The sequence below is a fragment of the Nostoc sp. DedQUE04 genome, from assembly GCF_034530995.1.
GTDB lineage: Bacteria > Cyanobacteriota > Cyanobacteriia > Cyanobacteriales > Nostocaceae > Nostoc.
Genome location: NZ_JAVRCA010000006.1, coordinates 77,430 through 135,100, shown reverse-complemented (window position 1 = coordinate 135,100; position 57,671 = coordinate 77,430). Strand labels below are relative to the sequence as shown.

47 protein-coding genes, 3 pseudogenes and 1 riboswitch (1 of these 51 only partly in view) are annotated in these 57,671 nt (G+C 42.3%); of the genes and pseudogenes, 32 read left to right on the top strand and 18 right to left on the bottom strand.

Annotated elements, in window-relative coordinates; genetic code table 11:
- The 4 genes from RM049_RS06090 to RM049_RS06075 form a co-directional block, all read left to right on the top strand.
- Positions 1-317, top strand: the end of a protein-coding gene (locus RM049_RS06090; RefSeq protein ID WP_322703583.1) for a spore photoproduct lyase family protein. It extends 706 nt beyond the left edge of the window; the window shows 317 of its 1,023 coding nt (coding positions 707-1,023); its start codon lies off the left edge, out of view; it ends in the stop codon at positions 315-317.
- A gap of 306 nt (positions 318-623) precedes the next feature.
- Positions 624-2,105 (top strand): site-2 protease family protein, encoded by a 1,482-nt coding sequence (locus RM049_RS06085; RefSeq protein ID WP_322703538.1) that lies wholly within the window; start codon positions 624-626, stop codon positions 2,103-2,105.
- A gap of 5 nt (positions 2,106-2,110) precedes the next feature.
- Positions 2,111-2,287, top strand: coding sequence for a DUF6888 family protein (locus RM049_RS06080; RefSeq protein WP_292828677.1), 177 nt, complete (start codon positions 2,111-2,113; stop codon positions 2,285-2,287).
- The gene (locus RM049_RS06075) at positions 2,284-2,475 is read left to right on the top strand and encodes a DUF6887 family protein (RefSeq protein ID WP_190942379.1); all 192 of its coding nucleotides are present in this window, start codon (positions 2,284-2,286) and stop codon (positions 2,473-2,475) included. Before RM049_RS06080 ends, RM049_RS06075 begins: the two co-directional genes overlap by 4 nt.
- Positions 2,476-2,646: 171 nt before the next feature.
- Here the strand turns inward: RM049_RS06075 and RM049_RS06070 are convergent, their stop codons facing one another.
- Both RM049_RS06070 and RM049_RS06065 read right to left on the bottom strand, forming a co-directional pair.
- Positions 2,647-3,906, bottom strand: a complete 1,260-nt coding sequence (locus tag RM049_RS06070; protein WP_322703582.1) for a glycoside hydrolase family 10 protein — start codon at positions 3,904-3,906, stop codon at positions 2,647-2,649.
- Between the two features lie 53 nt (positions 3,907-3,959).
- Positions 3,960-4,277: pseudogene (locus RM049_RS06065) on the bottom strand (nitrogenase component 1); the annotation flags it as partial.
- 109 nt (positions 4,278-4,386) lie between these two features.
- Between RM049_RS06065 and RM049_RS06060 the strand changes: the two are divergent.
- The 4 genes from RM049_RS06060 to RM049_RS06045 all read left to right on the top strand — a co-directional run bounded on the left by RM049_RS06060 (position 4,387) and on the right by RM049_RS06045 (position 6,589).
- Positions 4,387-4,533 carry a hypothetical protein gene (locus RM049_RS06060; RefSeq protein WP_322689299.1) on the top strand — a complete coding sequence of 49 codons (147 nt, stop codon included), beginning with the start codon at positions 4,387-4,389 and terminating at the stop codon, positions 4,531-4,533.
- Entirely contained in the window at positions 4,530-4,721 is a 192-nt protein-coding gene (locus RM049_RS06055; RefSeq protein ID WP_322703537.1) for a hypothetical protein, read from the top strand. Before RM049_RS06060 ends, RM049_RS06055 begins: the two co-directional genes overlap by 4 nt.
- Positions 4,722-5,124: 403 nt before the next feature.
- Positions 5,125-5,766 (top strand): hypothetical protein, encoded by a 642-nt coding sequence (locus RM049_RS06050; protein ID WP_292856419.1) that lies wholly within the window; start codon positions 5,125-5,127, stop codon positions 5,764-5,766.
- 10 nt (positions 5,767-5,776) lie between these two features.
- Positions 5,777-6,589, top strand: a complete 813-nt coding sequence (locus RM049_RS06045; RefSeq protein WP_322700774.1) for a pentapeptide repeat-containing protein — start codon at positions 5,777-5,779, stop codon at positions 6,587-6,589.
- Between the two features lie 129 nt (positions 6,590-6,718).
- On the opposite strand, the gene RM049_RS06040 is transcribed toward RM049_RS06045, so the two are convergent.
- Positions 6,719-8,170 carry an MFS transporter gene (locus tag RM049_RS06040; protein ID WP_322689298.1) on the bottom strand — a complete coding sequence of 484 codons (1,452 nt, stop codon included), beginning with the start codon at positions 8,168-8,170 and terminating at the stop codon, positions 6,719-6,721.
- A gap of 76 nt (positions 8,171-8,246) precedes the next feature.
- Here RM049_RS06040 and RM049_RS06035 point away from each other — a divergent pair, with 76 nt between their 5' ends.
- Complete coding sequence (locus RM049_RS06035; RefSeq protein WP_322670146.1) at positions 8,247-8,768, top strand: phosphoribosyltransferase; 522 nt, start codon at positions 8,247-8,249, stop codon at positions 8,766-8,768.
- A gap of 523 nt (positions 8,769-9,291) precedes the next feature.
- On the opposite strand, the gene RM049_RS06030 is transcribed toward RM049_RS06035, so the two are convergent.
- Both RM049_RS06030 and RM049_RS06025 read right to left on the bottom strand, forming a co-directional pair.
- Positions 9,292-10,473 (bottom strand): DUF1822 family protein, encoded by a 1,182-nt coding sequence (locus RM049_RS06030; RefSeq protein ID WP_322703536.1) that lies wholly within the window; start codon positions 10,471-10,473, stop codon positions 9,292-9,294.
- Between the two features lie 7 nt (positions 10,474-10,480).
- Entirely contained in the window at positions 10,481-11,686 is a 1,206-nt protein-coding gene (locus RM049_RS06025; RefSeq protein ID WP_322703535.1) for a sigma-70 family RNA polymerase sigma factor, read from the bottom strand.
- Between the two features lie 90 nt (positions 11,687-11,776).
- On the opposite strand from RM049_RS06025, the pseudogene RM049_RS39220 reads away from it, so the two are divergent.
- Positions 11,777-11,853 (top strand): annotated as a pseudogene (locus RM049_RS39220) (IS5/IS1182 family transposase); the annotation flags it as partial.
- A gap of 860 nt (positions 11,854-12,713) precedes the next feature.
- The gene (locus RM049_RS06020; RefSeq protein ID WP_322703534.1) at positions 12,714-14,948 is read left to right on the top strand and encodes a caspase domain-containing protein; all 2,235 of its coding nucleotides are present in this window, start codon (positions 12,714-12,716) and stop codon (positions 14,946-14,948) included.
- A gap of 45 nt (positions 14,949-14,993) precedes the next feature.
- On the opposite strand, the gene RM049_RS06015 is transcribed toward RM049_RS06020, so the two are convergent.
- Positions 14,994-15,890 carry a c-type heme family protein gene (locus RM049_RS06015; RefSeq protein ID WP_322689295.1) on the bottom strand — a complete coding sequence of 299 codons (897 nt, stop codon included), beginning with the start codon at positions 15,888-15,890 and terminating at the stop codon, positions 14,994-14,996.
- 389 nt (positions 15,891-16,279) lie between these two features.
- Here RM049_RS06015 and RM049_RS06010 point away from each other — a divergent pair, with 389 nt between their 5' ends.
- The 4 genes from RM049_RS06010 to RM049_RS05995 all read left to right on the top strand — a co-directional run bounded on the left by RM049_RS06010 (position 16,280) and on the right by RM049_RS05995 (position 17,885).
- Entirely contained in the window at positions 16,280-16,522 is a 243-nt protein-coding gene (locus RM049_RS06010; protein ID WP_322703533.1) for an SDR family NAD(P)-dependent oxidoreductase, read from the top strand.
- A 59-nt stretch (positions 16,523-16,581) separates the two neighbouring features.
- A complete protein-coding gene (locus RM049_RS06005; RefSeq protein WP_322703532.1) occupies positions 16,582-16,728 on the top strand; it encodes a hypothetical protein in 147 nt (48 codons plus the stop codon).
- Between the two features lie 167 nt (positions 16,729-16,895).
- Positions 16,896-17,468, top strand: a complete 573-nt coding sequence (locus RM049_RS06000; RefSeq protein WP_322670139.1) for a DUF3611 family protein — start codon at positions 16,896-16,898, stop codon at positions 17,466-17,468.
- 201 nt (positions 17,469-17,669) lie between these two features.
- On the top strand, positions 17,670-17,885 hold the full coding sequence (locus RM049_RS05995) for a hypothetical protein (protein ID WP_322703531.1): 216 nt from the start codon (positions 17,670-17,672) through the stop codon (positions 17,883-17,885).
- Between the two features lie 111 nt (positions 17,886-17,996).
- Here the strand turns inward: RM049_RS05995 and RM049_RS05990 are convergent, their stop codons facing one another.
- The 3 genes from RM049_RS05990 to RM049_RS05980 all read right to left on the bottom strand — a co-directional run bounded on the left by RM049_RS05990 (position 17,997) and on the right by RM049_RS05980 (position 20,773).
- Positions 17,997-18,767 carry an ABC transporter ATP-binding protein gene (locus RM049_RS05990; RefSeq protein WP_322691589.1) on the bottom strand — a complete coding sequence of 257 codons (771 nt, stop codon included), beginning with the start codon at positions 18,765-18,767 and terminating at the stop codon, positions 17,997-17,999.
- A 39-nt stretch (positions 18,768-18,806) separates the two neighbouring features.
- Complete coding sequence (locus RM049_RS05985; RefSeq protein ID WP_322703530.1) at positions 18,807-19,604, bottom strand: ABC transporter permease; 798 nt, start codon at positions 19,602-19,604, stop codon at positions 18,807-18,809.
- A 110-nt stretch (positions 19,605-19,714) separates the two neighbouring features.
- Positions 19,715-20,773 (bottom strand): ABC transporter substrate-binding protein, encoded by a 1,059-nt coding sequence (locus RM049_RS05980; RefSeq protein ID WP_322670185.1) that lies wholly within the window; start codon positions 20,771-20,773, stop codon positions 19,715-19,717.
- Positions 20,774-21,488: 715 nt separating this feature from the next.
- Positions 21,489-21,598: riboswitch (guanidine-I (ykkC/yxkD leader) on the top strand.
- A 126-nt stretch (positions 21,599-21,724) separates the two neighbouring features.
- On the opposite strand from RM049_RS05980, the gene RM049_RS05975 reads away from it, so the two are divergent.
- The 7 genes from RM049_RS05975 to RM049_RS05945 all read left to right on the top strand — a co-directional run bounded on the left by RM049_RS05975 (position 21,725) and on the right by RM049_RS05945 (position 30,220).
- Positions 21,725-22,483 (top strand): urea amidolyase associated protein UAAP1, encoded by a 759-nt coding sequence (locus RM049_RS05975; protein WP_322703529.1) that lies wholly within the window; start codon positions 21,725-21,727, stop codon positions 22,481-22,483.
- Between the two features lie 60 nt (positions 22,484-22,543).
- Positions 22,544-23,185, top strand: a complete 642-nt coding sequence (locus RM049_RS05970) for an urea amidolyase associated protein UAAP2 (RefSeq protein WP_322684024.1) — start codon at positions 22,544-22,546, stop codon at positions 23,183-23,185.
- Positions 23,186-23,408: 223 nt separating this feature from the next.
- Entirely contained in the window at positions 23,409-27,005 is a 3,597-nt protein-coding gene (uca, locus tag RM049_RS05965) for an urea carboxylase (protein WP_322703528.1), read from the top strand.
- Positions 27,002-28,387, top strand: coding sequence for an allophanate hydrolase (atzF, locus tag RM049_RS05960; protein WP_322703527.1), 1,386 nt, complete (start codon positions 27,002-27,004; stop codon positions 28,385-28,387). The genes uca and atzF overlap by 4 nt, the downstream gene beginning before the upstream one ends.
- Positions 28,384-28,800, top strand: coding sequence for a hypothetical protein (locus RM049_RS05955; protein ID WP_322691595.1), 417 nt, complete (start codon positions 28,384-28,386; stop codon positions 28,798-28,800). The genes atzF and RM049_RS05955 overlap by 4 nt, the downstream gene beginning before the upstream one ends.
- Positions 28,801-29,031: 231 nt before the next feature.
- Entirely contained in the window at positions 29,032-29,541 is a 510-nt protein-coding gene (locus RM049_RS05950; protein ID WP_322703526.1) for a GNAT family N-acetyltransferase, read from the top strand.
- Between the two features lie 163 nt (positions 29,542-29,704).
- Complete coding sequence (locus RM049_RS05945; RefSeq protein ID WP_322703525.1) at positions 29,705-30,220, top strand: GNAT family N-acetyltransferase; 516 nt, start codon at positions 29,705-29,707, stop codon at positions 30,218-30,220.
- Positions 30,221-30,761: 541 nt separating this feature from the next.
- Here the strand turns inward: RM049_RS05945 and RM049_RS05940 are convergent.
- Positions 30,762-31,292 (bottom strand): hypothetical protein, encoded by a 531-nt coding sequence (locus tag RM049_RS05940; RefSeq protein WP_322684030.1) that lies wholly within the window; start codon positions 31,290-31,292, stop codon positions 30,762-30,764.
- A gap of 692 nt (positions 31,293-31,984) precedes the next feature.
- Between RM049_RS05940 and RM049_RS05935 the strand changes: the two genes are divergently transcribed.
- Positions 31,985-32,326, top strand: a complete 342-nt coding sequence (locus RM049_RS05935) for a hypothetical protein (protein WP_322703524.1) — start codon at positions 31,985-31,987, stop codon at positions 32,324-32,326.
- On the opposite strand, the gene RM049_RS05930 is transcribed toward RM049_RS05935, so the two are convergent.
- The 5 genes from RM049_RS05930 to RM049_RS05910 all read right to left on the bottom strand — a co-directional run bounded on the left by RM049_RS05930 (position 32,289) and on the right by RM049_RS05910 (position 41,896).
- The gene (locus RM049_RS05930) at positions 32,289-37,553 is read right to left on the bottom strand and encodes a caspase family protein (protein ID WP_322703523.1); all 5,265 of its coding nucleotides are present in this window, start codon (positions 37,551-37,553) and stop codon (positions 32,289-32,291) included. The two genes, RM049_RS05935 and RM049_RS05930, sit on opposite strands and share 38 nt — an antisense overlap.
- A gap of 301 nt (positions 37,554-37,854) precedes the next feature.
- Complete coding sequence (locus RM049_RS05925) at positions 37,855-39,486, bottom strand: hypothetical protein (RefSeq protein WP_322703522.1); 1,632 nt, start codon at positions 39,484-39,486, stop codon at positions 37,855-37,857.
- Complete coding sequence (locus RM049_RS05920; RefSeq protein WP_322703521.1) at positions 39,483-40,268, bottom strand: hypothetical protein; 786 nt, start codon at positions 40,266-40,268, stop codon at positions 39,483-39,485. The genes RM049_RS05925 and RM049_RS05920 overlap by 4 nt, the downstream gene beginning before the upstream one ends.
- A 266-nt stretch (positions 40,269-40,534) precedes the next feature.
- On the bottom strand, positions 40,535-40,960 hold the full coding sequence (locus RM049_RS05915; protein ID WP_322703520.1) for a hypothetical protein: 426 nt from the start codon (positions 40,958-40,960) through the stop codon (positions 40,535-40,537).
- A gap of 501 nt (positions 40,961-41,461) precedes the next feature.
- Positions 41,462-41,896: a hypothetical protein gene (locus tag RM049_RS05910; protein WP_322703519.1), complete on the bottom strand. Its 435-nt coding sequence runs from the start codon at positions 41,894-41,896 to the stop codon at positions 41,462-41,464.
- Between the two features lie 184 nt (positions 41,897-42,080).
- On the opposite strand from RM049_RS05910, the gene RM049_RS05905 reads away from it, so the two are divergent.
- From RM049_RS05905 to RM049_RS05890, 4 genes are all read left to right on the top strand, one after another.
- The gene (locus tag RM049_RS05905; protein WP_322703518.1) at positions 42,081-43,247 is read left to right on the top strand and encodes a sigma-70 family RNA polymerase sigma factor; all 1,167 of its coding nucleotides are present in this window, start codon (positions 42,081-42,083) and stop codon (positions 43,245-43,247) included.
- 214 nt (positions 43,248-43,461) lie between these two features.
- On the top strand, positions 43,462-44,628 hold the full coding sequence (locus RM049_RS05900) for a DUF1822 family protein (protein WP_322703517.1): 1,167 nt from the start codon (positions 43,462-43,464) through the stop codon (positions 44,626-44,628).
- 73 nt (positions 44,629-44,701) lie between these two features.
- Positions 44,702-46,084, top strand: a complete 1,383-nt coding sequence (gene zwf / locus RM049_RS05895; RefSeq protein ID WP_322670118.1) for a glucose-6-phosphate dehydrogenase — start codon at positions 44,702-44,704, stop codon at positions 46,082-46,084.
- A gap of 192 nt (positions 46,085-46,276) precedes the next feature.
- Positions 46,277-46,462 (top strand): hypothetical protein, encoded by a 186-nt coding sequence (locus RM049_RS05890; RefSeq protein ID WP_322703516.1) that lies wholly within the window; start codon positions 46,277-46,279, stop codon positions 46,460-46,462.
- A gap of 137 nt (positions 46,463-46,599) precedes the next feature.
- Here RM049_RS05890 and RM049_RS05885 read toward each other — a convergent pair whose 3' ends face one another.
- Positions 46,600-47,382, bottom strand: a complete 783-nt coding sequence (locus RM049_RS05885) for an alpha/beta hydrolase (RefSeq protein WP_322670117.1) — start codon at positions 47,380-47,382, stop codon at positions 46,600-46,602.
- Positions 47,383-47,829: 447 nt separating this feature from the next.
- Between RM049_RS05885 and RM049_RS05880 the strand changes: the two genes are divergently transcribed.
- The 5 genes from RM049_RS05880 (at position 47,830) to RM049_RS05860 (ending at position 55,916) form a co-directional block, all read left to right on the top strand.
- Positions 47,830-50,349 (top strand): molybdopterin-dependent oxidoreductase, encoded by a 2,520-nt coding sequence (locus tag RM049_RS05880; protein ID WP_322685063.1) that lies wholly within the window; start codon positions 47,830-47,832, stop codon positions 50,347-50,349.
- A gap of 740 nt (positions 50,350-51,089) precedes the next feature.
- On the top strand, positions 51,090-51,728 hold the full coding sequence (locus tag RM049_RS05875; RefSeq protein WP_322703515.1) for a sigma-70 family RNA polymerase sigma factor: 639 nt from the start codon (positions 51,090-51,092) through the stop codon (positions 51,726-51,728).
- 33 nt (positions 51,729-51,761) lie between these two features.
- Positions 51,762-52,727 (top strand): DUF1822 family protein, encoded by a 966-nt coding sequence (locus tag RM049_RS05870; protein ID WP_322703514.1) that lies wholly within the window; start codon positions 51,762-51,764, stop codon positions 52,725-52,727.
- A 23-nt stretch (positions 52,728-52,750) separates the two neighbouring features.
- Positions 52,751-55,126: a CHASE2 domain-containing protein gene (locus tag RM049_RS05865; protein WP_322703513.1), complete on the top strand. Its 2,376-nt coding sequence runs from the start codon at positions 52,751-52,753 to the stop codon at positions 55,124-55,126.
- 25 nt (positions 55,127-55,151) lie between these two features.
- Positions 55,152-55,916: a DUF928 domain-containing protein gene (locus tag RM049_RS05860; RefSeq protein WP_322703512.1), complete on the top strand. Its 765-nt coding sequence runs from the start codon at positions 55,152-55,154 to the stop codon at positions 55,914-55,916.
- Between the two features lie 87 nt (positions 55,917-56,003).
- On the opposite strand, the gene RM049_RS05855 is transcribed toward RM049_RS05860, so the two are convergent.
- Both RM049_RS05855 and RM049_RS05850 read right to left on the bottom strand, forming a co-directional pair.
- On the bottom strand, positions 56,004-56,276 hold the full coding sequence (locus tag RM049_RS05855) for a hypothetical protein (protein WP_322703511.1): 273 nt from the start codon (positions 56,274-56,276) through the stop codon (positions 56,004-56,006).
- A gap of 15 nt (positions 56,277-56,291) precedes the next feature.
- Positions 56,292-57,671, bottom strand: a pseudogene (locus RM049_RS05850) (S-layer family protein); the annotation flags it as partial.

The following is a 57,671-nucleotide window of genomic DNA, read 5'->3' as shown; positions in this document are numbered from 1 at the left end:
CAATTATGCCGATAGACGATTGGCAAATGCACTATAGTCGTTTGTTTGAGCAGATAAACGAGGCACTGGATTTTGACTGTAACCTTACCTTTGAGTTAATCTCGCATCGGTTCACACCTGGGTCAAAAGAAGTGTTACAAACTTGGTATCCGCAATCAAAATTAGAGATGGATGAGGCAAAACGCAGTGTCAAGCGTAATAAGTTTGGCGGGACGAAGTACGTTTATGAGAAAGACACAATGAAGGCGTTACGTAGCTTTTTTGAGAGTGAGATTAGTAAACGCTTTCCAAATGCTGAAATTCTTTATTGGACTTAGAAGAATACTTCGCTCATATAGAGTTTGAGCAAATTAATTATTGGACGAGAGAGCGATCGCATCATATAGCGATCGCTCTTTGTGGTCTGTCCCATTAATTTTGATGGGTTTGTAGTAAGCACAAAGCGTGCTTAAAAATCTAGGACTAAAGTCCTGACTACAAACTTTTTTACCCGTTGCCTGGGTTTGGCTACGCCCACGCAAAGCGGGATAATTTGGGCAGATTACAGGCGGCGTTATACATTATTAAGTGTATCTGCAATACCGGACTTGTTCTGGCTTAGTCTCAATAGCAAAGGTTTGGAGATGTTTACTTTATCAGAAACTTCTATCCTGGCGGCAATCCTACTGGTAGCTTTAGGCATTTTGGGCTGGGGCTTTTATCGCGCCAGACCTTTTGGTAAACTGGGAATCTTAGCCTGGTTACAGTCGGTGGTGTTGATGACTCCTTGGCTGCTGTTTTTTGGATTGTTTGCCGCAGGGATTTACATCAATATAGCGGGTATATTGTTCTTAGTGGTGACTTCCGCCGGATTGTACGTCTACTTGGGCAGACAGTTACGCCAAGCTGGGCAAGATACCATCCTCAAGCAACGTGCTACAGAAAGACTCGCTGCTGCTTCCTCACTTGAAGCAAATTCCCCACAACCAAAAGTAGCAGAACTGAAACCGGAGATCCCACCGATACCAGAAGAAGACTTGAATGCAGTTAAAGGTATTTTCGGTATCGATACATTTTTTGCTACAGAAACGATCGCCTACCAAGATGGAGCCATTTTTAAAGGCAATCTACGGGGAGAACCAGAAGAGACTCACAACCGTCTAACTGCAAGTTTACAACAACGCCTTGGCGATAAATATCGTCTGTTTTTAGTGGAAAATACAGACGGTAGACCTGTGGTAATTGTCCTACCGAGCCGCAACGATCCCCGGCCGATGTTGTTATCGCAAAAAGCCTTTGCAGGTGTTCTGTTGATAGCGACCATCGCCACAAGTTTAGAAGCTGCGGGATTACTGCTGAATTTTGATTTTTTTGGCAATCCAGGGCGGTTTCAAGAAGCTTTGCCCATAGGCGCGGGAATATTTGCGATTTTAGTAGCTCACGAAATTGGTCATTGGTTACTTGCCCAGCGTCACCAAATTCGCCTTAGCTGGCCCTTTTTTCTCCCCGCAGTGCAAATTGGCTCCTTTGGTGCAATTACCCGCTTTGAGTCTCTGTTGCCCAACCGCAAGGTATTATTTGATATCGCTTTGGCAGGGCCAGCCGTAGGTGGTATTGTCTCTTTATTAATGTTGGTGACAGGCTTGCTGCTTTCTCATCCAGGTAGTTTATTTCAATTGCCAAATCAGTTTTTCCAAGGGTCGATTTTGGTGGGAAGCTTGGCGCGAGTTGTCCTTGGTTCGGCGTTGCAGTCATCCTTGGTAAGCGTTCATCCCCTAGTAGTGATTGGTTGGCTGGGGTTAGTAATTAACGCTTTGAATTTGATGCCAGCAGGACAACTAGATGGTGGGCGAATTATTCAGGCGATTTATGGACGCAAAACCGCAGGACGAGCAACGATCGCAACTTTAATTTTACTAGCGCTAGTGTCTCTCGGTAATACTCTTGCCATGTATTGGGCGATCGTAATTTTCTTTTTGCAACGAGATCAAGAACGCCCTAGCTTGAATGAAGTCACTGAACCTGATGATGCTAGAGCCGCTTTGGGGCTTTTGGCTCTCTTCTTGATGATTACCACGCTTCTACCTCTTACTCCTGGTCTGGCTGGGCGTTTGGGAATAGGATAGTGTTTATGGAGCCTACACCCAAACAAGCAATATCCGCAATTCGGGTGTGCGCTCAACTTACCAGAGTTTATAAAAGAATAGACCTTGTAAGATTAGACGAGCGCACCAGAAATATTTATATCTTGGCGAATAATTCAATCGAAGCTGAGGTAACACCAACTGGAGAAATTCTTTGGTTATGACAAAACCTAACTTTCAACAAATGCCTTTAGAGCAGCTCAGAACCTATATTTTGGAGCATCGCAACGACGATGAAGCATTTCATATTTACATCGACAGGAGACGTGCCCAATCTCCAAAACAGATGCCGATGACTATTGAGGAAGCGGAGGCTGATTTACAAAGACGGTTTGGACAGCAAGCTAGTTAAATTACCATGAAAGATTCTTAAGTGATTGTCGGTGAGTCAGCGCAGTCTTGGGGGTTTCCCCCATGAGCGACTGACGTTAGCGCAGCGTTAGCGAGCTTGCGAGCGTCACCCCAAAGGGGTGAACCTTCGCTTAAATTAAGCGATGTGTTCACAGACACCTTGTGAGGAAAATTAACTGAAAGGTTTCCAACCTGCTAGCAAATTCGGGTAAGCTGTTGGTGTGGGAAAAATTTTCTGAAAGGCAGTTTGACGCTCTTGAGGTTTTTCTTTGCTCATATTCCAAAGGGTTTCATAGAAAAAGAAAGAAACTCCAGCAAAATTGCGATCGCGTACTTTTTGCACTTGTGTTTGAATCTGCTGCATTGGTATAGATCGGTTTTTCAACCCAGCCAAAATGCCTACACTCACTGGAATATGACTCTTGGCTGCTTTCACTTCTGGATACTCTAATTCGCTGATAAAAACATTCAAGTCATCACGATATATCTGCAAAACTAAGTCTTCGACGATTCCTAGCCGTTCCCACTTCTGCCAGTCTGCTAAAAAGAAATCGTAAGAAAGACGCTGAGGATTAGGAGCAACGGAAACCAGGCAATTTTTTTTAGTAGCTTTGATAGCTGTAAATACCCGCTTCATAAACTCGGTGATTTTATTAGCTCTCCAGCGTACCCATTCTGGATCTTTGAAGTTTTTGGAGGGAGCTTTACCACCGTGTTCTTTTTTGTAAAGTGCTACTGTATAAGCATCGTATCCTAATTCTGATGGTAAACCAAAATGGTCATCAAATTGAATACCATCGATATTGTAGTTTCTAACAATTTCAACGATTAAATCTTGAATAAATTGTTGTACTTCTGGGCGAAAGGGATTTAGCCAAACGCGATTATGTGTCCCTTCTTTGACAATCCGAGTCCCATCGCTGCGACTGGTGAGCCATTGGGGACGATTTTTAGCTAATAGAGAATCCGCTGGTGCCATAAAGCCAAATTCAAACCAGGGAATTACTGTTAACCCTTTTTGATGTCCCACATCGACAATTTCTTTGAGGATATCTCGCCCTTTGAGTCCGGGTGTGGGATCGAGCGATCGCCCGATAACTTTTTGGGCAACTTTACTAGGATACAATGTATATCCCCAATTCCAAACCGCCGGATATATGGTGTTAAAATTGAGTTCATCAAGGCGTTGCAAAGATCCCTTGAGGCGATCGCGCTCAAATAACACATCACTATCAATATTTGTTAACCACACTCCCCTTAACTCAGCTTTTGGCGTTGACGGCAGATTTATTTGAGCGTTCAATGGGAACGACAAAATCAGTGTCGCGATCGCGCTCAAGGTAAGCATAACGATAAACAAAAGAGACTTTCTACTCTGGCGAATATTCCACCAAGAGGAAAACTCAACACACCACTCTACAAACCTTTTCATCATGATTTAAAATGTCTGTGTCAGTGAAGGAAACATTGGCATGATAAATAATATTAATGCTTAACCTTTGTTTCCTGCTCTAAAAACAGATTGCCAATATCAAATAAAAGTTGCATAGTACCTCGATAGCCAACTTTGCAGAACTGACCACTATCCAAGCGGTCAAAAATCGGAATCCCTTGACGATAGAGAGGAATTTTTAAACGTTAAGCGATCGCCACTCCATGAGAGTTGGTAATGAGTAAATCATACCCAACCGCCAATTGCTCAAAGTCTTCCAAATCGCCGATAGTGACGCTCTCGATCGGCAGTTTTTCGAGCAAAGGAAAGCGTGTTGTTGTCACTGCTGCGTGAATTTCAACTCCTAGCGATCGCATGACACGGATTTTGTTATCAAGTTGTCATTGGTATTTCCAAATCAATAGTGGCGTTTTGACGTCGATCCTGATTTGTAATAGCATGGAAAGTTATCGCAATATCATGAAAACTGTTCCCCAATTTGCCGATCGCTTAAAACAGTTTGCCAATAGAGCTAAAATTACTCTCAGTTCTCCAATTGACAAAGGCATACCGTGGGTACTCAGCATAGATAATGTCTTACCAGAAGGAGACTTGCCCAGTACTTGATAGATATACCAGAAAAATCGCGATCGCCCCTTTTGCCGAACATTGCCGATCTCACCGAAATCCAAAACCACGGCAAAGTGTTTAAGGGCTTTGTATCTGCTTATTTACCTGATTGGGAGGATAAAGAAAAGAACTTACGGGCCTTTGTGAAAATACTTGTGGGGAATGGGGTTACGGGTAAAGGGTAAAGGTATGGAGTTTTCCCTTACCCTTTAACATGAGTCCCTTTTACCAACATCTTGGCATTTGTTACTTTTGCAAGATGTCTATTTATTGGTATCTAAATTCCTTGCGATTCCAGTTGGGAGATGTTGGGGAAATATTTGGGGTAAAACTGGGGTAATGTAAAAGGGTCAAGATGTTTACAAAGCAGCCGTGTTAAACAAAAATTATGTCGTCCGTTCAAAGTAGATTTTATCCCAAGACGACAATGGTCTTTTAAATAAGCATTAGCTTCTATAATTGCCATTTGACATACGGGTGTAGATCCGTTTAACAGATTTTGCGCTTTTTTATACCCTATATTGTCAAGTTAGGCACTTATATCTCGCATATAGATAACTTTTACCCTCACCACTGGAGAGCAAAATCTTGGGCATAGAATTACGCAGTTTCGTATTTCTCGACAGCCTGCAACCTCAACATGCAGCATATATGGGAACAGTAGCCCAAGGCTTCTTACCATTACCAGGAGATACATCACTGTGGATTGAAATATCTCCTGGTATCGAAATTAATAAAATTACGGATATCGCCCTAAAATCTGCCTCTGTCCGTCCGGGAGTACAGGTAGTGGAACGACTATATGGACTATTGGAAGTTCATTCTAGCTCCCAAGGCGAAACCAGAGCTGCTGGTCAAGCTATTTTGGCGGCACTGGGAGTCCGAAGAGAGGAATGTCTGAAACCGCGGGTTATTTCTAGTCAGATTATCCGCAACATCGATGCTTATCAAACCCAACTGATTAATCGCACGCGCCGAGGACAGCTACTACTAGCAGGTCAAACGCTGTATGTATTAGAAGTGGAGCCTGCTGCTTACGCCGCACTAGCTGCCAATGAAGCGGAAAAAGCAGCGAGGATTAACATTTTAGAAGTTCAAGCTGTAGGTAGTTTTGGACGGCTTTACTTAGGTGGACAAGAACAGGATATCCTAGCAGGAGCAGCAGGAGCATTAACGGCTATTGAAAGTGTCGCTGGTCGGGTAAATTCTCTGGGTGGGCGTCAGGAGTAAAAAAGAGAAAATGGCAAATCGAGAGCATCTAACTTTACTCAAAGCAGGTGCAGTTAAATGGATTGAGTGGAGAAAGAAAAATCCCCAGATTGAACCAGACCTGAGCGCCGCGAATTTGCAAGGCGATAATCTCAGAGGTGCAAACCTCCAAGGGGTAAACTTGAGAAGAGTTGATTTGGGTAATGCTTTACTTGTACGGGCAAACCTCAGTGGTGCTGACCTCAGTAGTGCCAACCTTTATAAAGCCTTCTTGAATGAAGCTAACCTGAGTGCGGCTAACTTCAGTGTTGCTAACTTGAGTGGCGCTATACTTACGCAGGCAGATTTGAGTTATGCCAATTTGATTGGAGCTGACTTAAGTGGGGTGGATCTTAGAGGTGCTGCGATCGCATCTGCTAATCTAATTGGCACTGACTTAAAAAGCGCTAACTTGAGAGATGCCGATTTAGGTGCAGCGAAGTTGATTCGGGCTAACCTCACTTTTGCCAACCTGATTGAAGCTAATTTGATTGCAGCTGACCTCAGTGAAGCGAGTTTGTACCAAGCAGATGTTTTAGGGGCTTATCTTTACAAAGCTGACTTATACAAAGCTAATCTGACCAAGGCTCACCTCAGTGGTGCATACTTGTTGCGGGCTAACCTAAGTGAAGCTGATTTGAGTCAAGCTGATTTGAGTTGGACTAACCTTAGAGATGCGAATTTGGCAGGAGCGAATCTTAGAGGAACTAACCTTAGAGGAGCCGACATTCGGGGAGCTAACCTCAGCGGCGTAAATCTTCAAGAAACAATTATGCCTAATATCACTCGTTTTGTGCATTTTTAACTCAGAGTTGGGTTTGGGGAAAAGGTTAATAGGTATTAGTCATTAGTCAAAAGTTAAAAATTCAAAATTCAAAATTCAAAATTCAAAATTCTTCCCCTGCCTCCTGCCCCCTACTCCCTTCCCCGCTCTTTAACTCCCCCTGTTCTCTTGCCTTTCTTTGAGTTTCAGCATAATTTGGGCGTGCATCTCGCGGGTAATTGGGTAAAAATACGTTAAAATTAAGCCAAAAATCAAACAAACTGTCGGTATGGGGCCAACAGCAACGCGAATAGCAAACAGTGCTGATTCCGGTTGGATGGGTAATGGACTTCCGGCTACAGATTCTTTGAAACCAGCTACTTGCAAAGCATTTCCCACTAAAAATAGTCCCAAAGCTAAACCAAATTTTTGCAGCAAAACCATGAAGCCATAAAAAATGCCTTCTCTGCGTTGTCCGGTTTGCAGTTCATCTAATTCAATCACATCTGGAATCATTGACCAGGGAATTAGATAAGCTGTTGATACACCAATACCTGCCATCACAGCCATCACATACATCAAAACTATTTGACCAGGCTGTAAGAAAAATAGTCCGGCGGCTGCTATAATCCACAAACTCATTCCCAGAAAATAAACAACTTTTTTGCCGATTTTTTTACTCAACGCTCCCCAGACAAATAGCATCACCAAAGCAGTTCCTTGGACTGCAATCATCACTGTGGGCACGTCTGATTCTTTAAGACCCATACAATTGACTACAAAATAGGGAATAATGCTGGCTGTTACCTGTACGCCTAGCCAAGAGCAAAGATATATACCAATAACAAATAAAAAAGGTCGGTTACTAAAGACAATTTGTAGCTGTTCAAAGAAGGGGAGAGATGCAGGTTCCTCGGTTTGGCTGCGTTTAGCTTCAAAAGCCAAAATGCGATCGCGGACTCCAAAAACGCACCAATATAATCCTAAAATCGAAATTACCGTACAAATGGCTGCTAAAACAAGATATTGTTGTTGGCGATCGCTAATTTGAGAAAAAACAATTTGCGTTAAAATCAACGATAAAATGCTGCCACCAATAGAAAATGTAAAGCGATAGCTGTTAAGGCTGGTGCGTTCGTCGTAATCTTGAGTCAGTTCTGGAGTCATCGCCGTATAGGGCAAATTCACAACTGTGTAAAACGCCTGAGATATCACCCCAATCGCTACGTAATACCAAAATAATGGCCAAATATTATCACTCTGATTTGCACTAAATCGCGGTACAATCCACTGCAAGAAGAAGAAAACTCCAAAGGGAATAGCCCCATAAAACATCCAAGGAAGACGACGACCCCAACGCCGAGATTTCGTTTTATCAGTCAGGAACCCGACAAACGGATCGTTTATGCCATCCCAGATTTTGCCAATCATCAAAATACTGCCAGCTAAACCCGCAGGGATACCAGCAACATTCGTGAAGAAAACCAGCAGAAAAAAGACGGAGATATTTGCAGTAATTGCTGGGCCTAAATCTCCTGCACCGTAAGCCAACTTTGTTTTTAAGTCGAGTTTTTCACTGAGAGGATCTCGTTTGGCATCGCCATCAGCAGCAGAATTATTCATAAAACTTTGCACTCATACTAAAATAAAAAGTCTGCAATCGCCTTCAATACTGCCATCTACCACTCCCGTTAGACTTATGCCAGACCTTTATGTTTCTTGGTCAGATTATCACCAAAAAATTGAACAACTGGCTATTCAGATTTATGAATCCGGTTGGGAATTTAACCAGATTATCTGTCTTGCCAGAGGAGGACTAAGAGTCGGAGATATTCTTTCCCGTATATACCAGCAGCCGCTAGCAATTTTAGCAACCTCATCTTATTACAATGGCACTGGTAAGCAAGAAAGAAGTAATTTAATTTTCTCCCGTCACTTGACAATGACTGCGGAAAAGTTAGGTTCGCGCATTCTCCTAGTGGATGACTTAGTAGATTCTGGGGTAACACTCCAGCAAACTATACCTTGGCTCAAGCAAAATACTGATTTTCCCATTGAAGAAATTCGCACCGCCGTTCTTTGGTATAAAGCTTGTTCAGTTATAGCACCCAATTATTATGTTGATTATCTACCTGATAACCCCTGGATTCATCAACCTTTTGAACATTACGAGCAGATGAACCCCGCAGAACTTGCGGCTAAGGTAAGCCAACTGTGTTGATTATTGGACTAATTTAACGTGAGTTCGATGAACCTCTCCCGGACAACCTCCCTCTCCCACGGGGAAAGGGAGGAGCAACGAGAAATTAGGGTTTTGGCTCTTCTCTGGGTGTCTAAGAGGGGTTGGGGGAGAGGTCAAAAAAGGGCTTGTCGAACTCACGTTAATTTACTAAGTAGCGATCGCCCAGATAACTAGCAATGCTCACGAGCCAGCGATCGCCTTCTTGAGGCAATATGACTCCACAGCGCCAGTTAGGGAGAGGTGTGATGATTGTCGAGAGATCGCCTTGGAGGTTTCCTGGTTTGCGGCGATAGATGCGCGTAGTATATTATATCCATGCGTACCTGTTCCTCTTGGGGCTTTTCATAGCCGAGTTTCTCTAGCCATACCGGACTAACAGGCACCAATCACAATGTAGTCATAGTGACATTAAGTCTGTTAAATTTTGAATCGAACTTAGTTCCTGTGTACTATCTCTGTCCGCTTTTTGTTGATGTGTGACAGTTGGGGTGCGGAAGGTGAGTTAAAAAAGTAAGATTTCGTGTTCAAAGTTTTCTGGGGTCGGTTCTATCTCCCAAACCAATCCTTCTTGAAGATCGCCCAGAGCTACATCAATGTAAAGCCTATCTACAGCAGTTTTTGCTTGTACTTGGTTTCCATCAAATGGTTGTAAATCTTCTGTCAAAAGTCTCAATTTAAATCCACTGGGAATCATCTCGCCTTTGCTTGCATTATGCAGTTCAATGCGCCATACTCTATCTTCAATATTAGTTTTAGGCTGTACGCGCAATTTGTATTGTTGTCCGGCAATGGTGACTTTCCGCACTAAAATTGGCAATGTTGATGGTTGCTGTGAACTCCTAGCTAATGCAAAATTTGACTGTGGCTCAATACTCGCCCAGCCAAATTTCTGTGCAAAATCTGACACCCCAGTTTGCAACCATTGATTAATCGACCACTGTTGTTGTTGTCCCTGGCGTTGTTCATACAATCGCTGTCTCCAACCTCCATGTTCTAGGAGCGCTCCCCAAATTGAAAATGGTACTGCTAGCCGTGGTAAAATGACTTTAGGATTTCCTAGACGTTGAAGTAAGTTGTGTGCTTGCGCGAGGGCTAATTCTGGCAGTGGTACAGTTTCTTCAGCATGGGTCGCTTCTTCGGGACATAATTGACTTGCCATCCACAAGATATTGAGGTTAGAAATTAAATCCTCTCCATCCAAACAATAAGCGCGATCGCTTGCATCGTAACTACCCATACTTTTCAGTAGAGTATGGGTCGTATATCCCCAAATCCGTATACAACCCTCTTCCAAATTAACTTGTACCGCTAGATAATAATCTGCTGTCCAGGTAGGAATATCCACCCACTCCCGAGGAACGCGCAGTTCGCTTAAATCTGCTGCTTCAGATGGAATTAATACCAACCGTTTTTCTTCCAGGGAAATCGCTACGCCATCGACTACTTCCCAAACGCTGGGCAAAGCAGCAATATTAGGAAAAACAGCAGCATTGGGAGTATGTTCCGATCGTAGCCAAGGCAGAAAAGCATTCAAGCTCAAGCGGTTGAGATATGCCATCCAACGGCGATTACTCGTCGAAAACGCTTGATTTTGCTGCCAAAGTTTGGTTCGCTCGGTTTCAGGAATTTCTAACCACAAATGTGTAGAGTTTATTAAATTGATTGTGCCTGGATTAAACATCATGTTGATACTACTCCAACTTAGAGGAGGAAAGACTATAGTAAGCTTTTAACCATTCCTCTAAAACGGTGTTGATATAGTTAAGTATGAGTGAGTTTAGAGAAATATGCAGTGACTCTTTACTCCAGTTTGCCAGCTTGAGTAGTAACGAGTCTTTTGCTTTGGCGAGTTTACGAGAAATGGTATATTGCTTAATTCCCATCTGTTGGGCAATCTGCTGTTGAGTCAAATTCTGGCTATAGTAAAGTTTTATTATCTTTTGTGCCTCCTCATCCAGGTTGTCCAACGCTGCAATTAACACATTGCTGATTTGAGATTGCATTGACTGTCTCTCAAGCAATTCTTCTTGAGCAATGATTTCCGTCATTAAGGAGTCCTGCTTCAGTTGCGGTAATATATCTTGATACTCTCCAGAATCGTCATTCCCTCTAGGCGCATTCAGAGAAGCCATACTGGGGTAAAAATATTCTCGTACTGCTTTGGCACAAGCAACCAGCCATTTTTCTATCGTTTGCGGGTTGCACTCCATCCCTGGTTGGGAAAGTTGGGTGTGGTGTTCCGAATTGTAAAGCTGGGCGATCGCAATCCATGTAGAGTCATCTGGCTTTGACAGTTGGCGAGTACCTGTAGGGTGCTGTGGAGCATATAGTGCTTGGTAGCATTTCCAAGCTAATACGTAGCGTTGTATTGTCTCTCCACTCAGACCAACATTTTGTAAAGACTCCACCAGACGCTTTTGAGTCAGTTTCCGTAACAATCGCCAGTTAGTACTAATATCAATTTCATTGTGCGATCGCAGTATTTCCTTAATCTCGTTACTGAAAATTGCACTCGCATAATTATTCAAATTAAAACCCATGTTGGGTTTAAATCCTTTTAAAATTTTATCTACACTAGTTATGACCATTTGAAAGCAGTCAGATACTGTGTATTGAGTAGCAGAAAGATTAGTAATTATTTTGTAAGCCGCCCAATAACACGGTTCTTGTAAATAAGCCGAAAAATGTTCTCTTGCCAGACCTTCTGGTTGAATTTGCCACAATTTATACCAATAACATATCCAAAAATTCTCTGAATGTTCTGGCTGCGATAGACTTGCCTGACAATTAAGTAGATTTCGCCGTAGTTTAGGATCGATTGCCCAACCAATTATTCTGTTAGCATCTAATTGTAAAAAAGTTGTAAATAATTCATTGATACTTTTACGAGTACGCATAAAATAACTACTCATTCTTGCATAAGTCTTAAGTTATCAACTAAAAAGTCCTGGTTTATGTAATGGGTGATGAACTTTTGCCGTTCGATTGTGCAGGTGGTTCTGCGACCAGAAGAAGCCAAAGGCTTTGTTTTGCTTGAAAACGTTGGGTAGTCGAACAAACTTTCTGACTTTTCACGGTATGTGGAAAAGGTCATTTTGAGGGTTTCCAAGCCCTGATTTTTCTGTTAACCATTATCATTAGCTCAGAGCTATTGATAATTATCTTGTGGAAAAAGCCACGCTTTTTCGGTGTTTGAAGACTTACCGTGAAAAGTCAGAACAAACTTTTGGTCGGCTGATGGGATATCAGCGATTAATCAGAGACGTGCGAGTTATTGCCCGAAACATCGGAGACTTTTATTTATCTTGCCATGATCCGCATTATATGAGGCTATTAGCATAATATTTTACCTCTAAAAAACTTTTCAAGCATCCTCTAAGAGGATAAACTGATCGTTGGAGGTAGTAAAGATATATTTGTGCTTGGCAGTTTCTACACTGCGTCTAACCAATTTGCGATTATTCAAGCTTTCGCACCCAGCGAGTTGGACAAGATTCAGATTAAAGGCAATCTATCTGAGTACACCTTAAGATAGAATCGCGACCTTCAGTTGGGAATCGGCGCATTTTACGTGGAGATTCTCTTAAACAGGAACTGGATTGCTGTTGTTCAAGATACCATCAATGTGCCGAATTCCTGATTTATTAGGCACATAAAATATTTATAGATATGCCTGTGGCTATGCCGTAGTGGTCAATATCCAGTATGCTGATATTTAATGCTGAGGCTGTTATGCATCAAAAATACAAGATTTTGCGATCGCACCAGCAGCACGTGGGTTTCAATACGTGACTACAAAATTCTTGCTATAAAAAATGAAAGGTAAAGTAATTTTTTCAAGTAACGCCTTTCGGAGATTTTGAGTTTAGTATAACTTTAAAAAAGTTAATTATAAACAGTAATTTTAGGATAAAACTAGCAAAAATGTCTCCAATAGCTGTTGGTTCTAGTTACTCAGATAATACACTAAAAACAGGAAAAGCCAAGCTCTGGATTTTATTAGTAGGTGTTAACGATTACCAAGATTCGGGCTTACCTTCTTTGCGTTACCCAGCTGTGGATTGCCAAGGGTTAAAAGAAGCACTAATAAAAGCTACACAGGGGTTTCCTAATAAAGAAGTAATTATTCATAATGATTTGGCGGCACAACCGCCGACCTTGGAAACAATTCGTCGCAGCCTGCGACAAATTGTTTCGCAAACTCGATCCGAGGATTCGCTTCTGCTATATTTTTCTGGACATGGCATGTTAGAGCCTAATACTCAGCAGGCTGTACTTTGTTTAGCAGATACTCGCAAAGATGACTTGCTGAATACGGGCTTGGATTTGCAAGAATTATTACAGATGTTGGAGGGTACTGCGGCAAATCAGCAAATAGTTTGTTTAGACACCTGTCATAGTGGAGACTTCAAGTTATTAAGGGGAAACGCTGGTAGTGCTAGAGACGGAAACATCTCTGATAATTTATTTAATTGTGCCCCAACCTTCATGAAGGTGTTACAACAACGTGCATCACAAAGTAAAGGATTTTGTGCCTTACTATCATGCGATCGAGGACAACAATCCTGGGAATTTCCAGAACTAGGGCATGGTTTATTTACTTACTACTTAATGCAGGGGCTATTAGGTGAAGCCGCTGACTCACAGGGTGTCATCGAAGCTGACGGTCTTTACAAATATGTTTATCGCCAGACGCTGCAATATATTGATAAATTAAATCAGCAACTGCGTCTGATTAATCAGCAAAAGCTCGATCGTGGGGACAGTAAACTCCATCCAGAATATCCACTGCAAACACCCAAACGAATTGTGGAAGGAGTAGGAGAATTAATTCTTGGATTCAAACCTGATACGGTTGAATCTCACAAACAGCGACGGGCGCTGGTAATCGATGGACTTGCAAATAAGAAAACTACAACAGACTTGAGTCGGCTATTTGCTGGGGCTGGCGGCTTTGAGGTAGAATTTTTTCCTCAGCAAGGCAAATCTTGGTCAGAAATACGAGCAACAATCCAAAACTTTCTACATTGGAGTAGTGAATCAGCAACTAAATCCGTTTCGCAGTTAGGAACAATCAAAAATACACCAACCTCCTTATTATACTTACGGGGGCACATCGAGGAAATCGAAGATGGAGAAGCCTGGTTAGTTTTAGGCGATGGAATGCGTCTAAGTCGTTCTTGGCTAAGACACGAGTTACGACGCGCTGCAAAGTCTCAACAAATAATTATTCTGGATTGTCCTGAGGCTACTTCCCTAAACAACTGGATAGAAGATTTGCATAGCGGCACGGAACATGGACAATGTATAATTATCGGTGCTTCCACAGCAGAGGAGCCAGAACTATTTTCTCAAACACTTCTAGAAACACTGATTGCAGCCAATCCGCAAGTTGGGTTATCAATTGCCAAATGGATTACTCAATTACAAACGCATTTATCAGCAAAAGGTGTCGAACTTGATGTCTGGCTATTAGCTACACAAACAGTCATTGATATTTTACCTGGTAATATTGGTATAGTTTTTCAAGATTTACAAGCAAAGGAAGTACCATTAAACGAGGAAAACAAACAGGGAAATCAGGAAAATTTACTCCCCAAAGACGTTAATAATTTACCCAAACTAGAATTTGCTTCCCAGCCATTTCCAAATCATCCCGTCTCTGTTGCTGCTCCTATTGCTGCTGATTATTTAGAAAAAACACAACCTCAATTAAATTTCAAGCTAAACTCAGAACAGTATTCTAAATTAGAACAGTTGCTGAAGCTATCATTAGGGTCGATTGCGCTTACCATTTTAAAAAGAACTTTAAAAAAGGTAACTAACTCTAAAGAATTAGTAGAACAATTAACCTTTTACTTGTTACCAGAACAGCAACAAAGTTTTGAGCAGCAAGCAATAGCTATTTTAAAACAATCTACTGTTGCATCTAAAACCACGTCAGATAATTCTTCAGGCATTGATCCCAGATTTATCAGTAAATGTGAGCGCGAGTTAGCCTATGCAGTTGGACCAATTGCTAATTTTTTAACTCAAAAGATTTTGAAATCTGAACCGCAAATTTCCGTACTAGAATTTGTAAGCAAGTTGGCAGCAAAAATTTCTAATAAGCAGAAGGCTTTAGAGTTTGAACATAGGATGCTTGGTAAATTAAAATAAGTTAGCGAACATTTATCGCTAGCAGCTTGCGGCAGAAAAGTATATCTATCTAGTATTGGTATTATTATTTAACATACTCAGAGCAATTTCTAAACTATACTTCATCCGGTTAAAAGCGTCCGCCAACGCTCCTATTTCATCTTTGTCTTGTTTACCAAAATTGGCATCCATATCACCGATACTCACTTTTTCTGCCACATTAGCCATTCTTTTAAGACGCTGTAACACTGTCTTTTTTAACAAGAAATTAATAATAATAACGATGATTGTAAAAATAATCCCTAAAAGTCCTAAGATTAGATAAAAAGACCACTGAGCAGTTTTAAAAATTTCCTCAGCCGGAACATAAACAATTTGAGTGGCAACAATTTGATTAAACTTCCACCCAAACCCATGTTCTTTTCCATAGGTTACTAATTGACTTTGAGGAGCCACTTCGGGAACGCTATGGCAACGCAGACAACTTTGTTCGCCAACTCTAAAAGGTCGAGCGGTATAAAATAATTTATTTTCAAATACATTTCGGAAACCGGATAGACTTTTTAACCCTGGTTGTTGATTAAATTTATTAATAATATCGGCTTCAAATTTGTCCGCCATATCCCTCATATTTGTGGGGTTTGGCGCAGCATCTTTGTAGATAAAATTGCTAAATCCTTGGGTTTTACGTAAAATTTCAAAAGTTTCTCTAACAGAGAATGTTGGAATAACTTCTGGAATAAATTGTTCTTGAGTGTCTACTTTCGGTAACAATAATGGTTGTACGCGGTCATTGGTATATTCTCTAAGTGAATTTGCAATTTGCATGGCAATTATTGCTTGAGAAGACACCTCTTGTTCTGCCTTTTGTTCAAGAACGCTCGATAAAGCAGTACCACTAATTAAAATCCCACCGAGAAAAGCTATTATTACAATTAAATTGACTTTTGTTCCAATTTTCATAACTATTTTTAGTATTTAAGGTTCTAGTAATATACTATAACTATAGCAATCCTAAACGAGTGATTCATGTAGCTTAGGAAAGACAAATATTTAATAATAGACAGATAATCAAAACAACTCTTTGAGGATAGATAAAAGACATTTTGGCAGTTTTTGACTCTTCTTTTCTCTGGCTTTGTGAGAAAACCAGGTGTACTCTACACCCGTTGATGAATCCGCCCACCTGCTTTATAGACTTGTCGCTTATTAATATCAATTTTGAGATTGTCTACAACAATAACTCCCAAACTATAGCAATCCGATTTGATTTCTGAATTAATCGTAGGGACTGGGGACTGGGGACTGGGAAGAAAGAATAAAGGTGTACTGAGTTTTTTCAAAAATCAAATATGAGTCCTATAGAAATAGAAGTGATTATTACTTCGCGCTCCTTTGATAACGCCAAACTTGCATCTGAGAAACTACAAAAAAAAGTAATTCCCATCGAATTGGATATCACTGACGATCGCTCTATCGATCGAGCAATAAAAACCCTGCACCAAAAGATTGAGCGCTTAGATGTTTTGATCGATAATGCCGGCGTGTATCCAGACATTGGGTTTACCACTGAAGCGGCGCAGTTTATGGATTGACTCGCGCTGGACGGATCGATCCGGCTCGCTCGATCGAAGCACGACTGAAGTTTGAAGAGATGCTCAGTTATGCGACTCATCTGGGGTTATACGCCGAAGTGAGCGGTGCCACTGGTGAGGCGATGGGAAACTTTCCGCAAGCGTTTACCCATCTGGCACTGATTAGCGCTGCATGGAATTTGAATAAGGTTCTTGAAACTTCCTGAAATCAACATAGTGTTGCGTGTAGTAGGAAGTGTCTCTTTATTTACTTAGGCTTGGCTGGAATTATCTCAAATAATACTTAAGGGAGAAAAGAAGTTACAAGATATCAGTTAATTTTGGGTAATGAGTTTTTAATTAAAGATATTGTATTAGGGCTAAGGAGAGGAAAATGACAAATGATTTAAATTCATACCTACCTGTACCAACTAAGCAAAAATTCGCAGCTACTTTTCATATAGTCAGACCGATTAGCTTTTGGCTACAGTTAGCGCTAGGTGCTATTTCTAGCTTGGCTTTGTTATTGGCTATATTTAGCCGTAATCTCACTCCCCAAACTACAACAAATTCGGTTATGGCTTTTGGAGTATTTTTGGGAACTATGGGAATTTTAGTGCTGTGTTTCCGACTCTATTGGGTGAACCAATACAGGCGTTTAGACAAACTTTTACAGTCGCCTAATCGTGAATTACATCCAAGCAAACAGGACGTGATTCAAGTCTTACAAATTGGCTTAATTGTTAGTGCGATCGGACTGTTATTAGCTTTTTTAGCAGCTGAAGTGACCGTTATTGCTGTACTATCGAAAACTCTAGCTCTGCCTCAAGGAGTGGCAGTCTATAGACCTGAAAATGTCATTCGTTCCCTAGATATTTTTGTGGTTTTAGCAAACGTCAATCTGATTGGCGCTCATTTTGTAGGAGGCGCTACTTCGCTTGGGTTGCTTAACTGGTTGGATCAATAGCCCTGCTTGGAACTTGGTATTTGAACTCTCCTCTGCTCCCCTGCTCCTCTGCACAAGAGCCTGTCTCCACTTAATATTTTTGGGTTGGTATACCAGTAGATTTCTCCAAGCTCCAGGCACGGCATATTAAGGCGATATTCAACCTCACCATTCCATTTGATGAATCTCTGGCATGAATTTTAGAACCTAGAGCAACTGAGTTTGTCTAACCAGTCACAGCGATCGCTGGAGTCGGGGAAGCGGGTTAGCACGGATTTCTCACCACATTTCGATCGAGCCATTGATGATGAGCGCGATTCGATTTTCGAGCGATGGCTAAATCGGGATGAACTGTTTCTTAGTGAAGTCGTGTTAGTCACTAATAATATAAGTACAACTACACTCAATACAGTTCGGTTAAACTCTAAGCGGTATTGAGAACAGAAAAAGTGAGCGTTTCTAATTTAGCTCCTTGCCCTCTATGTAGTTGACCGACTTTGGCTTGCTTCATACTCTGTATTTAGCGAAAGTATTGAACCATTTTTTATCTTATGCTGCAACGGCTTCCTTGCCATGTTGCCGCAGCAGATCCATCAGTTCATCGCGATAGTCGTGGAAGGTGGAATGACGCTTGATCGTGGGGCTACGCTCCGGCAAATTGATGGTCATCACCTTGCGTACTGTCCCAGGACAAGCACCCAAGGCATAGATGCGGTTGGACAGGAAAACGGCTTCCTCGACATCGTGGGTAATCATGAAAATTGTAATGTTGGTGCGCTGCCAGAGGTCAAGTATAAATTCATGCATTGATTCTTTAGTGTGGATATCGAGCGCACCAAACGGCTCATCCATGAGCAACACTTTAGGTTCAGATGCAAGGGCGCGGGCGATCGCAACACGCTGCTTCATCCCACCCGATAGCTCCTTGGGTAGCGAACCGCTAAAGCGGGACAAGCCGACGATGCTGAGAAAGTAGCTTGCCTGTTCGCGTCGCTCTTTTTTAGGAACGCCTTGTAGCTTGAGTCCAAACTCGGTATTTTCTTGCACGTTCATCCAGGGATAGAGCGTGTAGTTCTGAAACACCATGCCGCGATCGGGGCCTGGGCCAGCGATCTGCTTGCCATCAATGCGTACTTCTCCCGATGTCGGGCTATCGAGTCCAGCAATTTGGCGGAGTAGCGTGGATTTGCCGGAACCGGAGGCACCGACCGCGCAAATAAATTCGCCCTGCTCGATTGCCATGTTAATATCTTTGAGAACTACGAGCGTACCGGATTGAGTCGAAAAGTGTTTGTTGAGCTTATTGACTTGTAAAAACATTGGTTTAGCCTCTCTAGGTTAAATGTTCTATCGAGTTGTTTATCGCTGCTGACTTGTCCATTTGCAGGTGACGCGAAGCAGATACTGAAACAACAAATCAAATGTCAATCCGATGATGCCAATCACAATTAGTCCAACAAAGATTTCATCGGTTCGTAAAAATCGACCGGCAACGCTGATACGTCTTCCTAATCCTTCGTTTGCGGCAATTAGTTCTGATACAATCACAAGCTGCCAAGCGGCAGCTAAGTTGATCCGGCAGGCATCCAAAATGCCGGGAAGAACGTGCGGTAAAATCACCTGAGTTAGTGTTGCCCAGCGATCGCCACCCAGCATATAGGTTGCTTCAACCAACTCTTTAGGCACAAACTTTACAGTATCCATCACCATCAGCGTATTGAAGAAAAACACGCCGATGAAAATTAGCATAATTTTTGGTTCTTCACCAATGCCCAAGTAGAGAATCAGCAGTGGAATAAAGGCGGGTGCAGGCATATAGCGCATTAGACCAAATAGCGGCTCTAATAAAGCGCGAATGCTGGGAAAACTCCCCATCAAAATTCCGACTGGAATTGAGAAACTTGCTGCTAACAAAAAGCCAACAGCAACCCGCCAAAGACTTGCTACAGTGTCTTTGAGCAGTTCGCGTGTCATCCACAGGCGCTCAAAGGCTTCTGCAACTTTCGCTGGCGTTGGCAAAAACTTGGGATCGATGTTGCCGAAGCTGGTTACTGCCCACCAGAGCAATAGTGGCAGGGCAATCGAAGTAATGGTTAATACTGTATAAAGGGGCTTAGGGATATCTTCGACCAGCCGCCAAAAAACCGTAGATTTCATGGTTTTTGGTTTGGTGAATGGTTGGAGCGAGCGAGGCGGAGTGCTGTGGCTCATCGTTTAAATTTGGGGTGAGGGATTCAGGCAGACAAGTAACACCGAATTTGCTAGTTTTATCCAGACTTAGTTCGCTTTTGCATATAGGCTTTAACGAAGCGATCGTCAAATAAAAATGTTGTATTCGGTTTGTTTTTCGCCAACCCCACATCGATCAGAAATTGGCTCATTTGCTCGGTAGCATACAGTAAAGAAGCCATGTTGTTGCCAGGTTGAAAAGCTTTCAGATTTTCTTCAACTGTGAAAAGGCGCGTACCATCGGCATATTGTTTGTATTCCTCAACTGGCACACCTGCCCGTTTTGACATGATGATGTAGGCACGATCCTGGTTTTCCCGGATGTAATCGAGCGTGGCAAACCAAGAATCAACAAGTGTCTGAATTTCTTTGGGATGTTCATTCAAAAATTTACGCGACACGACCAAGTGATCGGAAATTGCACCCGGAAAGTCTTTAGAACTGAACAATTCTTTACTACCCGATCGCTGCAATGCCTGTGTTGTAAACGGTGCAAAAACGGCAACTGCATCAACTTGACCGGCAGCAAAAGCAGCAGCCGCTTTTCCTGTTTCCAAAGGCACAAACTGAATGTCTTGGGGCGTTAAGCCAGCTTGTTTCATGCCCAGCAACAGCAAAAAGTGATCGACGGTGCCTTCTTCGGCAGCCACTTTTTTACCACGCAAATCTGCAACGCTGTTGATTCCTCCTGCGACGATCACTTTATCGTTGCCGGTCGAGTTGTCGTTGACTAGCACCACGACTTGATCTGCACCTCCTGCTACCGAACTGAGCGTATCCCCAAGGGTTTGACTATTGGCATCAATTTGTCCGGCTGCAAGGGTGCTAATGGATTCAAGGTAGCCATCGAACCACTTAAGGTTAACGGTTGTGTTTTTAGTTTTAAAAATTCCTTGCTCTTGAGCGACTTGCCAGGGAAACCAACCCGGCCAAGCACTGAAACCCAAGTTTATCGTTCTAGCTTTGCTGTTAACGGCTGCTGCTGCCTCGGCTTCGGTGGTAGTTTTAATATATACTGCTGGGTTTGTGCAGCTTACAGCTAAAGACATAACAACTAAAAATAACAGGCAAGTTGTGAGGAGCGATCGCTTTTTCATAGGCAAAATAATATTTTTTAATTGCAAATAATAAGGTAAAGGGCAATAAACTTGAATTGATATAACAAAGCCCAGAAAGAATCATTCAGCACTTAATAGCTGAAAACTTCCTCCCGGGCTTTTCCCCCGCCGTGTAATAAACTAATTAGGCGCTCAAAATTCACAACCAATTAGCTTACCGACTTCTCTTGGACCAGCATTTGTATATAATCCAGAAACAAGTTCAACACTTGCTCCGTTTAACCCAAACCGGAACCCTAGAAGTCTATAAATTTTGCGTTCAATTAAACTTTTAAATTTTCCAGACAATTGCTCATTTAAGAACCTACTATCTAGAACAAGTAGAATACTGAAAACCTGCATTTGTTTTTTCTTTTCACCGAACACTCTAACAACGAGTGAATTCCCAAATTGTATTAAATGATACGATAATTAAATAAAAGGTGAGGGTTTGTTGATATTTGCATGGTTTTTTCAAAAAAGCGATCGCTCTGCGGCAGCGATCGCGCCTGCCACTTTATTGCTTTTCAATAGCAGATTCAGATAATTTTTAGCTGCACAAGACTGTTAAAAAGTAATTACGGATACAAATTTCTTTGATTACTCCTGCTAAAAACATAATGAACAAATATTGTGTAAAAATGCTAACCTAAATAGGAAAAGCCCTATTTACAATATTGTCGAAGTTTAGCAAACTCAAATTACAAACTGAATAAGGATGAGCTTCTAGGGTTCCGATCGCGCCTTTGTGTGTGATGGCTGGTCCAAGAGAAGCAGCCGACTCTGAGCGAGTCGGTCACACGGCGGGAAAAAAGCCCGGGAGAGCCAGACAGTATGACTGTATTGGTAATCTCCTGGGCTTTGTTATTTGAGTCAATCGTTTCTTCAATTCCAGAGGTTGAGCCTTTGGCAATTCCTAAACCGATCGTCCAACCGTAACAAGAGGATTTTATGGTGCAAGCATCTGTTCTGCCGAATATGGGGGTAATCGATCCGAGCCTGATTTTGCTTGATGAAAAGCTGCCTGGTGGTGCGTATTGGCATTACGCGATCAAACGGGGAAACACCTTGCGTGTAACTGATTTGGAAGGATCTCACGGTGTTTCGATGATTTGCTACAACGCGGATAGCCCCATCGAGCGGGTTAATGTGGCAGATACTGCCAAGATTCAGTTCAACGCCTTCCTCAAAAAGGGCATGGTAATTTACTCTGACATGGGACGCATTTTGTTCTCCATCACAGAGGATACCTCCGGCTATCACGATCTGATTTGTGGTTGCAGCAATGCTGCTAGCAACGCTGCAAAATACGGCGAGGGGTCTTACAACAAATATGGGGAAAGCGATTATAACAACTCCCGCAACAATTTTCTCAAGGCTTTGGGCAAGCGTGGTTTAACCCGCAAAGACCTAATGCCTAACCTCAATTTATTTAGCCGGGTGGCAGTGCGTCCGAATGGAGACTTGGAATATGTCGTAGGCGAGGAAAAACCCGGCAGCTTTATTGATTTGCGGGCGGAAATGAATGTGTTGGTAATTATTTCCAACTGTCCCCATGTATTGCACCCCGATACAGTGTATAAGCCTAAGCCAATTCAGCTTACCGTTTGGAAATCGTCTGCACCTGCACCGGACGATCTGTGCCGCACTGCAAACGAACAAGTGATTCGTGGTTTCACCAACACTGATGCGTTGTTTGCTCAAGAGTAGTTGGGCTGGAATCTGTAACTTAATTTTTTTGCATTTGAAAATAGCACAGGAGTCCTAATTATGGTCGCAACATTACCCATTGAACTCGATCCAGCAACAGCAATTTACGATCGCGAGTTGGCTGCCCGTCAGCCCTGGTCTAAGATCATCAAAAAAGGGCAAATTTTACGGATTATCGACTTACTAGGCAATCAAGCTGTTGATACATTATTTTACAACGCTTATGATTCCTCAGAGCGTTATAGCGCTCCCGATACCATTGTCCGTCAAGGCAACATTTTCATTACTACAGGCACTCAGTTGATTTCCAACGAAGGCAACGTGATGATGACTGTCATCCACGATCAGTGTGGCAAACACGATACCTTGGGTGGAGCCTGTAGTATGGAAAGCAACTCAGTGCGTTATGGATTGCACAAAAAGCATTTGCACGCTTGTGTCGAGAATTATTTGCTGGAACTGAGCAAATATGAGATGAACAAACGCGATCTCGTTAGTAATGTGAATTTCTATATGAATGTTCCCGTTAGCGAAGACGGCACATTGGAAATTGTCGATGGTATTTCAGAAGCCGGGAAGATCGTCGATCTGCGGGCAGAGATGGATGTGATGGTGTTGATTTCTAACTGTCCGCAAATCAACAACCCGTGCAATGCTTATAATCCCACACCAATCCGGTTGATTGTTTGGGACGCAGTGTAGGCTATCGCGCATTTAATTTGTACAACTAGGGCGGGCAAGATGCTCACCCCACAAGAGATTCCTTTTTTTGAGGATGCAAATTAAAAGATTTTTAGCTTAGTAAGGTGCGTTAGCCTGCGGCGTAACACACCCTACAAAACTTAATTACGTTAGCGTAGCGCGAAGGAGTCCGCGAGCGTAATTACGAATTACGAATTACGAATTACGAATTATCTTAGCGCTGATGTTCAACAAAGTTTTGATTGCTAATCGGGGTGAAATTGCTTGCCGGATTATTCGCACCCTCGATCGCCTCGGTATTGCCTCGGTTGCAGTTTACTCCCAAGCTGATGCCCATGCTGCCCATGTTGCTGCGGCTGGGGAAGCTGTCTGTGTGGGAGAAGCTGCGGCGGCACAAAGTTATCTTCGGACTGAGGCGATTTTGGCGGCAGCACAAGCAACCGGTGCTGAGGCGATTCATCCCGGCTATGGCTTTTTGAGCGAGAATGTGGCGTTTGCCGAAGCTTGTGCTGAAGCAGGGATTGTCTTTATTGGCCCTACACCCGATCAACTGCGGCGATTTGGACTCAAACATGAAGCAAGAGCGATCGCACAAGCTGCTGGAGTCCCACTTGTCCCCGGTAGTTTGTTGCTAAATAATTTGCAAGAGGTGAAACAGGCAGCAGCAGAAATTGGTTACCCTGTGATGATCAAAAGTACCGCAGGGGGTGGCGGTATTGGAATGCAGTTGTGCCGGAGTGAAGACACTTTGGCAGACTTATTTGAAAATGTCCAACGGTTAAGTCGGAATAATTTTAGCCAGAGTGGAGTATTTTTAGAAAAATACATCGAACGGGCGCGGCACATTGAAGTGCAAATTTTTGGTGATGGTGAGGGAAATGTCGTTGCCCTTGGTGAACGCGATTGTTCAACGCAACGGCGCAATCAAAAAGTCATCGAAGAAGCCTCTGCACCGAACATTAGTGATACTCTGCGGCAGCGCTTGTATGAGTCTGCCGTTAAACTCGGCCAGGGAATTCGCTATCAATCGGCTGGTACGGTTGAGTTTATCTACGATGTAGATACCCAACAGTTCTACTTTTTAGAGGTGAATACTCGCTTACAAGTGGAACATGGCGTAACAGAAGCGATTACAGGTGTGGATTTAGTAGAGTGGATGGTGCGTCAGGCAGCGGGCGAGTCGCTGGAGTTGACATCCTACCAGTACCAACCGCAAGGGCATTCAATTCAGGTGCGGGTGTATGCCGAAGATCCAAATAAAAATTTTCAGCCGAGTTCGGGTGAGTTAACCCAAGTGCAGTTTGCTCCTGATATTCGCTGCGATACCTGGATTGCTACTGGCACAAAAGTGTCGCCGTTTTACGATCCATTGTTGGCGAAGATAATTGTGCATGGAGAAACAAGAGAAGATGCGATCGCTACTCTCCAAACTGCCCTAGTCCAATCTCGCATCGACGGCATTGAAACCAACTTGGAATACCTGCGTCAAATTATTGCTGATTCGACGTTTATTCAGGGCAATATTACCACAAAGTTTACTAATAGCTTTACCTATCGCCCGAATACAATTGATGTGCTAGTTGCAGGCACGATGACCACCATTCAAGATTATCCTGGACGGGTGGGCTACTGGAATGTTGGTGTACCCCCCTCTGGCCCAATGGATTCTTTAGCGTTTCGATTGGGCAACCGGATTTTAGGCAATTCAGAATCGGCAGCTGGGTTGGAGTGTACGCTATCTGGCCCCGCTCTACGCTTCAATTGCGACACGGTAATTTGCCTCACGGGAGCGCAGATGAAAGCTACCCTAGATAAACAGCCGATTTCCTATTGGACGGCAGTTCCGGTAAAAGCAGGAAGTACGCTACGGTTGGGCAACATTCAGGGCGATGGTTTCCGTACATATATTAGCGTGCAAGGCGGGTTTGATGTACCCGATTATTTAGGCAGTAAAGCAACTTTTACTCTGGGTGGGTTTGGCGGACATGGCGGCAGAGCCTTACAGGTGGGCGATGTCCTGAAATTGTATCCCTCTACGTCCCAACCGCAGCCCATTTCCCCGGAATTGATTCCCACCTACTCAAATCATTGGGAAATTGGCGTTTTATATGGGCCTCACGGTGCGCCGGATTTCTTCACCGATGCAGACATCGAAACTTTTTTCAATACCCATTGGGAAGTACATTACAACTCAGCACGAACAGGAATTCGGTTGATTGGGCCAAAACCAACCTGGGCGCGGCAAGATGGCGGTGAAGCGGGGCTACATCCTTCTAATATTCACGACAATGCTTATGCCGTTGGGACAATCGATTTCACCGGAGATATGCCAATCATCCTGGGTTTGGATGGGCCGAGTTTAGGCGGTTTTGTCTGCCCTGCCACGATCGCCGAAGCACAACTCTGGAAAATTGGGCAACTCAAACCAGGGAATACGGTGCAATTCCGTCCCCTCACCTTTGAGCAAGCATTGCAACAAGAATTACAGTCGGATCGGCAAATCCAAACGTTAGAAGTCGGGGAATCGATTGCGATCGCGGCTGACGGCTTGGGAAATCAGGCGATTGTGGCAGATATTCCCGCCGATGATGAGCAAATTGCCGTTATCTACCGTCAAGCTAGTGATAAATATTTGCTGATTGAATACGGAGATTTGGTATTGGATTTAAAGTTGCGTTTCCGGGTGCATGAGTTAATGGTTCATTTGCAAACGTACCCGATTGATGGGGTTTTAGAATTAACGCCGGGAATGCGATCGCTACAAATTCACTACGATAGCCGCATCATTTCGCAATCAAATTTAGTTACCGCATTACAAAACATCGAATCTCATCTACCGGATATTTCCGATCTAGAAGTGCCAACTCGTATTGTACATCTGCCGTTATCCTGGGATGATGAATCTACTCAACTAGCCATTCAAAAATATATGCAGTCGGTGCGAAAAGATGCACCGTGGTGTCCTAGCAATATTGAATTTATTCGGCGGATTAATGGACTGGGTAGCATTGCAGAAGTTAAAGAAATTCTTTTTAATGCCAGTTACTTAGTGATGGGTTTAGGCGATGTTTATCTCGGTGCGCCAGTGGCAGTCCCGCTCGATCCGCGTCATCGCCTCGTCACCACAAAATACAATCCAGCCCGTACCTGGACTCCTGAGAATGCAGTCGGCATCGGTGGTGCATATCTCTGCGTTTATGGCATGGAGGGGCCCGGTGGCTATCAGTTTGTTGGACGCACCGTGCAGATGTGGAATCGCTACAAACAAACCGCAGATTTTAAAGATGGTAAACCGTGGCTATTGCGATTCTTCGATCAAATTCGGTTTTATCCAGTTTCTCACGAGGAGTTAATGCGCCACCGAGAGGATTTTATTGAAGGCAAGTTCAAACTAAAAGTTGAAGAAACCACGTTTAAATTTGGCGACTATCAACAGTTTTTGCAGGAAATTGCCCAAGAAACGATGACATGCCAAACCCGCCAGCGAATTGCCTTTCGAGAAGAACGCGATCGCTGGACAGCTACAGCCGAAGATGAAAACACAATCGTCGCAGCCGATCTCCCACCAGCAGATGCAACTATTATTCCCGATGATTGCTACGCCCTGAGCGCCCCAACAACGGCAAACGTCTGGCAGGTGTTAATCAAAGTGGGCGATCGCATTACAGAAGATACGGGTGTAATTGTGTTGGAAGCTATGAAACAGGAAATGACTCTGTTACCGGACGATCCAGGAACGGTAGTACAAGTCCTCTGCGAACCTGGGCAACTCGTCACCGCCGGACAGATATTAGCAATTATCCGAGGAGAAGCACCATGACGGACTTTGTCAGCTTGGATATTGAATCGCTGCTTACAGCTTATCGATCCGCTCAATTGCAACCCACGGATGTCATTGAGGAAATTTATCGCCGGATTGCTGCACGGGGAAACGATGCCGTCTGGATTCATCTATTACCACAAGCAGAAGCGATGGCTCAAGCTCAAGCACTCGCTAACAGCAATCTCGATGACTTGCCTCTCTACGGCGTCCCTTTCGCTGTGAAAGATAACATCGATGTGGCGAAAATGCCCACGACTGCTGCCTGTCCAGCCTACAGCTATATCCCAGAAAAAACGGCAACGGTAGTCGATCGCTTACTGCAAGCCGGGGCAATTTTGATCGGCAAAACCAATCTCGATCAGTTTGCCACAGGGTTAGTCGGAGTGCGATCGCCTTATGGAGCCTGTAGCAGTGTTTTCCACGACGATTATATTTCCGGTGGCTCTAGTTCTGGTTCGGCAGTGGCAGTCGCGGCGGGGTTAGTAAGCTTTTCTCTAGGCACTGATACAGCAGGTTCTGGACGAGTTCCAGCAGCATTTAACAACATTGTCGGACTCAAGCCTACCAGAGGTGTATTAAGTACTTCCGGCGTAGTGCCTGCCTGTCGTTCGCTCGATTGCGTTTCCATTTTCACATTGAATTGCCAAGATGCTGCGATCGTCTGGCAAGTTGCCGGTGGCTTTGATGCCAGCGATAGTTATTCTCGCCAAATTCCACCACAAACCGCAGCAATTCCATCATCATTTTCCTTTGGAGTCCCCAAGCCAGATCAATTAAAGTTCTTCGGTGATGCAGCCGCAGCAGATTTGTATGAGCAAGGATTACAGAGGTTAAAAGCGATCGGCGGAAATCTTGTAGAAATTGATTTTCAGCCCTTTCAGCAAGCTGCTGATTTACTCTACTCCGGTGCTTGGGTAGCAGAACGGCTCGCCGCTATCCAATCATTTTTTGAAACTCAAGCTGATGCCATGCATCCCGTTGTCCGCCAAATAATTAGCAATGGTTTACGCTACACAGCAGTAGATACTTTCAAAGGTTTTTACGCTTTAGAAGCACTCAAGCAAGAAGCAGCACAGCAGTGGCAAAAAGTCAACACTCTAGCGTTACCTACCACCGGGACAATCTACACCAAAGCGGAAGTAGAAGCTGATGCGATCGCTCTCAACACTAACCTGGGCTACTACACCAACTTTGTCAACTTGATGGACTTGTGTGCGATCGCCCTTCCCTCTGGCTTTCGTACCAATGGTTTGCCTACTGGCATCACTTTAATCGGGCAAAGTTTTCAAGACCTATCCCTGTGCCAATTGGGTATCCGCTATCACCATCAGATGGGCGTTACTTATGGCAAAACAACTTCTCTAAAGATTTCCCCATGACAATTACATCCACTAATCTGATTACTATTGCTGTTGTTGGCGCTCATCTCACTGGACAACCCTTAAACTATCAACTGCAAGAGCGCCATGCCACCCTACTAAAAACCTGCAAAACCGCCCCTACCTATCGTTTTTATGCCCTTGCCAATACCCAACCACCCAAACCTGGATTAATAAAAGTTCTTGATGGTTCTGGGGTAGGCATTGAAATAGAAGTTTGGCAACTGAGTGCAGAAGGCTTTGGTACTTTTGTCGCCGCAGTACCCCCACCCCTAGTGATTGGCACCTTAGACCTGGGAGACGGTTCCTCAGTCAAAGGATTTTTGTGTGAACCCTATGTGATTCCCGATGCACAAGATATTTCCCAGTATGGCGGGTGGCGCAATTATCTTGCTAGTTTGTCAGATTCCTGAAGCGATGATCAAGCCCCGTTGGGGCGGGGTTACAGGTTTGGGGTGTGGGGTGTAGGTTTAGAAATAGCCCGTTTTTTCCGGCGTTTTCTCCCCGTTGTTGGCGGTTGCTCTAAAGTCTTAGGTTCAAAAGATGCTAATTGTGAATTGGTATTAGGCTTTGAGTGTCAAATCGATTAATTCAACTTGGTACTATAGTTTTGAAAAATAAATTCTGATTAAAGGGGAATATGAATGGCGATTGCTATTCGACAAGCTCCTGACGACGAACTTGAAGCGCTGATTCCGATACTACTGTTGGCAGAAAAATCGGAGCGTGCGCTGCGATGGGGGCTTGCTAACCTCGTTGATGCTGTATATCGTATGGACGACAGCGAACACTTGGTTGGTGCAGCAACAATGAAATGGCGCAGCGATCCCTGCGAAATTATGGAACTGGCTATAGCCCGTGAGTTTCAAGGGCAGGGTTTAGGTAAGGAGTTCATTGCTTGGTTGGTTAAAGAGGCAAGGCAACGCGGCAAGAGGCAGATGCTCGTTGGCACATCTAATTCAAGTATTGCCAACATTGCTTTTTATCAAAAGTGTGGATTTCGGATGGATTGTGTGCGCCAGGACTACTTTTGGTATTTACCTCAGCCAAGCTACGAAAACAGCATTCAGATTCAGGACTTGCTCGTATTTCGTTTCGATTTAGTGCCATGCTCAAGTACAAAAAAACAAACTCAAAGAGGAAAAGCAAATTAGGTAAGAAAGCTACGGTAGAATTAGTTTTTCGGGATAAAGAGGAAGAATGGCAGGAATGATGGTTACCACTTAAGTACTGCCTGCTCACCGAAAAATTTACAGATTAATTGAGATAGTAGCCTAGATATAGGTATGGCTACTTTAAGTTTGAGTGACTAGTGCTATGTATATTGAATCATTATCGATAGCAACCTTGGAGCAAGCAATTCAGTTAAGAGACGAGGTTTTTCCAGGCGTGAGTAATAGTAGTGATGGGCAATCGCTGGTGGCAAGTTTATATCTAGATGAATATGCTCAATGGTTTTCAAACAGCGGAATTACTCAACTCAATTACTGGGTTGCTATCGATGAGGAATCTTTCCAAGTAATTGGGTTGACTGGGTTATACTGCAAAAGCGAAGACGAACAAGAAGCTAACTGGTTAGGCTGGTTTTGTGTAGCATCACGATTTCGAGGAAAAGGAATTGGAAAAGAGCTATTAGACTTTACCATCGACTTAGCACAAGCAAAACTAAAAAGGTACTTACGTTTGTATACTTGGGAACATTCCTCTTCTTACGTAGCTCGGATGCTTTATCTCAAACGCGGTTTTTACCAAATTGGTGAATCTCTAAACAACAGTGGATTTAAAACTATCTATCTTGAACTCCAACTCGATAGCATTATTCATAATGGATGAGGAAATTCATCTGGTTACGATACTGCTCGGTTAAGCAAATAAACGCTTGTCGCCGCTTCTGAGATATCAAATGGGTTCTATACAGTATCATCCAGAAAGCCGCACTCAGCGCAATCCCAATGCACCCGCGCTGACCAGTCGCGGTCAAACTCATATCCACATTGGGGACACTTGCCAGTAATGCAGCAACAGATGTAAATGCAGACCCCACAGTTAAGATGAAGACGGCTACGATTCTGGATATGTGTTTGAGCATGAAATTCTCTTAGGCGGTAAAGAAATTAACTCTTGTTAGACTCTTGTGTAGACACAACCATCCAACAACAATTCTTTTACCACCTTGAGTCATTACTTATAAAGTGATTTAAAGCACAATGTAACAACTATTCATAGCCAGTAAAAAGATTGCTCTCAAGTTTTTTACCCTGCCCCCAATCAAGCGAACGCGAGTAGCGTCTCGTAGAGAGGAAAATAGAGCGATCGCTGTTTAGTCTAGTACATGAAAGATACCACTAAGCAATTTAACGCTCTTGATTTGGGATCAATCTCTGGCATTTTGCTTTAGATACTGGCGCACTCCAGCACTCATTGCTAGTAGGTTAGGTTGTATATTTTTTCCTAAAAAATCTTCAACTACATTAGCAATTGTACTTGTGAGGAAGAATGGTACTCCGTTGATTTGTTTTGGATCAATTGCTAGTTCACCACGGCTTTCAATTATTGTCGTATTGCCGTCTGATAGAAAGCGATTCTTGCCAGAACACTTAACTGCTTTTGTGAAAGCGTGAGTTTCAATACGCCATTCAACTGTAAATAGAGCCTGATTCCACGTATTGTATTCTGTCCACGAGAGCATTTCTTCACTGAGGATAACTCTGGCTGCTGCTGGAATTTCGCTACCACCATGCCACTCATTAACAGTATAAATATTACTGCCTACTTCACTACGTGATTTAACTTCGATGTCGCGCACGTTTGGCATATAGGGAACTAGTTCAACCAGTTTGTCACGATAGGTAGCATAAACCAGGGAACGGGGAAAAGGAATTTGAGTATTAGCACAGATGAGCATTAATTAATACCATATCCAAACATAGACATAACAAAGAATTGCCGAGAATTTAGCGATGGCGTAACCGCCCACCAGAGGCGATCGCAATATAACTATTTTTCACAGTAGCATTTCAAATCCAGTAAAAAGCTACTTTTTTTGTTGCATCGGGTCAGGTCACAAAGTGGCAGAATAAATCGGCGAAGTCTGCCGTGACATCGAAAAGCCTTGCTGTGTATAGCGGACATGATATCAAAATAAGGTGAGATTTAATAACTTAAGTCTTGAAATATGAAAAGATAGTCAGATAAGAAAAGCGCTGAGTCAGCAGCGCAGTTAGGAAATTGGTAGGTTTATACAATAAAGCTAGTATGCTGGCACTAACTGTATAGACTGATCGAAAAGTTTAGTTAACAGCCATCTCTTGTATCGCTGTTAATTGAACTTTATCACCCTTGTATTTGCGATCGCACAGACTGGAAACGGGACTATCACGCTATCCATTCCGCCCAATCGGGCGCTTTGGCCTCAGTTCTGGAAACACTACTCAGAAAACTGCATAAAAACACTCAACTGGATCTATTAAGTCAGTGAAGGGTTTTAAACCCAAAATCTGGAATACTGTTGCTTGCCTTTGTAGCTAAGTATCTACAGAGGTACAGGCTCCCTAGTAGTTCAGCTGAAAGTATATATTAAAAGGAAAAAGGCTTGATATGCAAAAGCAAATTTTGAGTTTAGCGATCGCATTACCAACGATATTATTCACTGCATTACCTACTTTGGCAAATCCTGTACAACTTATTACACCTAAAGTTGGTAATTTACAACCAGTTCTGGTACAAGGGAAGTTTCAAACTCCTGTAATTGAGAATCAACTCAGGAACCCAGACGATGGCCAATCACCGGGCCCAACCGGTGGGAACTCGCCGATAAAAGGCCCAGGGCCCAGACCTCCTCGCAAAGATGTGTTGTTGCAACTGGGTACAGGTTTACAAAATACGATCGATTCTAGCTCTGTCAATCTGAACATAGCCAACCCCGTTCTTGGTCGCTAATATTCGGGTTAGTTTTGAGGTAATCCTTTAGCAAATGACAACTGCGAATCAGTAGATTGTTTAAATCTTGGGTTTGCAGTTCTGTGCTTTGAAGACGCCAAAGTTTAGCTGTACCATCAAAACTGGCAGAAGCCAAAAATTTCCCATCGGGGCTAAAACTGAGGCTTAATACTGCATCAGTATGTCCTGGGAGAGTTTTGAGTTCTCTGCCTTCACGGTTCCAAAGTTTAATGCTTCCATCACCGCTCGCTGAGGCTATTATCTTGCCATCAGGACTAAAGCTGACACTGTAGATGGCATCAGTATGTCCTGTAAGAGTTTGTAGTAAAGTTCCGTTGCTGACTTGCCAGAGTTTGATAGTTTTATCAGCACTAGCCGAGGCGAGTACTTGACTATCAGGACTAAAACTGATGGCGTTGACAGCGTTAGTATGTCCTAGTAAATTATACAGTAACTTGCCATCCTTAACTCTCCAAAGCAAAACTTTGTTATCTCTACCAGCTGAGGCGAGTACTTGACCATCAGGGCTGAAACGAACGCTCAAAACTTCAGCCGTGTGTCCTTGGAGAGTTTTAATTAAAACTTTTTTCTGAATATTCCAAAGTTTAATGGTCATATCAGCGCTGGCGCTTGCCAGAATTTGACTATTGGGGCTAAAGCTGAGACTATTGACATTGCTGCGATGCCCTTGAAGGGTTTTAATCATATAACCATCACGAGTCCGCCAAAGTTTAATGTAATGGTCAAGACTTGCTGAGGCTAATGTCTCGCCGTCAGGGCTGAAGGCTAAACCGTAGACTTCATCGCTGTGTCCATAAACTGAAGTACTATGACCTTCCAGGATTTGACGCAAAGTTCCGTCCTGAGTCCGCCAAAGGTCGATCGTAGTGTCTTGACCTGCGGTAGCTAGAGTTTGTCCATCGGGGCTAAAACTCACACTATAGAGTTGACCTTGAGATCCTGTCAGAGTTTTGAATAGAGGATTATCTCGTTGCCAAAGTCTAACAGTTTTATCAGCGCTAGCCGAGACTAAAGTTTGGTCATCTGGGCTAAAACTGATGCTGTAGACTGCAATGCTATGTCCTAATAAAGTTTGGCGTAAAGAGCCGTCCTGAGAACTCCAAAGTTTGATTGTGCTATCAGCGCTGGTGGAAGCTAGAGTTTGACCATCATGGCTGAAGTTGACGCTGAGAACTCCTGCATTGTGCGCTGGAATAATTTTTAGCAGTGTGCCATCTCTGCGCCAGAGTCTCACGGTTTTATCAACACTAGCTGAAGCTATTTGACCATCGGGGCTAAAAGCGACACTGGAAACTCCAGCGCTATGCCCAAGTAGGGTTTTTTGCAACAATCCATCGCTAACCCTCCAAAATTTAACAGTCTTATCTGCACTAGCGATCGCCAAAATTTCACCATCAGGGCTAAAACTGACACTATTAACAAAATCCTTATATCCGCTAAAAGTTCTCAGCAAATGACCATCGCTAACTTGCCAAATTTTAGCAGTGCGATCGGCGCTACCAGTGGCGATCGTCTTACCGTTGCCAGACCAAGATAAACTCAGAACTTCCGCAGTATGACCGTTTAGTGTTCTAATCAAAGTACCGTCGCTAGTTCTCCAAAGCTTGACAGTACGATCGAAACTAGCAGTTGCGATCGTTTGACCATCTGGGCTGAAACTGACACTCCGTACTATATCAGTATGCCCTGTTAATGTTCGTAACTTTGTGCCATCCCGTCCCCAAATTATGGCCGTTTTGTCGTTGCTAGCCGATACAATTGTTTTGCCGTCAGGACTAAAACTCACGCTCGATACTTCAGCGCTATGCCCTTCCAAGCGGTTGCGCTCTTGGGTTCCAGAAATTACTTGTTGTAAAACATTGAGAGTCTGAGTTTGCACCTCGGCTGGTGCGCCAAAAGTGTTTTTTAACTGTTTACCTGCTTTGACACTAGCAATTAATGCTTCTAACTGCTGATGTGATAAAAGATTAGCTTGAGATGAGGCATTTAATGCTTCAATTTCTCGTAATTGGGCTGCTTGGGATTTCCAATAGGCTAAAGAGCCAAAACAGACAGCCGCTAATCCCAAAACGCTGAGTGCAACTACAGCCCTTTGGGCTTGCTTGAGTCTTCTTTTCTCTTGTTGTTGCTGTTGTTTTCTTTGTACTAAACAAGCTTCAATAAACCGTTGTACATCAGCAGAAAGTTCGTCGGTATATTTAATATAGATATCTTCTGCCTCTGCTAGCCGGACTCCTTGCAACAAAAAATCAGCTTGCTGACTACGTTGCAGCCACAATTGGGAAGCCTGTTCAATTTGCCTTTGTTTTCGCAAGCGATCGCGATTTTCTTCTAACCACCAGCGTAAAGTTGACCAATGACGGATGAGGATTTCATGGGCGACTTCTACTGTGATGGGAGAAGGGGAGTAGGGGAGTAGGGGGGCAGGGGAGGCAAGGGGAGCAGAGGGGCAGGGGAGCAGAGGGGCAGGGGAGGTAGGGGGAGAAATGTTTTCTGGTTCTCCTTGTCTACTTTGTCCTTTTGTTACTTCTTCTTCTAAATTCATCACCACTAACTTGGCAGCAGTTAAGGCGTTGAGGGTTTTTTCTACCAATGCGGCGGGATATTTTTTGACTATTAACTCTGATTTATGTACCCGTCTGCGAGTATCTTCTGTACCCTCACCTAGTTGCGTCAAAGATAAAAAAATCCATTTAGCACACTCTCGCATTTGGGGATCTAAATTTTCGTAAACAGCTTGAGACGATCGCTCTAATGCTCCTTGAATTCCACCTAGTTGCTCTTGATAAGTCTGTAAAGTCAACTCACCAGCAACTCGATGTTGCCATAATTGCTCTAAAACAAATTCTAGTAACGGTAAATCTCCTGGTGAGTGATTTAACTCCCGCAACAAGACTTCCACCAGTTCTGGTTCTACTTTTAACCCGACTTGTTGAGCCGGGTTGAGAATCACCCGCCGATAATCATCCAAACTTAGCTTCGGTGGAACTAACACGCTCAAATCCTGCAAAGCTTTAGCCAGTGCTGGTACTTCTAAACAGGAGGCAATAAAGTCTGCCCGTAAAGTAATAATTAATTTGAAGCGATCGCCAGCATATTGCACCGCTCCCAGCAATAATTCTAAAAATAGCTCTCTGTCTGGAGTTGGAGCTAGAGTAAAGATTTCCTCAAACTGATCTACCACTAGCACCACAACTCGATGGGGTTGATTGCGTATCCAGTAAACAAATCCCTCTACCCCTTGGTGAAATATTCCCTCTAACAAAAGATGAGGGGATTGGGGACTGGGGATTGGGTAAGAATAATTCTTTTGCTCTTTTACTCTCCCTACCTCCCCTGCCCCCCCTGCCTCCCCTGCCTCCCCTCCTACTCCCCCAAGCCGCCGCGCTAAAGCTTCAAGAGGATTTGCCCCTGGACGAATGCTTCTAATCCACCATTGTTCGCTGCTGGGTATTTGTTTACCCAATCGCAGTTGGGGAATTACACCAGCTTGCACAATTGAAGATTTGCCGCTTCCAGAAGCACCGATGACGGCTAGAAAAGAGCGATCGCGTAGTTGGTGAATTAACTGCTGAGTTAAAGCTTCTCTACCGTAAAAATACTGACTATCTTCTTCCAAAAAAGCATTTAGCCCCATGTATGGGCATACCCCCAAATCCAATCCTGTGGTAGTTTCTGCTGTGTTTGTGTAAGTTTTTGCTTGGAGAATTTCTATAATGCCTTGCGTGCCTGATAGCCAGATGTAAAGAGGAACACCGCTACCTGCCAAAGATAATTGTAATTGAGCGATCGCTCCGGCGGCTGAGAGTCCATCTGCTTGCGTTGTCGCCATCAAAGTATCGAGAAATTTTTGGGCGAAGCGTTCTGGTTCTTCAGCAGGTGAGGCGTAGGCGATTAAACATTGTCCTTGGTGGGAGTCAATTTGCAAATCTTCTACCCAATCTTGCAAAGATGTATTAGCTACAGGGCAATCGAGGATAATAATTTGTTGAGCTGTACAAAGGCGTAGCTGTTGTTTCAACCAGGAACGCTTGATGCGGATATTTTCTGCCAGCAATAACCATTCCCCTGCATCGGTTTCTTCAATTCGTCCCCGCAGATAAAGTAGAATAACTTCTGATGCTGGTTGTTGTAAATGACGAGCGATCGCTTCTTTGGTGCGATCGGCAGATACTTTTGTTGCTGGCAAATACTCTAGTGCAAAATCTCCAGCACTTCCGAGAAATTTGCTAATATCTAGTGTTGTTTTGCTGACTGATAATCCCTCCACTACTATTCCTATGCGGCGATGCCCTCCAAGAGTTGCCTGGGTTAATCTTTTCCCGACAATTAGTTCCCCAACTCCCTCAACAATTCGTTTAGGAGTTTGCAAGGGATATTCTCGAAAAAGTTGAGTGTCTCCTTTAGTTTTTTTCTGCTGATTAATCAGCCGCAATTGTTGATTACTTTTATCTATATATTGGAGAGTTTGATGATACACGTATCGATACAAATTATCTACATAAATTAAGCCTTGGCTATCTGCTGCCTCACCTTGCAATCCTTTCATTAAATAATAAGTAAACACCCCATGTCCCAATTCGGGAAACTCCCAAGATTGCTGGTTAGTATCACAGGAAAGCAAAGCATAAAAACCTTTACTTTTAGCAGCACGCTGCTGTAATATTTCAACCATTTTTGGTGTAGCATTCAGCAATGGTTCTCTTGTTATACCTCTGAGTGTCATCCCGCCACTATGACAAGCATCTAGCCAAACAAGCTGATTTTGCACTCCGCTATTACCCAACAACAGCAAAATTTCTTGTAAAGCTAAAGCTGTGTTTTGCAGATCGGATTTTTGAGTATCTGCCAAACACAAAAATGCTTGCTGCGCGTTTGGTTCTACAATTCCATGTCCAGAAAAATAAAATAGAATAGTATCAATAGATTGAGCCGCAGTGGTAATTTGCCGCAGACTGGCACGGATGTTTTCTAAAGATGGTGGTTGCGGTGCAAAATCATGATATATCTTTACCTCTGTTTGAGTAAATTGTGCAGAAGCATCTACCAATGCTTCTGCTAAACCCTGACAATCTACTGTTGAATAACTAAGGCTGGGTAGTCCGTCATCTTGATATTGATTGACTCCCACCAACATTAGCCATAGCTTAGGAGTTGTAGTTTGTTTGACTGAAGTTGAGCGACTAGCGATCCCAATTGGTGGCATTACAGTAGTCCTAAATGCGTTGTAAATAAGGTAGATACTGTTGTAACTTAAGAAAATAAAATTGTTGATGATTATTCAGGAAGTTAAATAACCGCTTAACAACAGCAAAACATTTGCAAACTTGCTAAAAGTTTCTCAAAAGTCTTTTATCTCTAATAGTCTGTAACTTGTACTTTAGGATAAAATTAGCATAAACTTACAACTCAGATAAGATTCATATACTAGAATTAATAAAAACTGAATCGCAGCCCCAAGTCGATAAATTTTCTATACAAAGACTTGTCAGAGGTTGAAAGATGTATTACCAGTAGAGTAACCATTGACCATTGCAAAACAATCCATGACCTTGTAGAGTTATTCTTTCATCGTCAGGATAAATACAAGTAGTTGGTGCAATTTGATGAAGTGTGTGCCCACTGTGCAAGACAATTTCACCAACTTTGTAATCATGAAAAGTTTTGGTTCTAAATCGTTTAAGAATTTCTACATTGCTTGCGATCGCTTGACTATAATCATTTATATAGTTGAAATCCCAAACATTCAACCCACCTCCACTTTTCGGCAGTTTAATTGGTAAAGTAAAGGATATTGTATTTATAGTATCGATACCTTTATCCCATTTGAGGTTTCGGTATTGCAAATCGAAGTGTGTGGTAGCATTTGCTTTGGTGATAAGATTAGAATCTTGCCAAACATGAAAACCGGGCAGCGCTGCATCTGGTTTATACCTTACAGGGTTTATAAGCGTCTGCTCTAAATATTCTTTGATTAACTTATAAAGCCAACCTAAGTGTAGTTCTAGAAGTAGATTATATTCATGAGCTATAGTATAATAATCCTTAGAAAAATTAGGTTGATTTAAAAAATCTAAGTAACTAGCTGTACCTAAAGTATAGAAGAATTTTGGAGAGTTACCTCGTTTTATCCAGAATTCTCTTAAACTATGAATTACAGAACAAATATCGTTACACTGTTCAAATGTCACAATTTGTTCTGAGAAAATTTCATTACTCAAATCTGTATACCAACTAATACTATTTCCTGCAATATCTTGTGTAAGCAAAGCTAATAGCGAGTCGGTTATTTTTCCATCTGCCCGAATATCATATCCATCATATCCCGGCATTGGATTAACTTCTAAACACCAGTACTCTAAATCGTTAGTAACTTTAAAATCCCAACCTGCAAACTTTAACCCCAACGCAGCAGTTGCATTAATAATTTTTTGATGTAAAGCTTCTGGTAACTCCCACTCAATATACTCAGCTTGTTCATGAAAATGGCGATAGTCTACTTGTGGACATTTTATTAATTCTGCGTGAACTCTATCACCCACTACATGCGCCCGCACATCAGCACCCTTTATATATCTTTGCAAATGAACTGGGCCAGCGTTTGGGTGGAAATCGAGAAACTCCTCTGATTTTACCAGTCTACTATCGGCACGAACACCCGATGTTGTCTTAACAATTGTTAATCCAGCGTTAGCAAACTCAGCTAGAACTTCTGGATTGGAACTAGTAACGCTATCAGCAACTTGAAAACCTAAAGATTTTAGATGAAATTCATGAAGCGGTTTTGAGAAATTATTTGCGCCAGCACCAGGACGATTAATTACGTTACCGGGAATATGTTCTAGCCAACAGCAAAGTGCAGCAAGAAGACTTTTCCATCGCATCGCATCTTGTACATCTGATTGTACGGTTGAAAGGTCAATCAAGCGACAATAATAAGAACCATGAGGATTTAATACATACTTTTGGCTAGAACAACTTATCCAGCTTTGATTATCATCGGGTAATGCTAGCCTCCAATCTCCATTTTGAATCACTTTGCGTAAATTAATTACTTGGACTTCGACACCACGAGATTCAGCATAGTTAACAAAATGACAAAAAGTGCGATCTGAATCGAGACCAATTGCATAAATCATGAGAAAATAGTCTCCAAAAGTGCGGGAGCAAAATCTGACCAAACAAACTGTATTTCTTCCAGCGATGGATAAGGGTTAATCCGAGCAATATTGGCACTCTCTAAGTTGCTATCAATACTCCAAGTTACAGTGCCAAATACCAAATCTAAATTTCTCAGTAGCGAAATACTTTTTTCCTCTAGCTGCAAATGTTCTAGAGATGTATTGGTACAACGCCATGCTTTATCTTCTAAAACAACAACAATTTCATATTCAAGGTTAGCCGAAACCCAACTTGCGCGAAATGGCCCCACCCCTTCAGGGATTTCTGGATACGCAGCAGTATTATAAGTAGTTAAATCTTGGAGATACCATTGTTTATCGAGTAATACTTGCGGTGATGGTGGAACTTGCGAAGAGAATACTTCTAGATTGCTAGTATAACCAGCCTTTAATTTAGTCAAGTTAGAAGAATATGATAAATTACCCCAAAGACTGTTTGCGGTTGGACGATTAATTACTAGTGATTTAGATAATGTCATCGCTGCCCATAAAGTAGCAAGACACTCATCATACATAAAAGAATCATCAAAACTAGTACGAATTGGAGTCTGTGGTGGAATACGTAGAATAACTGGGATTTCTGGTGTAATGTCTGGTTTTTCAGAAGTAACACTGATAGAAAACATTTTTGCAGCATTGCAAACATCTAAAATTTCACTCGTATAACCTTTTTCTCTAACCAATTCGTTAACTGCTTGACAAAAAATGTCATCACTTGAACCAATAATTAATAAATCCATAATATTTAGTCCATCATTTTTTTCATGGAAGGCTTAGAGAATGTTTGAAAAGTCATGATTGATGTATCAAATATTTTTTTACCCCTCCCTAACCCTCCCCTTGTAAAGGGGAGGGAACCGGATTTTTCTTGTTTCCCCCCTTTAAAAGGGGGGATTAAGGGGGGTAAAAACGCAATTAAAAGCACAGTCAACCAACTTTTCAAACAACCTCTTAGATTCCCGACTTCTTCAAAAAGTCGAGAATCTGTATTTTCAATCTCTATTCTTTAGAAGATTGGCTTATTAGCTTTAATTAAAGTTTGAGGACGCAGATTTTGTAGTACAGGAACTTTCAGTTGATCTGCTGGTAAAATAACTGGATTAGCTCTATCTAGAAGACCACCACCACAATTACCACTTTCGCAAGTCTCTTTACTATCCTTACCTTTATCGCTAGAATCTTTGCCTTTATCACTCGATTCTTTTGTTTTACCACCGTCAGTTTCTAAGATACTATTCAACGGTCGTTGGTTCAAATTATGAAGAGTATCGCGACGGGCAGCATTGGTAATAAAAGGCTTATTGGATACGCTACCATGAGAATTTACTTGTGGGATAGATTCAGCTTTAGCTACAGTACTAATAATTGAACTAGCTATTGCTAAACCCATTACTAATGCTAAACGTGTAGAAGTTGAACTTGTAATTTTCATTCTGATTATCCTTTAAGTTGGTTTCTTGCTTTTGTTGTTGTGACCGGATTTCTCAAGGTTGTACGGCTACTTAAGTTTCATCTTTTTTTCTCCTATAACTCATTCGTGACAGGTGAAAACAAGATTACTTTATTAAGTAAATGGTGATAGTATGAAAACTGTTGAAAAAATCAGATTAAAGTTTTCAGTTTTCACCTTTCACTTAGTCAATAGGTTTGCTTTGATATTTTTATGCAGTCTTGGCATTGGCAAAATTTTTGAGAATTATTTTTGAGGATAATTCAATTTTGAATATAAATAGAAAAACCCCGCAGAGCGAGGTTTAATGCTGGGATAAGTTTTATATTGTGCAGCAGTTTTGAAGTACAAAGGTGTGGGTTTTGAGGCAAGAACTAGAAACTCTTTCTATCTTATTTTTAGTCTGGCTTTGTGTATCTCAGTTACTTGCAAACTTATCTATTGTTGTTAGAGTAATAATTAATGCTGATTTTTAATAATTATTTATCTCACTCTTGTTTGCTTTTGAAAGTATTCACGAGAATAGTAATTCTGCCTGCCGCTATTATCTAAAAACTGCGTATAGCCTTGCAACAGTAATTCTTGACGAGCAGATCCTAAGGTTAGGAAAGAATTTGCGAATCCTTTATTATAGTTGGCTGTTGCATATTTATGATTAGTATCTTGGACATTAATACCATAGGTAAGTAATGGTGCAGTTCCCCAATCACAATCACTAGGATGACATTTGCCAAACACCTGAATATTTAATTTATTGCTACCACCTGAGGTAATTACTAAACGAGTAATATTAGAAGTATTGGCATCTTTATTTACCCAAGTACCAATAAAGTCAGCAGGTACAGCTAAAGCAGGATTGATTAAAGCAGTAGTTAAGATGCTACTAGCAGCAATAATACTCAAAGAACGTTTCAACATTTTAGTCACACTCCATTATTCGTAATTGTTTTTGTAATTTATTGATAAGTAGACACGATTACCAGTTGGCTAAGTATAAAATATTTCATTGAAGTCGAAATATAATCCTCACACCTTGTAGTAAAGTTTGTGTAGGCGTCCTTTAACGCTTTCAGTCTTTCTATAGGTTGGGTGACAATTTTTTATGCATCCTCGACAAAGCATCATTGAAATTTTTTCAACTTTTGTGCAATTTGACGCCGATCGCTTCAGTGGTTGGGCGACGGAATCAAAGCTACGTCGCAGTATGCAAAGTTGTCTCAACCGCACGCCTCAAGAAACTTCGGAACATTTTTGGGTTTTATATTGGTATAAATTTTGGCTTATCTCTGAAACGAAGCTACTGGCTAAACAGCATTTGGCAGCTTACTTGCAAGAATCCTGTTATTGGGCATCCCAAAAAACAGTTAACAGTTTTGCGAGTACTCAGTACAAGCTATCAGACTGTTTTCAGATTGCGATCGCTCAAGTTGATAAAGTCCTCAAAGGATTTAATCCAGATGGAGGCTTTATTTTAAAAAACTACGCTACTGCCCTCTTTAGCAGTGCTATTCGGGAAAATTTACGCCAAAATCGTGAAATTGATATTTGTACAGATTGGGGATTATTACGAAAAATTACTAAAAAATTTTTGGTGGAGTCTTTACAAAATGCAGGTTTATTGCCAGAAGATATTAATGCTTATGTCCTAGTTTGGAACTGTTTCAAAACTCAATATATCCCAACACAAAAAGGTACTTCTCGTCAAATTTCCCAACCAGACAATGAGACTTGGGAGGCGATCGCGAAAGCTTATAATTCACAAAGTGGTCAGCAAGTCAATTCCCAAACCTTAGAAAAGTGGCTTTTAACTGCTGCTAAAGCCGCACGCCGCTATCGTTATTTTCCGGTTGACTCTCTCAATATTCCTAAAGGGGGCGATGATTCGTGGGAGTGGCTTGATAATATTCCCGGAACACAACAAGAATCTCTGATTAATGAAATTCTTGCTGCTGAAGAAGAACAAACAAGAAATTTCCAACAAACTGAGATTAACAAAGTTTTAGTGGCTGCGATCGCTCAACTTGAACCGCAAGTACAAGAAATTTTACAACTTTATTATGCTGAAGAATTAACTCAAGACAAAATTGCCAAACAATTACAAACACAGCAATATACTGTCTCACGACGACTAAAAAAAGCTCAAGAAACTTTGTTACGCTTTTTAGCTAATTGGAGTAAAGATAGTTTGCATATTTCCGTTACTTCAGACCTACTGCATAGTATAAACACACTAATGGAGGAATGGTTGAAAAATTACTATGGTGGATAACTGGGGAGTGGGGACAAGGAGAGTTAAAATCTCGTTCATCCACCTGAAAACCTCGTTAATCTAACTACTTACAACATTTCATTAATTCGTAGTGAATTCTCTGCGCCCCTTTGCGTTTACCTTTGCGAACCTTTGCGTTTAAATTTCAACCCTCAATTCGCAACGATTTTACGCAAAGCTGAACTTAGAATCTCAACCCCAATCCCCAATCCCTATGACTACTGTATTTACTTTCATCAACCCAACAGATATGGTTTTGGAAATCCCTACAACTACCCAAAACCAAGCGGATTTAAATAATCAAGCTTTTTCTAATGCTAGTTCTCGCTATCAAGCTTATATTAATCAACTTTGCCTGGATGCTATCTTGTTATGGTTGCAAGAAGACTGGACACCACAGACAAAAGTTTGGCCAACTACCACTGCTTTACCCAGTTTTTGGGAACTGGTTAATGGAATTGCACTCACGTTTGATGAAACAAGATTAGTCTTAGTTCCTAGTGAAGCAATTGATTTGAGTGAATTGCGAGTCCCCCAAGAATGGGTGGATATTCCTAGTTGGGTAGGTGATTATTATTTAGCTGTGCAAGTCGAGCCAGATGAAGGCTACGTCAGGATTTGGGGTTATTGCAACCATGAAAAACTGAAAACTCAAGGTAGTTATGATGCCAGCGATCGCACTTATTCCCTAGATGGTACTGATATAATCAACGACATCAGCGTTTTAGCTCTGGCGCGTCAATTATGTCCAGAAGAACCCACTCGTAGCCCTATTGAAGAGATTCCCAGCTTATCGCCACAACAGGCAGAAAATTTAATTGCCCGTCTGGGAAACCCGGAAATACTTACACCCCGGCAAGAAATCCCTTTTCAACTGTGGGGTGGATTAATTCAACATGGCGGTTGGCGACAAAACTTATATCAACGACGCTTAGGATTACCAGAACAATGGTCAGTTATCCAATGGTTGCAAAGCGGTGTTTCTCAAGTTGCTGAGGCTGTTGGTTGGGGAAGCTTTGATTTACAACTTAGTGCTGCTGGGGCGCGGGGTGTGGAAGACACACAAGCAAATACTATTCTCTCTCGTCGGTTGGCGATCGCAGGTCAAATTTACGAACTTTTGATTATACCACAAGGTGAGCCAGATGCAACTATTTGGCGATTTGAATTACGTAACGCTGCGATCGGTGCAGCTATTCCTGGTGGTTTTAAACTCCGATTACTTACCGAAGATTTACAGCCTTTTCCCAATAATGAAGATGTAGCCACAACGGCTGTAGAACAACTCTACGTAGAAGTTGCCTTAGAAGCAGGAGAAAGCATAGTCTGGGAAATAGAACCTTTTCCCGACAATTATAATTGGGAAATACTCAAGTTTTAAAAAGAATTTAGGCGTTGCATATTTGCGGGATGATTTTGTTGGTTTTGTGAGATAGGCAATAAAGAGGTTAGTCATGGGAACTCCTGATTCAGACGCACTGGTATTTTTTGGGGCAACAGGTGACTTAGCCTACAAGAAAATCTTCCCTAGCCTTCAGGCAATGGTACGACGGGGCAATCTCAATGTCCCAGTGATTGGGGTTGCCGGACGATCTTGGACGACGGATCAACTTAGGGAAAGGGCACGTGATAGCTTAGAACATAATGGTGGTATAGATCGAGACGCATTTGAGAAACTTTCTGGTCTACTCCAGTACGTTGCTGGTGACTACAACAAACCAGAAACTTACGAAAAATTACGTCAAGCCCTTGGTGATGCTACTCATCCCCTCTACTATTTGGCAATTCCACCAAGCTTGTTTGCACAAGTAGTGTCAGGATTGGGCGAATCAGGCTGTGCTAAAAATGCGCGGGTGGTAATTGAAAAACCATTTGGACGGGATTTGAAATCAGCACGCGAGTTAAATCAAATTCTGGCATCAGTTTTTCCCGAATCATCCATCTATCGCATCGACCATTACCTGGGCAAAGAACCACTGCTAAATTTACTCTATTTTCGGTTTGCCAACTCTTTTCTCGAACCGATCTGGAATCGCAACTATGTTGAAAGCATCCAGATTGTGATGGCAGAGGACTTTGGCATTCAAGGAAGGGGGCGCTTCTATGAGGAAACTGGCGCAATTCGGGATGTGGTGGAAAACCACATGCTGCAAGTATTGGCTTCAGTGTGCATGGATGCTCCCGCTAGTACTGCTACCGATTCCATCCGGGATGAAAAAGAGCGTATTCTCAAAGCTATACCTTCAGTGCAACCCGATGATATTATTCGCGGTCAATTTTCTGATTACCGTAACGAAGAAGGTGTTTCTCCTGACTCCCAAGTAGAAACTTTTGTTGCCGTGCGGTTATTTATTAATACGTGGCGGTGGTCAGGAGTTCCCATCTACATTCGGGCTGGGAAGAAATTGCCTGTCAAAACTACTGAGGTAATGGTCAAGTTCAAGTGTCCACCTTTAGATGTGTTCCAGGAGGGAAGACAAAAAAACGGTAATTATGTTCGTTTTTTACTAGATCCAGAGGTAATTGTGGGATTGGGCGCTCGCACTAAAATCCCTGGAGAAGATATGATCGGCTCTACGAATGAACTCCTAGCCTTTTACGGAGGTGGCGACGAGATGGAACCCTATGAACGTCTATTGGGTGATGCCATACAGGGCGATCCTACCTTGTTTGTACGAGAAGATACCGTAGAAGAGGAATGGCGGATTGTCCAGCCAATTCTCGATAACGTCACACCCATTTATCAGTATGAGCCAAATACATGGGGCCCACCTGAGTCAGATCGACTGCTCTTGCCAACGGATCAGTGGTACAACCCATTAGCTAGAGATGATTAATTAAAAAAAGTCAATATAGCTTAGTTTGCCGCCATCGGCAAACTAATCTGAGGAGATGAGTTTTTCGATTAGTTCTATAACAAAAGTATTGCCCATCTCTTCTTTTGAGCGATCGCCAGCCGCAAGCAGGGGCTAAAAATGCTTTTAAAAACCTCAAAGTAAGAAACTTTAGAACTTAGATTTTTACTTGGGTTGCCACAATGGAGTGATATCAAGGTTTCCAGCAGATATGGCATTTTTAACCCTGGTAAACCCACTCCCGGTTTTTCCTCGACCCCAATCGACCGACATAATCCAACTTTAAATCAATTTTTTCCAGCAATTTTTGTGCAATGGCGCTGTTTCGCCCGCCTGATTGCGATCGCACTAAGGGTATAACTTGACCAAAACAAATGATTATCTCTACTAGTACAAGTCGGCGTCAAAAAACAGACTATTTTAAATTACTGAGAAGCCTATACAAGAAGCTTTTTGACTTTTGAATGAGTGATTTGGGCCTTGCGGTACTAGCTACATTAATATTTCTCAATTTGACAAATAAAATCCAGTATGAGTGAGGTAAATTTTTCAGGATACCAAAGTCCCCATTCGTGACAACCTTCTTCTACAGTCATTAACTTAGTGTTGGGTATAATGGCCGCCATTTCTTGAGCGTTACTTAATGGCGTAGTTAGGTCTTTCTCTGACCATAATAATAAACAAGGAGCTAGGACTTTTGGTAGTAAATAGCTGATGTCTTCGTACAAAGAAATTAGTAATCCTTGAATAACATTTCCGGTATTAAATAACAAGTTATAGCAGAAAACCAAAGGAATATCAATTAATTTCAACCTCCGTCTTGGTAAAAACAGTTGAAAGGTCATTTCGATCGCTCTTCGCAGGATTATCTTCGGTATTGATAGCGTAGGAATTCCTGTACTATCTATCAGAATTACACTAGTAACTTTTTCTGGAACAATTGCAGATAAGGTAATAGCAATACCTCCGCCAAATGATTGTCCAACTACATGAAAATGTTCTAACTCTAAAACTTCCAAGAACGAAAGGAGAAATTTGCTATAGCTAACGTAATCAGGAATTAGCCCAGAGTAACTCGATCTCGCAAAACTAGGCAAGTCAGGAGCAATTATGGTATGATGCTGTGCTAGTAGTGTCAGCACTTCTTGATAAGGCTGGGTAGAGATTCCCCATCCGTGCAGAAATAGAATCGGGATTGAACTCGACTCCAACTTACTTTGCTGATAAAAAATAGTGCAATCCTGTAATTCGACCTGATGATTAGTTAATTGGGATTTCAAAACAACAACCTCACTCACTATAACCTGATAAATTACTTCTACTGTTATATAACAGTAACAAGTCCACAGGTTTGACGAAACTTTCTCAAGGATTATATATAGTGGTTCTCAGTTAAGTGAAATTCGGCTTCATGTAACTATTGCTATATCGTACTATTAACTGACGGAGCATTAGTATTTGACCCAACTTTAACCACCAAGGACGATTAGGTAATTAGGGGAAAAAGTAGCAGAAAACAAAGGATTGCATATCTTAAGCTGGTCAAGTAAGTAATCGCACAAAATTATTTACACATGAGTTTCTAATCTGGATAAGAGTTTCATGGCTTAACTTTGTGTAATTAATTTTGTTTAGCTACTTATGTAGTAATCTATTAGAACGTAGTTAAATTGCGCGCCTATTTGTGAAATGCTGTAATAAGCGCGATATGTAGGGAGAGGATCTCCATGACATCAAAGGGTAGGAAAAAGACCTCACGGCGTGGTTTTCTTCAAGGGGTGGCTATTAGTACAGCTGCTGTTGGTGGAGCAGAGTTAGTCAAAAAAGAAGTAGCTGATGCAGCAAGTGTTGAGCAAGAACAGGCAATCCCTCTTCAAAGTACTGAATTTGATTTTACTCAGAAATCGGCTGCTCTACAGCCAGACAAGATTGTAAATAGTGCTTGTCAATTCTGCAATTCCCTGTGCCGTTTGAAAGTTCATCTCAAAAACGGGCGGATTATAGATGTCTTAGGTGAACCAAATGACCCAGTACAGGCAGGTGGCTTTTGTATTAAGGGGCCAATGATGACCCAGCTAGTCTACAATCGCTTTCGCTTGAAAAGCCCAATGAAGCGGGTTGGTGGAGACAAAGGTGACAGCAATTCTCAATTTGAGCCAATTTCTTGGAATGAAGCTCTCTCAATTATCGCTAGCAAGTTTTTGGCACTTAGGGATGCAGGCGAAGCTAGAGCGATCGCAAATAAAACCTCTGGGAGATTACCACGGGGAACGGGTTCTTTGGTTGAGCGCTACTTTAGTCTGCTGGGTAGTCCTAATAATACTGATGTTGGGCCTGTATGCAACGATGCAGGTGGCAATGCTTTGGCATGGACATTTGGGTTAGGCAATTTTACAAACGGCTACGGAATAGATGATGCGACGAAAAAAGAAGACTTGGGAAGTGCAAAATTGTTTCTGTTTTTAGGTACGAATCAAGCAGAAACACATCCTGTAACCTTTGCCTATCTTCTTAGAAGCCGTGCTAAGACTAAAGCCAAGTTAGTAGTGATTGACCCCCGCTTGACTCCTACAGGAGCGCAAGCTGATGAGTGGATTGCACCGAAACCACATACAGACTTGGCTTTGGTTTTGGCAATGCTCTATCACATAGTGACTAACAACTTATACGATGCTGCCTTTGTAAAACGGTGGGTACTGGGTTTTGATGAACTCAAAAAGCACCTAATAAGCTTCAGCTACACACCAGAGTGGGCTTCAATTGTCACGGATGTTCCAGCATCAAAAATTAGACTTCTAGCTGAAGCTTATGCCAAAACTAAGCCTGCTGCTATTTTCTGCAATGCTGGGATTTCTCATCAATTAGGAGCTTTTGACACTTACCGTTGTTTAACATTTCTGGCTGCAATTACAGGCAATATTGGAATTAATGGTGGTGGTTGCAATTTCATGCATAACACTTGGCCAGGGAGCTTGAATTTACCAGCGATTATTGGTAAAACACCTAATAAAGATATCGCCTTGCCAGTTGGGCCAGATTATTTTGCCCAATCGATTATTTCAGGCAAACCTTATCAGCTTAAAGCGATCGTTACTCAAGGCAATCCCCTGCTGGCTTGTTCTGACACAGTTAAAGTACAACAGGCTTATCGGCAATTAGAATTTTATGTTTACACTGGATTGTTCATGGAAGAGTCAGCGTACTATGCTGATATTATCTTGCCGGTAACTAGTGGTTTTGAAATGGAAACCGTTTATATGCGGCGGGACGATCGAGCAATCCGTTGGCAAGAACAAGTGGTTGCTCCAGTAGGGGAGTCGAAACCAGATTGGCATATTTGGATTGATTTAGCACACGCCACAGCTAAATTAGACAAACGCAATCCGCCTGAATATTGGAGGGATAACTTTCCTTCTTCTTGGAAAGACTATGGTAATTTATGGGCAACTTTTCTAAGGAATACCCCAGGAATGGGGGGCATGACTCAACAAAGACTATCCCAAAGAAAAGAACCTTTGCGCTGGCCTTGCCCAACAGTGAATCATCCTGGTGTCAGTACACTTTACTTGGATCATCCCTCTTGGTATGAAGCCGCAGAAGCCCTTAATCCTAATAATATTGGTAAGCGATTTCTGACTCCTAGTGGCAAAGTAGAAATTTACACTCCACAATTGCAAACTCGGTTAGCTGAGGCTGGGCACTCTGCTCTGCCTAGCTTTTATACCCATCCAGAGGTAACAGGTAAGCATCCTACTATTGAGTATGCATCTGAGTTGGTCAAAAACCCCGTAAATCCGCAGGCTCTGACTCAAAAGGTCAAATTGGGGAAAATATCTTCTGGTGAGGTACACAAGCAGTACCCACTCATGGGAATGACTGGCAGACCAAGTGTAGTTCATTTCCACTCTGTTACCCACTGGACTTATACAGGCAAGCAAATGAATGGTGTTCGCCTGGTACAAATTCACCCAAAAACCGCACAAACTGCTGGGATTGAAAATGGTGATGAGATTATTGTTGAAAGCCCCAGAGGAGCAATCAAAGGTACAGCACTACTTTGGCAAGGAATTCGAGAAGACACTATTTTTGTCCCTAATTGGTTCGGCTCCCAACAGAAGATGGCTGAGGATTTGGCAACTCCATACTATGAAGCTGCTAATGTCTTAATAGACCAAAACTACTATGACAATCTTTCAGGACAGCAAGCTTTTAAATGCTTTGCCTGTCGGCTAAAAAAGGTTACTTAGAAATATCTAGGTGAAATACTTTTCATACTTTTTTAAACATGCTGCCGATCGCTGGGCAGTGGAAGAGACATCAATTTAGAGAAATTCATTGCTGTTGCCGATGAGGATGGAGATAAGCAAGATCGGATTCTTATCCGAATGGCACGCTTGTAAAGCTGAAAGCTCGTCTAGGCAGGGTGTTGGGGGTAGGGGGTAGGGTGTAGGGTGTAGGGTGTAGGGTGTAGGGTATAGGGAAAAATCAAGAAAAGTGAACAGGGTGCAGGTTGTATTGGGTGTGGGGTGTAGGGAAATTAAGACAGACACTCCGGGTGGGGCTTTTACCTGCCTTGCGAAATAAGGATTTTTCGCGCGCGTGGGGCGAGGCTTTAAACCTACACCCTACACCCCACACCCCACACCCTGTTTCTAGTAAATATGAGTGGGGATACAAATAAATTTCTGACTTACTACACCCACTCAGCCACACCCCACACCCAAAAGCCTTATATATAATGGGTTTGCCGTTATCAAGCGTGCCATTCGATTCTTATCCTTTATGCTTCAAAAACTGGTACTGCCGAAGGGGCGTTGCTGAATCCAAGTATGAATCATGCGATCGCCATTATGCAACGCCAACGATCGGATTTAATGCACGAGCAAAAAGTTTTGTAACAATTGTGGCTGCTTTGTGTAAAAGTCAGGATTAATACATGAGATATAGTGCGATTAATAACTTGGTAGCTTCTGATTTGAGGTCTTTTATGGCTAATGACCCAAGAAAACAACTAGATGTACAACTTAAAGAATTAGCACTTGCAGCCCAAAAATACACACACCTAACCAAGGAAAAGCGGATAGCTTTAACAAGCCTGATTAATGCTATTTGGCAATCAGGTAAGCTTGTTCATCCTTATAAAGGTCAATTTGAACTAGCTTATGAAGATATCTATGATGAGGCAGTACAAAATTTATTTTTCTATATTTGTCAAGACAACAATATTAATAAGTATGACCCAGAACGAGGCGAAGTGGTGACTTGGGTAAATATGCTATTAACTAGACGCTTTTTTCCAGAGGCTATCCCAAAAGTTCTCGGCAAAACAAATGAAATAAATCTTGAAAGCTCTCACTGGGAAAATATACCCTCATCTCAACCTGTATCTTTGTTTGAACAAGTAAGAGAATGTATAGAAACTGACCCAGAATTAATTTTTTGCAAAGAACATATCAAAGGTCATCCAGAGGCAAATTTTCAAGCTATAGCTACAAGAAGATGTTCAGGTATTACTTGGAAAGATATTTCAGCAGAATGGGGCATTGAAATCACATCTCTCCATACTTTTTACCAACGTTGTCTGAAAAAGTTTGCTAATAAGTTTCAAGAATATTTATATACTTAATCTTTAATATAATCTAACTAGCTAGGCAAAAATATGAGCAAAACCAGAGAATTTTTAACATTTTCAGCCCCAATACCTGTAGATGGAAGACATCGAGCAGAAGAGTTACGACGACAACAAGCCACGCAAGCAAAAGCTGAACAAGTTTATCTCAATACTTTGTCTGTGTCTTTCGCCAATTCTTATCTACGTTGCATGGGGTTTGAGACAGACTTGAATAAAAGTGACAGTTGGAATGTCATAGAACAGACATTGATGGATGTCGCTGATTTGTCACTAAAAAACTTGGGCTTGTTAGAATGTCGCCCAGTATTAGAAGATGCACAATTTGTTTATGTACCACCTGAAGTACAATTAAATCGGATTGGCTATGTAGCTGTGCAAATCAGCAAATCATTTAGAGAAGCAACACTGCTAGGATTTGTCAAGCAGGTACAAACTGATTTGTTCCCGATTAACCAATTGCAACCTTTAGACGATTTTTTGGATTATTTAGAAGAAATTTCTCAATTACAGCTTGCTGAAATAGTTGATGATTCGCTTACCTGTAATCAGGGTTTAGTTAACTTGAAGCAATGGTTGGAGAATATTTTTGAAACTGGTTGGCAAGAAATTGAACCTCTTTTAGGCACTCAAGGTGTCAATCCAGCTTTGAGTCTGAGAAGTGAAGCAGGCGCTTTTATTAGTAGAGGCAAACTGATTGATTTAGGAAAAGTTTTACGGGAGCAAGCAGTGGTTTTAGTTGTTAGTCTGCCTCCAAACAATGAGCAAGAAATGGACATTATCGTAGAAGTGCATCCGACAAATGAACAACATTATCTACCACCAAATCTCCATTTAATTGTGCTGGATTCTGAAGGAGCATCTGTGATGGAAGCCCAAACTAGAAACAGCAACAAGAATATTCAATTGGAGTTTAGTTGTGAGTTGGGAGAATGTTTCAGCGTTAAACTTGTTTTGGGAGATATCAGCATCACAGAAAATTTTGCCATTTATTAAGAACAACAACAGGGGTGCTGCCAATGAGAAAGTTAGTTGTGCTAAAGCTAGATGGTGATTTGGACTTAGGTGTGCAGGTGACGTTGGAAATTGGAGAAGAGGGCAAACGCCCGACTACAGAAATTACTGGCAAGCTGCCCTCCAATCTAAATATGGCAACAGCAATTGAACAGTGGCAGTCCACATATCGCAACTTGTGGAAATTTACCCGCATCAAAGCCAAAAAAATTATTTACGATGGTTCTATCTCCCAGCGGCGTAAGGAGTGCGACACAAAAGCTAGTGAGGTGCGGGAGTATTTAAACAATTGGTTGCTATCAGAGTCTTTTCGTCCCGTGCGCGAAAAATGGCTTAAACACCTGATGCCAGAAGAGGAAGTGCGGGTGTTGATTCGCACTCATTGTTTGCAACTCAAGAAACTTCCTTGGCATTTGTGGGATTTGATAGATCGAGATTATCTCAAAGCTGAAGTTGTTCTCAGTGTTCCAGAATCAGAAACAGTAATAGGTGCATTGCAGACATCGCTCTGGAGAAATAAAATTAGAATTTTGGCAATTTTAGGCGATAGTGATGGTATTGATGTGGAGCAAGACCGCCAGTTACTAGAAAAATTACCTAATGCCGCTACAACTTTTTTAGTAGAACCTCAATATTCAGACATCGATGAAAAATTGTGGAAACAACCTTGGAATATCTTATTTTTCGCAGGTCATAGTAAGAGCGAGGGTGAAAGTAGTTGTATTTATATTAATCAGACAGATAAATTAACAATTGATAAACTCAGACATGCACTGAGAAATGCTGTTGCCAACGGTTTACAATTAGCGATTTTTAACTCCTGTGATGGATTAGGATTAGCGCGAGAACTGCAAGATTTGCAGATTCCGCAAATTATTGTCATGCGGGAACCAGTGCCAGATCGGGTAGCTCAAAAATTTTTAAAGCATTTTCTGGAGGTTTTTTCATCAGGACAATCTATATATGCTGCGGTTCGCATTGCCAGACAAAGGCTCAAAGGAATAGAAAAGGAATATCCAGGTGCAAGTTGGTTGCCAGTAATTAGCGAACATCCTGGCGTAGTGCCAATAACTTGGTTAAAGTCTCGATGGTTTTTTAATACTCGCCGTCTCGAAAGTTTGTTAATTTTGAGTTTGCTGATAACTGCTGGTGTTTTAGGAATAAGACACCAAGGAGGATTGCAAACATGGGAGTTGCTCTCATACGACCAATTAATGCGATCGCGTCCCCAAGAAAAGCAAGATTCGCGCCTTTTGATAGTCACTGTCACCGAAGACGATCTTTACCTACCAGAACAAAAGCAAAGAAGTGGATCGCTGTCAAATCTGGCACTGACGAAACTTTTGGACAAACTAGCAAAGTTGCAACCCCGAAGTATTGGCTTGGATATTTATCGTAGCGATCCGGTACAACCTAACCAAGCTTCTTTAACCACTCGTTGGCAAACTGATGACAATTTCTTTGCAATTTGCAAAGTTAGCGATCGCACACAAAACTATCCAGGAGTTCCATCCCCAAAAGAGGTTCCACTAGAACGCCAAGGTTTTAGTGATATTATCCCAGATTCAGACAATATTTTGCGTCGTCATTTATTGGCAATGCAACCAGCAGACCCAACTTCCCTTTGTACTGCACCCTACGCCCTTAACGCCCAACTAGCATTTCACTACTTAGAAAAAGAAGGAATTTCTGCTCAATACACCCCCCAAGGAAATTTGCAGCTAGGTAACGTTGTTTTTCAGCGGTTGGGATCGTCAAATGTCTCCAAAGGAGAATCGCACGTCGGAGGCTATCAACAAGCGGATACACAGGGCTATCAAATATTGCTCAATTACCGCTCTTACCAAGGTTCTCCAATAGATATTGCTCCTCAAGTCACGCTTACAGATGTTCTTAAGGGTAAAGTCAATCCCGAACAAGTCAAAGACCGAATTGTTCTCATTGGTACCACTGCCCAAAGCTTCCGTGATTATATTCCTACTCCTTACATAACTGGACAGGGTTCTTCTGAAGAAATACCAGGGGTGATTTTGCAAGCACAAATGGTGAGTCAGTTGGTGAGTGCTGTTATGGATAGGCGACCTTTGATAAGAGTTTTGCCTGTTTGGGGTGAAGTGTTGTGGATTTGGGGTTGGTCTGTGGTTGGAGGTGCGATCGCTTTTACCGTTGTGCAGATATTTCCTTGGGGAGATCGGTCGGGAGTATATTTAGTACTGGCACAAGGAGGTGTATTTGGGGTCTTATACGTGCTTTGCTTAATTCTCTTTTATCAAGGGATTTGGGTTCCCCTAGTTCCGTCAGCTTTGGTTTTAGTCGTTACTGGCGGCACAGTGGCAATTTACCTACTTTCACAACAGCGACAACTGACTTCTACAACTTGAGGCATAAATAAAAATGAAATTATCTATGCAAAAGATTCAAACTTTCCTCGCCGTTAGTTTAACATTCCTTAGTTGTATAGATGTGCAAGCACAGCCTGCAAATCCCAACGGACAATTAAATCAATCATTAATTTTTGCGGCGCCGCCTCCACCAAAAGGCATCGGCGAACCAGGTAAGCGAACGGAAGCAGGTAGCCGTGGCTGTGGTCAGGATATCAATCAGCCACTGACTTCTTCTCAAAAGCGGCTCACAGCTTTAGTACCTGTTTATTCAAACTCAGAATTGGTGTTTGGAGAAGCGATCGCAGAGCATCCTAGTTTCTTATTTTATGTTCCTTATGCATCCGACTTTGCATCTGGAGAGTTTGTGCTAGAAGATGAAGCAGAAAATCAGACTATTTATAAAACTTCTTTAACGGGAACACCTGGAGTAGTCAGCCTTAGTTTGCCATCAAAAGCAGCACCTCTGGAGATAGGTAAGCGGTATCGTTGGTATTTCAACATTTACTGTAATAAGGATAAGCAAATTATTGCTGATATTGAAGGATACGTAAAACGGGAACAACTGAACCCTACTTTAAAAACTCAATTGGAAAAAGCAACACCACCTCAGCGCGTAATCCTTTATGGAAGTAATGGTATTTGGTATGATGCTTTGAGCGCTGCTAGCGAACTGCGTCGCACCAATTTGCAAGATCCTTCTTGGACGGCGCTATTGCAAGCTGTGGGTTTGAATGATTTTGCAACTGAACCAAAAGTGGAGTGCTGCAACTTAGAGAGTAGTTTGTAATTCGTACCTCGGCTTCTCTACGAGACGCTACGCGAACGCTCGGCAACCTAATTCGTAATGAAGGGATGGAAGGACTTGCGCCTGTACTTAGATTTCATTGTATACATTTGTAAGTTGGGTTTTGGCGTAAATTTTACCCCATCCTAATTTTTTCAAATATCGATTGCGGGTTGATGCGATCGCATCGACTGACAATGCGATCGCATTGTCAGCCGATACAATCGCATTGTCAGCCGATACAATCGCATTGTCAGCCGATGCAATCGCATTGTCAGCCGATGCAATGCCATTGTCAGCCGATACAATCGCATTGTTAGTCGATGCGATCGCATTGCAGGTCAATAAAAAACCAGATTGCAATCTAACTTTCTTAAATTACGAATTACGAATTGCTTTGCAAGATGCAGGCTTCAACCAAGGACTATGGGGCGTAGTGCTGGGAAGATTTGCTGTCAGAACGACTTCCCCTTTTTCGTTTAGCACCAAACTAGTAGCTTCTATGATCGGTTCTGGTGCGGGGGTAGCTATTTTGCTGGGAACAAAGGAGCGATCGCCGCGATCGCCTTTTGGATTGACACTCACCAAATCTACCTGCACTGCATCAGTGTTAAGAGCTTCACCTGGGTTAGGTGGCAAGCCGCCGCGTCCAGTGATTGTAAAACTGCTCTTAGCTAAATTTCCACCAGCTTGACAGGTCTGTGCTACTTGGGTATCAACTGGTACGCTTGACAAGTTAACTAAGCCACTGTTAGGGTCAATATCCGGCGTGTTAAGTTCTACATTACCACTTAACTCAGAACTTACTCCTCTTGCAGTGATGTCACTTGTTGTATCAGATTCTACGTCTCGGAACTGTATACCAAAGATACCTTGGGCATTGATTCGCACATTTCCGCCACGGAAGTTAGTAGAATCGGCTCTGATATCACTATTTTCAAAAGCAATCAGAAAATCAGTGTTAATGTTGATGTTGCCGCCGATGACGTTTTCGCCTCTGGCATTGGTTCTGATATTGCTATTGCGACTCATTAACAAATCTTGTGAATTAATGTTAATTGTCGCCTGCTCCCTATTAGGGTCAATAGCACTTTGTGTGTTACCGCTGAGTAAGGCGTTGTTATCTAAACGGATGGAGCGAGAATTTAATGTCATGATACCTGCGGTTCCTGTTCCTAAACTCTCTACAGTTATTCCAGCTCCATCTCGTACTAGCAAGGTATTAGTTTTAATCGTCAAATCTCCCGCATCCCCTGTTGAGTTTGACTCTGCTGAAGCAAACAAGCCACTGGCAACTTTATTATCAGCGCTTGTACCAATAAGTTGCACATCAATAGCATCAACGGTTAAATTTCCCCCCTTGCCTGCACCAAATGTACCAGCACTCACAACTGCCCCACCCGAAACTCGCAAGGTATTAGTTGTAATCCTCAAATCACCCGCATTCCCTGTTGAGTTTGACTCTGCTGAAGCAAACAAGCCACTGGCAACTTTATTATCAGCGCTTGTACCAATAAGTTGCACATCAATAGCATCAACGGTTAAATTTCCCCCCTTGCCTGCACCAAATGTACCAGCACTCACAACTGCCCCACCCGAAACTCGCAAGGTATTAGTTGTAATCCTCAAATCACCTGCATTCCCTGTTGAATTTGACCCTGCTGAAGCAGACAAGCCACTGGAAAAGCGATTATCAGCGCTTTTACCAATAAGTTGCACATCCTGGGCATCAATAGTTAAATTTCCCCCCTTGCCTGC

Bases quoted from the DNA above. Each gene is read 5' to 3' on its own strand.
- RM049_RS06070 (WP_322703582.1), bottom strand. From the start codon at position 3,906: ATGAAAAGGTTTGTAGAGTGGTGTGTTGAGTTTTCCTCTTGGTGGAAT.
- atzF (WP_322703527.1), top strand. From the start codon at position 27,002: ATGACGGACTTTGTCAGCTTGGATATTGAATCGCTGCTTACAGCTTAT.
- RM049_RS05955 (WP_322691595.1), top strand. From the start codon at position 28,384: ATGACAATTACATCCACTAATCTGATTACTATTGCTGTTGTTGGCGCT.
- RM049_RS05950 (WP_322703526.1), top strand. From the start codon at position 29,032: ATGGCGATTGCTATTCGACAAGCTCCTGACGACGAACTTGAAGCGCTG.
- RM049_RS05905 (WP_322703518.1), top strand. From the start codon at position 42,081: ATGCATCCTCGACAAAGCATCATTGAAATTTTTTCAACTTTTGTGCAA.
- RM049_RS06085 (WP_322703538.1), top strand. From the start codon at position 624: ATGTTTACTTTATCAGAAACTTCTATCCTGGCGGCAATCCTACTGGTA.
- RM049_RS05925 (WP_322703522.1), bottom strand. From the start codon at position 39,486: ATGATTTATGCAATTGGTCTCGATTCAGATCGCACTTTTTGTCATTTT.
- RM049_RS06015 (WP_322689295.1), bottom strand. From the start codon at position 15,890: ATGAAAATTGGAACAAAAGTCAATTTAATTGTAATAATAGCTTTTCTC.
- zwf (WP_322670118.1), top strand. From the start codon at position 44,702: ATGGGAACTCCTGATTCAGACGCACTGGTATTTTTTGGGGCAACAGGT.
- RM049_RS06025 (WP_322703535.1), bottom strand. From the start codon at position 11,686: ATGCGTACTCGTAAAAGTATCAATGAATTATTTACAACTTTTTTACAA.
- RM049_RS05870 (WP_322703514.1), top strand. From the start codon at position 51,762: ATGAGCAAAACCAGAGAATTTTTAACATTTTCAGCCCCAATACCTGTA.
- RM049_RS06000 (WP_322670139.1), top strand. From the start codon at position 16,896: ATGACAAATGATTTAAATTCATACCTACCTGTACCAACTAAGCAAAAA.
- RM049_RS05985 (WP_322703530.1), bottom strand. From the start codon at position 19,604: ATGAAATCTACGGTTTTTTGGCGGCTGGTCGAAGATATCCCTAAGCCC.
- RM049_RS05910 (WP_322703519.1), bottom strand. From the start codon at position 41,896: ATGTTGAAACGTTCTTTGAGTATTATTGCTGCTAGTAGCATCTTAACT.
- RM049_RS05900 (WP_322703517.1), top strand. From the start codon at position 43,462: ATGACTACTGTATTTACTTTCATCAACCCAACAGATATGGTTTTGGAA.
- RM049_RS06020 (WP_322703534.1), top strand. From the start codon at position 12,714: ATGTCTCCAATAGCTGTTGGTTCTAGTTACTCAGATAATACACTAAAA.
- RM049_RS06010 (WP_322703533.1), top strand. From the start codon at position 16,280: ATGAGTCCTATAGAAATAGAAGTGATTATTACTTCGCGCTCCTTTGAT.
- RM049_RS06080 (WP_292828677.1), top strand. From the start codon at position 2,111: ATGGAGCCTACACCCAAACAAGCAATATCCGCAATTCGGGTGTGCGCT.
- RM049_RS05915 (WP_322703520.1), bottom strand. From the start codon at position 40,960: ATGAAAATTACAAGTTCAACTTCTACACGTTTAGCATTAGTAATGGGT.
- RM049_RS06005 (WP_322703532.1), top strand. From the start codon at position 16,582: ATGCTCAGTTATGCGACTCATCTGGGGTTATACGCCGAAGTGAGCGGT.
- RM049_RS05970 (WP_322684024.1), top strand. From the start codon at position 22,544: ATGGTCGCAACATTACCCATTGAACTCGATCCAGCAACAGCAATTTAC.
- RM049_RS05865 (WP_322703513.1), top strand. From the start codon at position 52,751: ATGAGAAAGTTAGTTGTGCTAAAGCTAGATGGTGATTTGGACTTAGGT.
- RM049_RS05930 (WP_322703523.1), bottom strand. From the start codon at position 37,553: ATGCCACCAATTGGGATCGCTAGTCGCTCAACTTCAGTCAAACAAACT.
- RM049_RS05980 (WP_322670185.1), bottom strand. From the start codon at position 20,773: ATGAAAAAGCGATCGCTCCTCACAACTTGCCTGTTATTTTTAGTTGTT.
- RM049_RS06035 (WP_322670146.1), top strand. From the start codon at position 8,247: ATGCCAGACCTTTATGTTTCTTGGTCAGATTATCACCAAAAAATTGAA.
- RM049_RS05975 (WP_322703529.1), top strand. From the start codon at position 21,725: ATGGTGCAAGCATCTGTTCTGCCGAATATGGGGGTAATCGATCCGAGC.
- RM049_RS05875 (WP_322703515.1), top strand. From the start codon at position 51,090: ATGGCTAATGACCCAAGAAAACAACTAGATGTACAACTTAAAGAATTA.
- RM049_RS06030 (WP_322703536.1), bottom strand. From the start codon at position 10,473: ATGATGTTTAATCCAGGCACAATCAATTTAATAAACTCTACACATTTG.
- RM049_RS06040 (WP_322689298.1), bottom strand. From the start codon at position 8,170: ATGAATAATTCTGCTGCTGATGGCGATGCCAAACGAGATCCTCTCAGT.
- RM049_RS05990 (WP_322691589.1), bottom strand. From the start codon at position 18,767: ATGTTTTTACAAGTCAATAAGCTCAACAAACACTTTTCGACTCAATCC.
- RM049_RS05940 (WP_322684030.1), bottom strand. From the start codon at position 31,292: ATGCTCATCTGTGCTAATACTCAAATTCCTTTTCCCCGTTCCCTGGTT.
- RM049_RS06075 (WP_190942379.1), top strand. From the start codon at position 2,284: ATGACAAAACCTAACTTTCAACAAATGCCTTTAGAGCAGCTCAGAACC.
- uca (WP_322703528.1), top strand. From the start codon at position 23,409: ATGTTCAACAAAGTTTTGATTGCTAATCGGGGTGAAATTGCTTGCCGG.
- RM049_RS06045 (WP_322700774.1), top strand. From the start codon at position 5,777: ATGGCAAATCGAGAGCATCTAACTTTACTCAAAGCAGGTGCAGTTAAA.
- RM049_RS06060 (WP_322689299.1), top strand. From the start codon at position 4,387: ATGAAAACTGTTCCCCAATTTGCCGATCGCTTAAAACAGTTTGCCAAT.
- RM049_RS05880 (WP_322685063.1), top strand. From the start codon at position 47,830: ATGACATCAAAGGGTAGGAAAAAGACCTCACGGCGTGGTTTTCTTCAA.
- RM049_RS05860 (WP_322703512.1), top strand. From the start codon at position 55,152: ATGCAAAAGATTCAAACTTTCCTCGCCGTTAGTTTAACATTCCTTAGT.
- RM049_RS05920 (WP_322703521.1), bottom strand. From the start codon at position 40,268: ATGGATTTATTAATTATTGGTTCAAGTGATGACATTTTTTGTCAAGCA.
- RM049_RS05935 (WP_322703524.1), top strand. From the start codon at position 31,985: ATGCAAAAGCAAATTTTGAGTTTAGCGATCGCATTACCAACGATATTA.
- RM049_RS05945 (WP_322703525.1), top strand. From the start codon at position 29,705: ATGTATATTGAATCATTATCGATAGCAACCTTGGAGCAAGCAATTCAG.